Annotated in this window: 63 protein-coding genes and 1 pseudogene (2 of these 64 only partly in view); 41 read left to right on the top strand and 23 right to left on the bottom strand. The window is 61.9% G+C overall.

The features are described 5' to 3' along the window. Positions 1 to 486, top strand: partial view of a methyltransferase domain-containing protein gene (locus AV929_RS02745; RefSeq protein ID WP_008311118.1) — the 3' portion only. The gene continues 135 nt to the left of window position 1, outside the view; only the last 486 of its 621 coding nucleotides appear in the window; its start codon lies beyond the left edge, outside the window; the stop codon is at positions 484 to 486. 185 nt (positions 487 to 671) lie between these two features. Here the strand turns inward: AV929_RS02745 and AV929_RS02740 are convergent, their stop codons facing one another. Continuing rightward, complete coding sequence (locus AV929_RS02740; RefSeq protein ID WP_064287364.1) at positions 672 to 1904, bottom strand: hypothetical protein; 1233 nt, start codon at positions 1902 to 1904, stop codon at positions 672 to 674. A gap of 154 nt (positions 1905 to 2058) precedes the next feature. On the opposite strand from AV929_RS02740, the gene AV929_RS02735 reads away from it, so the two are divergent. From AV929_RS02735 to AV929_RS02705, 7 genes are all read left to right on the top strand, one after another. Further along, positions 2059 to 3156, top strand: a complete 1098-nt coding sequence (locus AV929_RS02735; RefSeq protein ID WP_064287363.1) for a hypothetical protein — start codon at positions 2059 to 2061, stop codon at positions 3154 to 3156. A gap of 85 nt (positions 3157 to 3241) precedes the next feature. Then, positions 3242 to 4033 carry an electron transfer flavoprotein subunit beta/FixA family protein gene (locus tag AV929_RS02730; RefSeq protein ID WP_008311121.1) on the top strand — a complete coding sequence of 264 codons (792 nt, stop codon included), beginning with the start codon at positions 3242 to 3244 and terminating at the stop codon, positions 4031 to 4033. Continuing rightward, positions 4033 to 4983 carry an electron transfer flavoprotein subunit alpha/FixB family protein gene (locus AV929_RS02725; protein ID WP_050037487.1) on the top strand — a complete coding sequence of 317 codons (951 nt, stop codon included), beginning with the start codon at positions 4033 to 4035 and terminating at the stop codon, positions 4981 to 4983. Before AV929_RS02730 ends, AV929_RS02725 begins: the two co-directional genes overlap by 1 nt. A gap of 61 nt (positions 4984 to 5044) precedes the next feature. Further along, positions 5045 to 5887: a polyprenyl synthetase family protein gene (locus AV929_RS02720; protein WP_050007564.1), complete on the top strand. Its 843-nt coding sequence runs from the start codon at positions 5045 to 5047 to the stop codon at positions 5885 to 5887. A 51-nt stretch (positions 5888 to 5938) separates the two neighbouring features. After that, positions 5939 to 6502, top strand: a complete 564-nt coding sequence (locus tag AV929_RS02715) for an AAA family ATPase (RefSeq protein WP_050037486.1) — start codon at positions 5939 to 5941, stop codon at positions 6500 to 6502. Further along, positions 6499 to 6921: an RNA-binding domain-containing protein gene (locus AV929_RS02710; protein ID WP_014039400.1), complete on the top strand. Its 423-nt coding sequence runs from the start codon at positions 6499 to 6501 to the stop codon at positions 6919 to 6921. Before AV929_RS02715 ends, AV929_RS02710 begins: the two co-directional genes overlap by 4 nt. Then, complete coding sequence (locus AV929_RS02705) at positions 6918 to 7541, top strand: HAD family hydrolase (RefSeq protein WP_064287362.1); 624 nt, start codon at positions 6918 to 6920, stop codon at positions 7539 to 7541. The genes AV929_RS02710 and AV929_RS02705 overlap by 4 nt, the downstream gene beginning before the upstream one ends. A gap of 57 nt (positions 7542 to 7598) precedes the next feature. Here the strand turns inward: AV929_RS02705 and AV929_RS02700 are convergent, their stop codons facing one another. From AV929_RS02700 to AV929_RS02690, 3 genes are all read right to left on the bottom strand, one after another. Beyond that, a complete protein-coding gene (locus AV929_RS02700; RefSeq protein WP_064287361.1) occupies positions 7599 to 7943 on the bottom strand; it encodes a hypothetical protein in 345 nt (114 codons plus the stop codon). 242 nt (positions 7944 to 8185) lie between these two features. After that, positions 8186 to 9241, bottom strand: coding sequence for a molybdopterin-dependent oxidoreductase (locus AV929_RS02695; protein WP_064287360.1), 1056 nt, complete (start codon positions 9239 to 9241; stop codon positions 8186 to 8188). Positions 9242 to 9292: 51 nt separating this feature from the next. After that, positions 9293 to 10249 (bottom strand): lamin tail domain-containing protein, encoded by a 957-nt coding sequence (locus AV929_RS02690; protein WP_044952137.1) that lies wholly within the window; start codon positions 10247 to 10249, stop codon positions 9293 to 9295. Between the two features lie 87 nt (positions 10250 to 10336). Here AV929_RS02690 and AV929_RS02685 point away from each other — a divergent pair, with 87 nt between their 5' ends. Further along, positions 10337 to 11230, top strand: coding sequence for a CBS domain-containing protein (locus AV929_RS02685; protein ID WP_064287359.1), 894 nt, complete (start codon positions 10337 to 10339; stop codon positions 11228 to 11230). A 123-nt stretch (positions 11231 to 11353) separates the two neighbouring features. Continuing rightward, positions 11354 to 12088 (top strand): GNAT family N-acetyltransferase, encoded by a 735-nt coding sequence (locus AV929_RS02680; protein WP_050037484.1) that lies wholly within the window; start codon positions 11354 to 11356, stop codon positions 12086 to 12088. 21 nt (positions 12089 to 12109) lie between these two features. Here AV929_RS02680 and AV929_RS02675 read toward each other — a convergent pair whose 3' ends face one another. The 4 genes from AV929_RS02675 to AV929_RS02660 all read right to left on the bottom strand — a co-directional run bounded on the left by AV929_RS02675 (position 12110) and on the right by AV929_RS02660 (position 15307). Beyond that, the gene (locus AV929_RS02675) at positions 12110 to 13156 is read right to left on the bottom strand and encodes a hypothetical protein (RefSeq protein ID WP_064287358.1); all 1047 of its coding nucleotides are present in this window, start codon (positions 13154 to 13156) and stop codon (positions 12110 to 12112) included. 101 nt (positions 13157 to 13257) lie between these two features. After that, the gene (locus AV929_RS02670) at positions 13258 to 13824 is read right to left on the bottom strand and encodes a magnesium transporter (RefSeq protein ID WP_014039392.1); all 567 of its coding nucleotides are present in this window, start codon (positions 13822 to 13824) and stop codon (positions 13258 to 13260) included. Next, a complete protein-coding gene (locus AV929_RS02665) occupies positions 13825 to 14403 on the bottom strand; it encodes a magnesium transporter (RefSeq protein ID WP_014039391.1) in 579 nt (192 codons plus the stop codon). A gap of 55 nt (positions 14404 to 14458) precedes the next feature. After that, on the bottom strand, positions 14459 to 15307 hold the full coding sequence (locus AV929_RS02660; protein ID WP_014039390.1) for a hypothetical protein: 849 nt from the start codon (positions 15305 to 15307) through the stop codon (positions 14459 to 14461). A 131-nt stretch (positions 15308 to 15438) separates the two neighbouring features. Here AV929_RS02660 and AV929_RS02655 point away from each other — a divergent pair, with 131 nt between their 5' ends. The 6 genes from AV929_RS02655 (at position 15439) to AV929_RS02630 (ending at position 21168) form a co-directional block, all read left to right on the top strand. Continuing rightward, positions 15439 to 16830 carry a substrate-binding protein gene (locus tag AV929_RS02655; RefSeq protein WP_014039389.1) on the top strand — a complete coding sequence of 464 codons (1392 nt, stop codon included), beginning with the start codon at positions 15439 to 15441 and terminating at the stop codon, positions 16828 to 16830. A gap of 132 nt (positions 16831 to 16962) precedes the next feature. Beyond that, the gene (locus AV929_RS02650) at positions 16963 to 17901 is read left to right on the top strand and encodes a branched-chain amino acid ABC transporter permease (RefSeq protein WP_014039388.1); all 939 of its coding nucleotides are present in this window, start codon (positions 16963 to 16965) and stop codon (positions 17899 to 17901) included. Continuing rightward, a complete protein-coding gene (locus AV929_RS02645) occupies positions 17898 to 18989 on the top strand; it encodes a branched-chain amino acid ABC transporter permease (protein ID WP_064287357.1) in 1092 nt (363 codons plus the stop codon). The genes AV929_RS02650 and AV929_RS02645 overlap by 4 nt, the downstream gene beginning before the upstream one ends. After that, positions 18986 to 19744, top strand: coding sequence for an ABC transporter ATP-binding protein (locus AV929_RS02640; RefSeq protein ID WP_014039386.1), 759 nt, complete (start codon positions 18986 to 18988; stop codon positions 19742 to 19744). The genes AV929_RS02645 and AV929_RS02640 overlap by 4 nt, the downstream gene beginning before the upstream one ends. Beyond that, entirely contained in the window at positions 19741 to 20484 is a 744-nt protein-coding gene (locus AV929_RS02635; RefSeq protein ID WP_014039385.1) for an ABC transporter ATP-binding protein, read from the top strand. Before AV929_RS02640 ends, AV929_RS02635 begins: the two co-directional genes overlap by 4 nt. Further along, positions 20485 to 21168 (top strand): co-chaperone YbbN, encoded by a 684-nt coding sequence (locus AV929_RS02630; RefSeq protein ID WP_064287356.1) that lies wholly within the window; start codon positions 20485 to 20487, stop codon positions 21166 to 21168. It begins immediately after the preceding gene. Between the two features lie 8 nt (positions 21169 to 21176). On the opposite strand, the gene AV929_RS02625 is transcribed toward AV929_RS02630, so the two are convergent. Both AV929_RS02625 and AV929_RS02620 read right to left on the bottom strand, forming a co-directional pair. After that, positions 21177 to 21575: a universal stress protein gene (locus AV929_RS02625; RefSeq protein ID WP_014039383.1), complete on the bottom strand. Its 399-nt coding sequence runs from the start codon at positions 21573 to 21575 to the stop codon at positions 21177 to 21179. Positions 21576 to 21684: 109 nt separating this feature from the next. Then, positions 21685 to 23097, bottom strand: coding sequence for a signal recognition particle protein Srp54 (locus tag AV929_RS02620; protein WP_014039382.1), 1413 nt, complete (start codon positions 23095 to 23097; stop codon positions 21685 to 21687). A gap of 262 nt (positions 23098 to 23359) precedes the next feature. Between AV929_RS02620 and AV929_RS02615 the strand changes: the two genes are divergently transcribed. From AV929_RS02615 to AV929_RS02605, 3 genes are read left to right on the top strand one after another with little or no spacing between them, the layout of a single operon-like run. Next, positions 23360 to 24268, top strand: coding sequence for an AEC family transporter (locus AV929_RS02615; protein WP_064287376.1), 909 nt, complete (start codon positions 23360 to 23362; stop codon positions 24266 to 24268). Positions 24269 to 24316: 48 nt separating this feature from the next. Beyond that, complete coding sequence (locus AV929_RS02610) at positions 24317 to 24691, top strand: cupin domain-containing protein (RefSeq protein ID WP_064287353.1); 375 nt, start codon at positions 24317 to 24319, stop codon at positions 24689 to 24691. Between the two features lie 56 nt (positions 24692 to 24747). Beyond that, a complete protein-coding gene (locus AV929_RS02605) occupies positions 24748 to 25398 on the top strand; it encodes a bifunctional 4-hydroxy-2-oxoglutarate aldolase/2-dehydro-3-deoxy-phosphogluconate aldolase (protein WP_004964639.1) in 651 nt (216 codons plus the stop codon). A 51-nt stretch (positions 25399 to 25449) separates the two neighbouring features. Here AV929_RS02605 and AV929_RS02600 read toward each other — a convergent pair whose 3' ends face one another. The 6 genes from AV929_RS02600 to AV929_RS22180 all read right to left on the bottom strand — a co-directional run bounded on the left by AV929_RS02600 (position 25450) and on the right by AV929_RS22180 (position 29103). After that, positions 25450 to 25995: a hypothetical protein gene (locus tag AV929_RS02600; RefSeq protein ID WP_064287351.1), complete on the bottom strand. Its 546-nt coding sequence runs from the start codon at positions 25993 to 25995 to the stop codon at positions 25450 to 25452. Positions 25996 to 26345: 350 nt separating this feature from the next. Further along, positions 26346 to 26585: a hypothetical protein gene (locus AV929_RS21190; RefSeq protein WP_129755952.1), complete on the bottom strand. Its 240-nt coding sequence runs from the start codon at positions 26583 to 26585 to the stop codon at positions 26346 to 26348. A gap of 309 nt (positions 26586 to 26894) precedes the next feature. Further along, positions 26895 to 28181 carry a signal recognition particle-docking protein FtsY gene (ftsY, locus tag AV929_RS02595; protein WP_064287349.1) on the bottom strand — a complete coding sequence of 429 codons (1287 nt, stop codon included), beginning with the start codon at positions 28179 to 28181 and terminating at the stop codon, positions 26895 to 26897. A 7-nt stretch (positions 28182 to 28188) separates the two neighbouring features. Beyond that, positions 28189 to 28647, bottom strand: a complete 459-nt coding sequence (gene pfdA, locus AV929_RS02590; RefSeq protein ID WP_064287347.1) for a prefoldin subunit alpha — start codon at positions 28645 to 28647, stop codon at positions 28189 to 28191. Next, the gene (gene rpl18a, locus AV929_RS02585; RefSeq protein WP_004518350.1) at positions 28644 to 28817 is read right to left on the bottom strand and encodes a 50S ribosomal protein L18Ae; all 174 of its coding nucleotides are present in this window, start codon (positions 28815 to 28817) and stop codon (positions 28644 to 28646) included. The genes pfdA and rpl18a overlap by 4 nt, the downstream gene beginning before the upstream one ends. Before the next feature lie 148 nt (positions 28818 to 28965). After that, the gene (locus AV929_RS22180) at positions 28966 to 29103 is read right to left on the bottom strand and encodes a hypothetical protein (protein ID WP_196219967.1); all 138 of its coding nucleotides are present in this window, start codon (positions 29101 to 29103) and stop codon (positions 28966 to 28968) included. Between the two features lie 96 nt (positions 29104 to 29199). On the opposite strand from AV929_RS22180, the gene AV929_RS22175 reads away from it, so the two are divergent. Further along, a complete protein-coding gene (locus AV929_RS22175) occupies positions 29200 to 29364 on the top strand; it encodes a hypothetical protein (RefSeq protein ID WP_023843110.1) in 165 nt (54 codons plus the stop codon). 24 nt (positions 29365 to 29388) lie between these two features. Here AV929_RS22175 and AV929_RS02580 read toward each other — a convergent pair whose 3' ends face one another. From AV929_RS02580 to AV929_RS02570, 3 genes are read right to left on the bottom strand one after another with little or no spacing between them, the layout of a single operon-like run. After that, positions 29389 to 30054 carry a translation initiation factor IF-6 gene (locus AV929_RS02580; protein ID WP_064287345.1) on the bottom strand — a complete coding sequence of 222 codons (666 nt, stop codon included), beginning with the start codon at positions 30052 to 30054 and terminating at the stop codon, positions 29389 to 29391. 2 nt (positions 30055 to 30056) lie between these two features. Next, positions 30057 to 30335 carry a 50S ribosomal protein L31e gene (locus AV929_RS02575; protein WP_004518347.1) on the bottom strand — a complete coding sequence of 93 codons (279 nt, stop codon included), beginning with the start codon at positions 30333 to 30335 and terminating at the stop codon, positions 30057 to 30059. Continuing rightward, positions 30335 to 30487, bottom strand: a complete 153-nt coding sequence (locus AV929_RS02570) for a 50S ribosomal protein L39e (RefSeq protein ID WP_004518346.1) — start codon at positions 30485 to 30487, stop codon at positions 30335 to 30337. Before AV929_RS02570 ends, AV929_RS02575 begins: the two co-directional genes overlap by 1 nt. Before the next feature lie 186 nt (positions 30488 to 30673). Between AV929_RS02570 and AV929_RS02565 the strand changes: the two genes are divergently transcribed. After that, a complete protein-coding gene (locus AV929_RS02565; protein ID WP_014039372.1) occupies positions 30674 to 31126 on the top strand; it encodes a hypothetical protein in 453 nt (150 codons plus the stop codon). Here AV929_RS02565 and AV929_RS02560 read toward each other — a convergent pair. The 3 genes from AV929_RS02560 to AV929_RS02550 form a co-directional block, all read right to left on the bottom strand. After that, complete coding sequence (locus AV929_RS02560) at positions 31123 to 31935, bottom strand: ZIP family metal transporter (protein WP_014039371.1); 813 nt, start codon at positions 31933 to 31935, stop codon at positions 31123 to 31125. The genes AV929_RS02565 and AV929_RS02560 overlap by 4 nt on opposite strands. A 258-nt stretch (positions 31936 to 32193) precedes the next feature. Then, entirely contained in the window at positions 32194 to 32757 is a 564-nt protein-coding gene (gene thpR, locus AV929_RS02555; RefSeq protein WP_014039370.1) for an RNA 2',3'-cyclic phosphodiesterase, read from the bottom strand. A 43-nt stretch (positions 32758 to 32800) separates the two neighbouring features. After that, complete coding sequence (locus AV929_RS02550) at positions 32801 to 33199, bottom strand: hypothetical protein (RefSeq protein ID WP_023843107.1); 399 nt, start codon at positions 33197 to 33199, stop codon at positions 32801 to 32803. An 84-nt stretch (positions 33200 to 33283) separates the two neighbouring features. Here AV929_RS02550 and AV929_RS02545 point away from each other — a divergent pair, with 84 nt between their 5' ends. The 7 genes from AV929_RS02545 (at position 33284) to AV929_RS02515 (ending at position 40834) form a co-directional block, all read left to right on the top strand. Continuing rightward, positions 33284 to 34012: a tetratricopeptide repeat protein gene (locus AV929_RS02545; protein ID WP_014039369.1), complete on the top strand. Its 729-nt coding sequence runs from the start codon at positions 33284 to 33286 to the stop codon at positions 34010 to 34012. Continuing rightward, positions 34009 to 34299, top strand: coding sequence for a DUF424 domain-containing protein (locus AV929_RS02540; protein ID WP_004594041.1), 291 nt, complete (start codon positions 34009 to 34011; stop codon positions 34297 to 34299). The genes AV929_RS02545 and AV929_RS02540 overlap by 4 nt, the downstream gene beginning before the upstream one ends. 64 nt (positions 34300 to 34363) lie before the next feature. After that, positions 34364 to 34810, top strand: a complete 447-nt coding sequence (locus AV929_RS02535) for a hypothetical protein (RefSeq protein WP_014039368.1) — start codon at positions 34364 to 34366, stop codon at positions 34808 to 34810. A gap of 324 nt (positions 34811 to 35134) precedes the next feature. Continuing rightward, positions 35135 to 37093 (top strand): hypothetical protein, encoded by a 1959-nt coding sequence (locus AV929_RS02530; protein WP_014039367.1) that lies wholly within the window; start codon positions 35135 to 35137, stop codon positions 37091 to 37093. Positions 37094 to 37099: 6 nt separating this feature from the next. Further along, positions 37100 to 38080, top strand: coding sequence for a DUF1616 domain-containing protein (locus tag AV929_RS02525; RefSeq protein ID WP_230458819.1), 981 nt, complete (start codon positions 37100 to 37102; stop codon positions 38078 to 38080). A 151-nt stretch (positions 38081 to 38231) separates the two neighbouring features. Next, the gene (locus AV929_RS02520; RefSeq protein ID WP_014039365.1) at positions 38232 to 39287 is read left to right on the top strand and encodes a DUF354 domain-containing protein; all 1056 of its coding nucleotides are present in this window, start codon (positions 38232 to 38234) and stop codon (positions 39285 to 39287) included. Positions 39288 to 39415: 128 nt separating this feature from the next. Further along, positions 39416 to 40834 (top strand): oligosaccharide flippase family protein, encoded by a 1419-nt coding sequence (locus AV929_RS02515; protein ID WP_023843105.1) that lies wholly within the window; start codon positions 39416 to 39418, stop codon positions 40832 to 40834. Here AV929_RS02515 and AV929_RS02510 read toward each other — a convergent pair. Then, complete coding sequence (locus tag AV929_RS02510; protein ID WP_369802616.1) at positions 40809 to 41621, bottom strand: glycosyltransferase family 4 protein; 813 nt, start codon at positions 41619 to 41621, stop codon at positions 40809 to 40811. The two genes, AV929_RS02515 and AV929_RS02510, sit on opposite strands and share 26 nt — an antisense overlap. A gap of 609 nt (positions 41622 to 42230) precedes the next feature. Between AV929_RS02510 and AV929_RS02505 the strand changes: the two genes are divergently transcribed. From AV929_RS02505 to AV929_RS02450, 13 genes and pseudogenes are all read left to right on the top strand, one after another. After that, a complete protein-coding gene (locus AV929_RS02505; RefSeq protein WP_050037473.1) occupies positions 42231 to 43553 on the top strand; it encodes a twin-arginine translocation signal domain-containing protein in 1323 nt (440 codons plus the stop codon). Between the two features lie 323 nt (positions 43554 to 43876). Then, a complete protein-coding gene (locus AV929_RS02500) occupies positions 43877 to 45379 on the top strand; it encodes a right-handed parallel beta-helix repeat-containing protein (protein ID WP_023843104.1) in 1503 nt (500 codons plus the stop codon). After that, positions 45357 to 45872: pseudogene (locus tag AV929_RS22905) on the top strand (polysaccharide deacetylase family protein); the annotation flags it as partial. The gene AV929_RS02500 and the pseudogene AV929_RS22905, both read left to right, overlap by 23 nt. Before the next feature lie 102 nt (positions 45873 to 45974). Then, positions 45975 to 46364 carry a hypothetical protein gene (locus tag AV929_RS22545; RefSeq protein ID WP_014039360.1) on the top strand — a complete coding sequence of 130 codons (390 nt, stop codon included), beginning with the start codon at positions 45975 to 45977 and terminating at the stop codon, positions 46362 to 46364. Between the two features lie 161 nt (positions 46365 to 46525). Continuing rightward, entirely contained in the window at positions 46526 to 47518 is a 993-nt protein-coding gene (locus AV929_RS02490; protein WP_044951633.1) for a glycosyltransferase family 2 protein, read from the top strand. 55 nt (positions 47519 to 47573) lie between these two features. Beyond that, complete coding sequence (locus AV929_RS02485; RefSeq protein WP_023843102.1) at positions 47574 to 48497, top strand: glycosyltransferase; 924 nt, start codon at positions 47574 to 47576, stop codon at positions 48495 to 48497. Continuing rightward, positions 48494 to 49573 (top strand): GNAT family N-acetyltransferase, encoded by a 1080-nt coding sequence (locus AV929_RS02480; protein WP_014039357.1) that lies wholly within the window; start codon positions 48494 to 48496, stop codon positions 49571 to 49573. The genes AV929_RS02485 and AV929_RS02480 overlap by 4 nt, the downstream gene beginning before the upstream one ends. 27 nt (positions 49574 to 49600) lie before the next feature. Beyond that, positions 49601 to 50626: a GNAT family N-acetyltransferase gene (locus tag AV929_RS02475; RefSeq protein ID WP_014039356.1), complete on the top strand. Its 1026-nt coding sequence runs from the start codon at positions 49601 to 49603 to the stop codon at positions 50624 to 50626. A 246-nt stretch (positions 50627 to 50872) separates the two neighbouring features. Beyond that, positions 50873 to 51457, top strand: a complete 585-nt coding sequence (locus tag AV929_RS02470) for an acyltransferase (RefSeq protein ID WP_014039355.1) — start codon at positions 50873 to 50875, stop codon at positions 51455 to 51457. After that, positions 51454 to 52527, top strand: coding sequence for a DegT/DnrJ/EryC1/StrS aminotransferase family protein (locus AV929_RS02465; protein WP_014039354.1), 1074 nt, complete (start codon positions 51454 to 51456; stop codon positions 52525 to 52527). The genes AV929_RS02470 and AV929_RS02465 overlap by 4 nt, the downstream gene beginning before the upstream one ends. Further along, positions 52520 to 53512, top strand: a complete 993-nt coding sequence (locus AV929_RS02460) for a Gfo/Idh/MocA family protein (protein ID WP_014039353.1) — start codon at positions 52520 to 52522, stop codon at positions 53510 to 53512. The genes AV929_RS02465 and AV929_RS02460 overlap by 8 nt, the downstream gene beginning before the upstream one ends. After that, positions 53496 to 54875, top strand: coding sequence for a nucleotide sugar dehydrogenase (locus tag AV929_RS02455; protein WP_064287341.1), 1380 nt, complete (start codon positions 53496 to 53498; stop codon positions 54873 to 54875). Before AV929_RS02460 ends, AV929_RS02455 begins: the two co-directional genes overlap by 17 nt. Positions 54876 to 55091: 216 nt before the next feature. After that, on the top strand, positions 55092 to 55105 hold the 5' portion of the coding sequence (locus AV929_RS02450) for an aminotransferase class V-fold PLP-dependent enzyme (protein WP_064287339.1). The gene runs 1234 nt beyond the window's last position; only the first 14 of its 1248 coding nucleotides appear in the window; its start codon is at positions 55092 to 55094; the stop codon falls past the right edge of the window.

Genomic DNA, 55105 nt, shown 5'->3' with positions numbered 1-55105 from the left:
GACGACAAGGTCCTCGATGTCGGCTGTGGCACCGGCTTCGCCACCGAGGGGCTGCTCGAACACGTCGATACGGTGTACGGGCTCGACCAGAGCCCCCACCAGCTCTCGAAAGCGTTCGAGAAGTTCGGCAAGTTCGGCGACGTGCGCTATCATCTCGGTGACGCCGAGCGACTCCCGTTCAAGGACGACAGTTTCGATGCGGTGTGGTCCTCGGGGTCCATCGAGTACTGGCCCAACCCCGTCGACGCGCTTGCGGAGTGTCGCCGACTGACCAAACCCGGTGGCAAGGTCCTCATCGTCGGCCCCGACTACCCGAACTCGACTGTCTTCCAGAAGATGGCCGACGCCATCATGCTGTTTTACGACGAAGAGGAAGCCGACCGGATGTTCACTGAGGCCGGATTCGAGGAGTTCGAACACCACATCCAGCAGTCCCGACCAGGTAGTCCGCGAGCGATTACGACGATTGCAGAAGTACCCGAGTAAGCCCTTCGGCCACGAGCAAAGCGAGTGGCCGCTTTTTCGCCCACGTTTTTGCGGTGAGCGGTAACCGGAGGTTACCCGAGCCGGAAAAAGGTGGTCCGGCAGTCCCGACCAGGTAGTCCGCGAGCGATTACGACGATTGCAGAAGTACCAGAGTAACAGCGACCATAGAGCCGCTTTCTTCCGTGCTACGCCGATCCACTGACGGGAACCCGTACTCGGTCGCCGTCCTGTGTGGTGACGGTAACCGTGTACTCTCCACGGGGTTCGACAGTCCAGAGAGAGCCGTCTGTACCGGTCGTCCCGATCCGTTTACCGTTTATCCTGACAGTCGCATCCGCCGTGGATCCCGTACTGTTGTCGCTGACCGTGACGAGCAGCGGTCCGGACTCGAAGGACTGCTCGACTCGGACGCGAACTGACTGGTTCACGTTCGTCGCTACTTCCGACCGGTCGACTGTCGTCAGTTCGAGGTGCTGGGTTTCGTAGAAGACGTTCGTCGTACCACCGTCGAGATACGCGGTCAGTTGTCCGTTCGAGTGGTCAGCCTGAATCTGGTAAATCGCACTCCGACCGTACGTCTGGACGGACGGGTACTGCTCGCTGTAGAGCCACGGGTAGAGAGTCTCCGCCCGCGTGTTGACCGCGCGGAGGGAGTCGTTGGTCCGGGCGAACTGGTCGATTGCCGTCTGTTCGCGGTCCTGTCCGAGATACGTCTCACGCGTGTACCGACCGCCTGCGACCGTCGACAGCATGTACCCCTCGGACGAAACCTCGACGTATACCGTGTTCGGCTCGGTATTACCGGCGGTTTCAGCGCTGATACGCTGACTAATCGGGCCACGGGACGTCTTGAGCACGCCCCTGTTGTTTTCCAGCCGGAAGCGCTGGTTCGGTGACAGTGAGTAGTCCGGTGCGGTACCAGCGGTCGCCCGAATCCGGTCGAGTCGGGTGGCCAGTTGACGTGACTCTGCGTCGAGCAGCGCCCGCTGTCGCAGGAACTCCCTAGCGGTTATCGCACCGTTTGCGTACTGCTGGATCGCGATCTGATTCCGTTGTTCCAGACTCGTTCGCTTGCTTTCGATATTGGTCAATGTCTCGTCGACGAGGCGGTCGCGGGCGGCCTCGCTGTCCTGCTGGAAGAACTTCCGTTCGAACGTCGTCGTCGCGTAGTCGCTCCGCAGGTCACTGGATCCAGCTGCAACCGCGACGCCGACATCGATCGACGATTGGTTGTACGTCGTCGACCTGACGTCGCTGGCCGGGATAGTGAGATGGTTCGTCGTGTTGTCGACAACCGTGATCTGTGGCAACTGATCGCTGCCGTCAGCGGTCTGGGCCGGCGAGGCGAACCCAGTCACTGGGGCAGCCACGGAGACGACCATGAGGAGGATCACACCGACTGCGGGGAGGGGACGCATCAGCATCGAATACTCGCCCACCGTACAAAAATCTCCCCATTCTCCATGTATCAATAATGACCTGAGAAGCCACGAGACCTTTCAAAGCGTCCGCTGACGTTTTATTCTCGGATGGAAAGGGTTTTGCCCCCAGAACGTTCATCGGTGAACGAGAATGACCCCGCGGGTATCAGGTGCCCTCCTCCTCCTTGTCCTGTTTGCCCTGTTGGCGACCCCGCCGCTTGCGACAGCGGCGGCAACAGATACCGTCCCCGCCCAGCAGACGACCGGGACGCCGACACCGGTCGCGGAGAACACGACGTTCGCTCTCCAGATCCAATCGAACGGCGATGCCAAGTGGACGATAACAGACACCTACGCGCTCGACGAATCCGAAACTGAGTGGTTTAGGAACACCGGTGAGCAGTTCGCCAGCGAGGACACCGAGGCAGTGTGGCTGCCGTCGTTCCGGGAAGCGAGCGACGAGGCCAGTGCCGTCACCGGCCGCGAGATGGAGATTACCGACGTCGACCGTCGGTACGAGGTGTCAGACCGCAAGGGGCAACTGATCCTCGAGTTTACGTGGACGAACTTCGCAGTCGTCACCGGCGAGAACATCGTCGTCGGGGACGCGTTCAATTCAACGGACGGTACGTGGTTCGGGACGCTAACTGCGGACCAGCGACTCGTTATCTCGCCACCGCCTGAGTACGGGGTGGAGAGCGCCCCGAGCGCCGTCGACGACGGAAAGCTGGTTTTCGAAGGACGGCGGACGTTCGAGCCGGGGTACCTGTCCGTCGTGTACACTGGCGAACAACCGGATACCCAGACGCCGGCAGAAACCCCTGGATCGATGTTCGGCGGCATCGACTCGACCTGGATCGGCGGGGTCGTGCTGATGGTGCTGCTCGTCGGGGCCGTCGGTTACATGTTCAAGACCGGATACACTGACGCGCTGCCATCGGTTGCTGCCGGGACCGACGACGACGGAGACGACAGTACCGGGACGGCAGCCCCGGTGAGCGACACCACAGCCTCGGACGACGTCGACGTCGAACTGCTGAGCGACGAGGAACGCGTCGAACGGCTCCTGGAAGAAAACGGCGGACGGATGAAGCAGGCTCGCATCGTCTCCGAGACCGGGTGGTCGAACGCGAAGGTGTCGCAGTTGCTCTCAGCGATGGACGAGGAGGGCCGCATCGACAAACTCCGTATCGGTCGGGAGAACCTCATTTCGTTCCCGGACGAAGAGATCACCGACTTCGACGAGTAACTGTCCGGACTATTTGACTGTAAACGAGCCGGGCGTGGTTTCTGGTTCGAAAACGTTTATTCGCTGTCCGGTCGGACGTCTCAGCATGAAAATCCTTGTCACGGTGAAGGAGGTGGCAGCCGTCGACGACGAGTTCGAGATCGACGGACTCGCTATCGACGACCGGTACGTCACAGCCGACCTCAACGAGTGGGACGAGTACGCTGTCGAAGCGGCCGTCCAGATAAAGGAGGCCCACGACGACGTCGAGGTCGTCACCGCCACTATCGGCCCGTCCGAGACGGACGAAACGATCCGGCAAGCGCTGGCGAAAGGGGCCGACCGAGCGATCCGTGTCTGGGACGACGCACTCGATGACGCCGGCCTGCTGGACCCCGAAACGAAGGCCCAAGTGCTGGCCGCCGTCGCTGCCGAGGAAGACCCCGATCTGGTGCTGACCGGTGTCCAGTCCGCCGACGACGGGTTCGGGGCGACCGGCGTCACGCTGGCCGACAAACTCGACATGGAGTGGGGCGCTGTCGTCAACGACCTCGACCTCGATCTGGAGGCAGGTGTCGCGAGCGTCCACCGGGAACTGGAAGGCGGCGTCGAGGAACTCACCGACATCGAGATTCCGGCCGTCCTGACGATACAGACCGGGATCAACGACCCACGCTACGCGAGCCTTCGGGGCATCCGGCAGGCCCAGAGCAAGGAGCTCGCGGAGTACAGCCTGGCGGATATCGGCCTCGACGCGGCCGGGATCGAGAGCCCGCTGGAACAGACCTCGCTATACGAGCCCGAAACCGAGGGCGAGGCGACGGTGTTCGAGGGGAGTCCCGAAGAGACGGCGACCGAGTTGGCTGAACTGCTCGCGGAGAAGGGGGTGACCAGCTAATGTCGGTCCTCGCTATCGCCGAACACCGGCGTGGGGAGCTCCGACCGGTGAGCTTAGAACAGTTAGCAGCCGGTCGCGATCTCGCCGACGAACTCGGCGGCGAGCTACACACCGCCGTCATCGGCGGTGACGTCGAGGCGTTCGGGGCAGAGCTGAACCGCGAGGGCGTCGACACCGTCCACACCGTCGATATCGGCGAGGAGTTCAACCACGACGTGTACACGCAGGTCGTCACCCAGCTGGCCACGGAGCTTGACCCGACCGTTCTCCTGATGCCCAACAGCGTCAACGGCCTCGATTACGCGCCGGCAGTCGCCAACCGGCTGGACCGGCCGCTCGTGACCGACGTAGTCGACATCGACGCCGAGGACGGCCTCACTGCAACCAGAGAACTGTACGGCTCGAAAGCCGAAACGACAATCGACGTCCACGCCGACCAGGCGGCCGTGACCATCCGTCCGGCTGAGTGGCCGACCATCGAAGCGGACGGGGATGCTGCCATCGAGGCGTTCGACGCGACCATCGACGAGAGTGCCATCAGGTCGACCGTGAAAGGCTTCGAGGAGGTCGGCGGTGGCGATATCGACATCACGGACGCGGACGTGCTGGTGTCCGTCGGCCGCGGTATCGAGGAAGAGGAGAATCTGGATATCATCCACGACCTCGCTGAGGCGCTGGACGCGACGGTGTCGGGTTCGCGGCCGCTCATCGATAACGGCTGGCTGGCGAAGGACCGCCAGGTCGGCCAGAGCGGGAAGGTCGTCACACCAGACGTGTACATCGCTATCGGCATCTCCGGAGCCGTCCAGCACGTCGCCGGGATGAAGGGCTCGGACACGATTGTCGCCATCAACACCGACCCGAACGCACCGATCTTCGATATCGCCGACTACGGCATTCAGGACGACTTATTCGAGGTCGTCCCGGCACTTATCGAGCAGTTCCAGTAGCCACGATACACTGAATCGCGGGTGACAAGGTACTTTTTATGGTAGTCCTAAGGGAGCGGTAATGGAGTATCTCGAGCGCCGGCGGGACCGGGTCGAGGAGCGGTTGGAGGCTGTCCTCGACAGCGTGGAGCCGGACGAACTCGCAGACGAAGTGCGTCGTGTGGCGCTTTCCGGGGGGAAGCGGGTGCGGCCGACGGTGACAGTGCTGGTGTGTGAGGCGCTGGGCGGGGAGCCGGCCGATGCTGTCGATTTCGCGGTCGGCATCGAGCTCGTCCACAACGCCTCGCTGGTCATCGACGACATCATCGACGAGTCAGAACTCCGGCGGGGGTCCCCGGCTGCCTGGGAAGCCTTCGGCCACGGCCCGGCCATCATCGCCTCCGATGGCCTGCTCGGCGAAGCGTTCAATCTATTCTCGACGGACGAGCGCGCCATGCAGACCGTCTCCGAGTCGATGGTCGAACTGGGCGAGGGCGAGGCGATGGAACTGGTTGCGGAGCCCTCCAACGAGAAGGAGTACATGGAACTGGCCCGCCGAAAGACCGGGGCGCTGTTCCGCGCTGCGGCGGAACTTGGAGCTATCGCCGCCGACTCGGACCCGTACACGGTTGAGGCGGTCGGTCAGTACGCTGAACGGGTTGGCGTAGCCTTCCAGATGCGCGACGACGTACTCGATGCGACGGCCGACGCCGAAACGCTGGGCAAGCCGGCCGGGACCGACGCGGAGATGGAGCGGCCGTCGCTGGTGGAAGTGACGGAACTGACGACCGAGGAGGCAAACGAGCGAGCGCGGGCCGAGTCCGACGCCGCGCTGGAGTCGCTGTCGACCATCGACGCCCCGGAGTCCCAGTCGATGGAGTACCTGCGCGACCTCGCGGAGTTCGTCGTTGTCCGCGAGCGGTGAGGACCGATCCGAACGGGAGGGCTTTTGCCCGCTGCTCGATTACGCCCGGCAATGACAGTTATCGGTATCGTCGGGCTGCCGGGCAGCGGGAAAAGCGAGGCAGCGAACGTCGCCGCCGAGATGGGCGTGCCGGTCGTGACGATGGGCGACGTCATCCGCGAGGAGTGCCGCGACCGCGGGCTTGACCCCGCGACAGACCACGGGACGGTCGCGAAGGCGCTCCGAGAGGAGAACGGCCCCGCCGCTATCGCCGAGCGCTCGCTACCGATGATCGAGGCAGAACTCGAATCGAACGACACCGTCCTCGTCGACGGTATCCGGTCGGACGTAGAGGTCGAAGCGTTCGAATCGGCGTTCGGCGACACGTTCCTACTCGTCGAGGTAGACGCTCCGTTCGAACTGCGGGCCGACCGCCTCGACCTCCGTGGACGGGACACCTCGGCGGAGGACGGCGGCGAATCGCTCGAGGACCGCGACGCTCGCGAACTCGGCTTCGGAATGGGCGAGGCCATGGAGATGGCCGACCTGACCATCGAAAACACGGAGACGCTGGCCGCGTTCCAGCGGACTGTTCGTACACTGATTCGGGACGGTCCGGAGGCACTCGACCAATGAGCGCCGTCTACTCCGTCGACATCCGAATCGAAGTCCCCGTCAACGACACTGAAGTGACCGACCGGGTCGCTGACGCGGTCCGGAATCTCTTCCCTGAGGCTGACCCGACTCACCAGCAGGGTGCACTCGTCGCCGAAGTCCACACGATGGACGGGTTTTCCGAGCTGCTCCACCGGCGGGAAATCCTGGATACAGCCCGGTCGGTCTTCTTCGATAATCTAGAGGGCGACACCTTCGCGTTCGACGTGAAGAAGCAAGCGGCGTTCGAAGGCCGAATCAACTTCGCGGTCGGTGACCCCTCTGAACTGGGCGACATCCATGTGAACGTGACCGTCCACGAACCGACGGCCGAGGAGTACATCGACTACGTCGCGCCGCCGACCGAGGACGGCCAGCCGGTCTACGACGAGGAGACATGACGACGACCATCTGTTTCGACCTCGACGACACGGTCGTCCACTACCCGGAGCCGTACAAGAACATCATCCGCCGGACGTTCGAGGCCCACGGTATCGAGTACACGGACGAGCTACGGGCCGTTAGCAAGGACGTGTTTTACACGGCCTTTGAGGCGCTGGAGCCGGAGCCGTACCGGCAGTCGATGGCCGCCGTCGTCGAAGCGGCCGGGGCAGACGTGGACCTCGACGCGCTGGTCGAGACGCTCAGGGAGACCGAGTTCGCGTCGACAACTGTCCCCGACACAGCCCGGGACAGCCTGACCGCACTCGCTGCCGACAATCAGCTCGCGATTGTCACCAACGGCATCCGGGAGCGCCAGCTCGGCAAGCTCGACCACCACGGGCTGACCGACCTGTTCGACCGCTTCGTCGCCTCCTACGAGGTTGGCGCACACAAGCCGGACAGCGCACCGTTCGACCGGGTCCGAGAGGAACTGCCGGCCGACGAGTACGTGATGGTCGGCAACGAGTACGAAACCGACGTGGAAGGGGCCCGCAACGCCGGCTTCGTGCCGATTCACTACGAGTCGGGCGACGACGGCGGGCCGGACCTCTGGGATTCTATCGACGCGCTGGTGTAGCACATACAACTGCCGGCACAGAACGCCGTGGGTATCAGAGGCGGTCAGCCGGCGGTTTCAGGCCAGAAGGGCGGTGAGGATGATGCCGGTGTTCCACGCCGTCACCGCGACGCCCAGCAGCGCCAGTCCGAGCGGGACACCGATGGAGTACGGCCAGGAGACGTACTTCCAGATGGCGAAAAAGCCCACGAACACGGCGGCTTTCAGGCCAGTCAGCACCAGCAGTGCGTGCTGTTCCAGCAGTAGCTTGACGACCGGACTGAGCTCTGTCACGCCGGTAATGCTGTAGCCGACGAGCGTCGTGACGAGGTCGCCGACGCCGAAGAAGGCGACGGCAACCACCCACAGGGCGACGGCGGTGTTCGACGGGCCGGTGAGTCGGGCGGGCTGCCGCCAGTTCATAGCCCCCGCTACTGCTCCACAGCACTTCGTTAGTGGTAGCTTCAATGACAACTACAGTGGTAAGCTGCTCTTTCGACCGCTGGGCCTGTCGTACTGTGCTGAGCGCCGAGTCAGCGTAGAGAGACAGTGCGTCGGGGTGTTCCCGTCCGAAGTGAGCAGATACTGCGGGTAATCTCCTCTTTCCAAACGGGATTTCCTGAAGGAACAGCGACCGCGCTACCGCTGGGAGCACATGGACAAATTCAGAGCCCGCTCACGAATATCGCGAGCCACTCACCGAGTTCGCGGCGCTTGCTGACCCGGACCGACTCGACCCACTTCACCCACTGGAAGCCACGGCGGCCCGGTGCGACGAGTCGGAGCGGGTAGCCGTGCCCGTGGGCCAGGCGCTCGCCGTCGACGTGGGTGGCCAGCACGGCATCGCGGGCCTCCGACAGCGGGAGGCTCCACCGGTAGCCGGTCACCGAGCGGAACTGGACCCACGCCGCCGCGTCGTCGGGGTCAACGGCGTCGAGCAGGTCACCGACCCGAACGCCCTGCCACTCGTGGCCGGAGTACCAGCCGCTCGTACAGTCAAGTATCGCCGATTCGGTCGCGTCCGGCGAGAGTTCGTCGGCGGCGTAGCTGGTCTCCTGAGCGACTCGGCCGGCAACCGACAGCGACCAGTCGGCCGCGTCGACCGGGTCCGGGTCGTCGGCGACCCAACTGGTGACGGGGTACCGGTTGCCGTCGTCAGTCCCTTCCTCCCGCGAACCGGTGTACCGGCGGTCCGCGCCGGCCGAGTCGAGCGCGTCGTTGACTGGCCCCTGAACTCGCCAGAGGAGCGCGCCGGCAGTCACCAGCCCGGCGTACCGGAGGACGTCCCGGCGGCCGCCACGGGTGGCCTGTCTTGGAGAGTAGAACCGAGCACGGAGATGCACCAGTAGCAGTGGCGGGACCAGCAGGCCGAGCGCGACGTGCAGGTGAAACAGCCCCCACGGCCCGAGGTCGAGCGTGCCGCCGAATATCCACCAGACGCCGGTGCCGAGCGCGCCCAGCGCGACTGCCGCCAGGACGACCGAGAGGACGCGAGTCCCGGTCAGCCGCGACGGAGCGACGCGGTGGGAAACGCGGTGGAGCTTCACCGGCAGGAGGAGGATCAGCACGACGCCGGAGAGTGCGTGGATGTCGATTATCCACGCGCTGCTGGGGATGCCTGCGAAGATGGTGGCGACACCGGAGACAAGCAGCGTCGCCACTGCCGCGAACAGCCCCCAGTCGACCGCCCGTGGCGTGGGCGTCAGCCGGCGGATGGCCATGACAGCGGTTAGCACTGGAGCGGCTTATACTGCTGTGGCAGCGTGGCGGCGTCAGTACGACTGCCGCAGGACCGTCTCGCCGCTGGCGTTCCGGACGACGACAGTGTCGCCGTCGTTGTTCCAGACCGCCCCGTTCCGGCCCCAGTACCGTTCCGTGTCAGTGTCGGTTCCGCTTCCGGTGTAGAGGGTCACCGACGCGTTCGGGTCGAGGGTCAGGTCCGTGAACGCGTACTGGTGGCCGGCTTCGTCGCTGACTGTCCACCCGGAAAGGTCGAGAGCCGCGTCACCGGTGTTCGTGAGCGTGACGTACTCGTCGTTCAGGTTCTCGTTGTCGTTGCCCGTCGCATCGGGATGGATTTCCGCGATTTCGACGCCGCTGGCACTCTCGGTCCCGCCGTCGGCGATAGCCGTGTGGGTCACTGCGTCCGGGTCCGTACAGCGCCAGAGCCCGCGCCGGTCGGAGCGGGCAGCGTCCTCGGCCACGTAGAATCGGTCGGTGCGGGAGAATTCACTGTCGTATACCCTCGCATGACCAGTCTCGACGAGTCGGTAGTTGAACAGCGTCCCGTCGAGGACGACGTAGGCCAGCAGTCGGTCGTAGTAGCCGCGGCGGTCCAGATTCTGGTCGAACGCGAGCCCGACTGTCTCGCCCAGCAGTTGTTGCTTGGCGAGCGACGACGCGTTTGTGCCGGCCCTGCGGAGGCAGGACGCACCGGCGTCGGTCTCGGGGACGCCCTCGAACTCCGCGGGGTCGTTCTCTGTGTGGACTTCGGGCGTGTCGACACCGACCAGTCGGACCGTGTCACCAGTCCCGTTCTCGTAGGCGACCTGTATCGTATCGCCGTCGACGACAGCCGTGACGGTCACGGTGACAGCGGGCTCCGGAACGTCGACTGCTGACTGGCTGTCAACGGCGGTCCCCGCGGGCTGAGACGGAGAAGTAGTGAAGCCGCTGCAGCCGGCAGCGACCACGAGGACGACGACGAGACCGAACGCGAGCCGACGCATTGTCGAGATGTCGGTGGCCGGCGACACAAGGGTGCCGGTGTCGTCGGGCGGACTGTTATACGTCTGCCATGTCTGGGTTCCGGTAGGATGCTCGTCCCGCTACCAGTCAGAGAGATCATGCGGACGCCGGTCAAAACGATCAGCCCCGACGCTCCGGTCATCGAGGCGGCTCAACGCCTCCGCGACGAGGATATCGGCTCGCTCGTCGTCGAGGACGACGGCGGCTGCGTCGGCATCATCACGGAGAGCGATATCGTCGCCGTCACCGCAGCCGAGGGGGATACCAGAGCGCTATCGGTCGGTGACGTAATGACCGAGACGCTGTTGACGGTCACGCCCGACGCGGACATCGAAACGGCCGTGGATCGGCTGCGGACGAACAACATCAAGAAACTGCCCGTCGTCGAGGACGGGTCTCTCGTCGGCATCGTCACGACGACCGACCTCTCGGACTATATCCCGCACCTCTCGCGGGCAAGGGGAGCGTTCGACGACCAGACCCAGCGAAAGCGGTTCACCCGGCCGGACACGCTGTACGAGAACGAGGACTGGACGTTCGAGAGCTACGGGACCGCCGACGGTATCGACGTGGGTGACCACGTCCAGTTCAGCAAGACGATATCCAAGGCCGATGTGGAGGCCTTCGCCGAGGCGAGCGGCGACACGAACAGACTCCACCTCGACGCGGCGTTCGCCGAGGAAACGCGCTTCGGCCGCCGGATCGCCCACGGAACGCTCGTTTCCGGAATTATCAGTGCAGCCCTGGCACGACTCCCCGGGCTGACAATCTACCTCTCCCAGGAACTGAGCTATCAGGGGCCCGTCGACATCGACGAGGAAGTCACGGCCCACTGCGAAGTCGTCGAGCGCATCAAGGACAACCGGTTCCGCCTGGCCACGGCCGTTGACGATTCAGAGGGGAACTGCGTCATCGAGGGTGACGCCGTCGTCATCTCCGACCCGATTCCGGACACAGCCTGAGCCGACAATCGGGCGCATCCTGTCACGTTCGAACGGGGCTGCTCGGACAGAACTCCCACCGCGTTTCATGTTTTGTGCTACCAAATAACAATTGTTAATAATCTGCTAGTAGATGTGTCTGTTATGGACGCTGTCGAACGGCCGACTTTCGAGACCAGCGCGGCGATGGAGGTGTATCAGCACGTCGAGCGACACGGGACGGCGGCACGGCACAGAGTCCGTGAGATGGTTGACCTCTCGCCGGAGGCGTTCGAGGAGGCACTGACACACCTCCTGTCGAAGGGGTACATCGAGGACGACGGCGGGACCCTGACGCTGGCGCTCGATGTCGGCTCGGTCGAGCAACACACCACGAACGGGCTGACGTACACGATTCGGCCGGCCCACAACGACGATTTCGAGGGACTCGTCCAGACCATTCGGAACGTGTCCAGCGACGGCACGTACGTCGTCGCCGAGAGCGTCGCCGAGCAGTTGCTGTACGAGGACGCCGTCACGCGACACAACACGGTCGAATCGCGGGTGTTCTTCGTCGCCACAGTCGACGGGGAGGTCGTCGGCTGGTGTCACCTCGATATCCCGCAACTGGACAAGCTCCGCGAGACGGCCCAGCTCACCGTCGGCGTCAGGGAAGAGCAGCGTGGCCAGGGCATCGGCAGCCAGCTCATGCAACGCGGGCTGGACTGGGCGAAGGCCAACGGCTACCGGAAGCTGTACAACAGCGTGCCGGCGATCACGGAGAACGCGATGGTGTTCCTCGAAGACCACGGCTGGAACACCGAGGGTATCCGCCGGAACCACTACAGCATCGACGGCGAGCAGGTCGACGAGGTGATGATGGCCTACACGTTCGACTGACGGCGGACCACCGGTTTCTCACTACAGCAGGACGGCCAGCGCCAGCGCGATCCAGACGATTTTCAGCCCCGTGTTGACGACGATGACTTTCGAGCCGAACTCCCGGCCCCAGATGCCGAACTGGAAGGGAATCGAGCGCTTGAACGTCGAGACGGCAAAGGAGATGATGCCGCCGACGAGCATCGTCGCCACGGCGGTCCGGGCAGTGAAGGTTCCGTTCCGGATGAGCGGCGCGATGACCGTCGCCCCCGAGGTCGTATCGAGGGCGTAGGCGGCGATGACTGGGATGGCCGCGCCGGGCAAGCCGAGCAGCCCAGCGAACCCGTCGGCAGCGGCGGTGACGGAGGCCCCGTCGCTGCCAGCCAGCGCCAGTAGTTCGTCGCCGTAGGCGACGAGCAGTGAGACGACAGCGTAGATGGCCGCCAGCCGCGGCAGGATATCGCGGACCTTCTCGGCTGTCGCGTCGAACGCCGTCCTGACGGCCGCCCGGCGGCTCTCCGGACGCTCGTCGAACACGTCGCCCGCGTCGTCGGCCGTCCCGCCGTCGGGGGCTGGGCCGGCACCGGCGGCCGACCGGCCGACGTTGGACGCGTCCAGCAGGACCGCGCCGGCGGCGATGCCGGTCAGCGTAATCGCCAGCGCGATGAGCCCCCGCGTGGCGACGTACAGCACCCCGACCCGAAAGCCAAGAATCGGGATGAGTATCGGGGCGTAGAACGTGATGATGTGCTGGGCGAAGCCGAAGAACGTGTTGATGGTGACGGCGATTATCGTCGCACGGTCGGACAGCACGCCCGACTCGCGGAAGTCGGCGAGCATCCCGTAGCCGGCGGTCGTCGACGCCGTCGTCGTCAGGATAGCGGTGCCGACCTCGTCCGGGAGGTTCGCCGGCGACGTGAGATAGCGCGAGACGACGGCGATTTTCTCGACCAAGCCGAACGCGACCGCCAGTTCCGCGAGGAACACGCCAAAGGAGAGGAAGAGCGTGATGCGGAGGACCCTGATAGCGACCTCTCCGAGGACACCGACGACCGGATGGCCAAGTACCGCGGCGACGAGCGACTGCACGCCCGAAAGTAGGAGTCTGGCCGGCAAATGCCCATCGGTAGCGACAGAATCGCGTCGAGCGAGCAATCGCGTCTGTGGCTTAGCACAGCCACTTCACCAAATCACACGAGCACGCGGACAGCACCGAACAGCACTACCACGCCCAGCACGTCACAGACGTTCGTGACGACGGGGATGACCACGTCGTCGGGGTCCAGTTCGAACCGGTAGGCGGCGTAGGTCGTCACCGTCGTCACGACGATAGCAAGCACCGCCAGCAGACTCCCGCTGACGAGCGCGACCAAAACGACCGTCCGGAGCGGGAGCGCAGTGCCGCCGATGACGGCCTGGAGGAGCCACGCACCGGCACCGACGAGCGGGAACAGCGTCACCGCGAGGGCAACGGTGGCGATTGCGTTGCCGGCGAGCCGGTCGTCAGTCGCCGCGAACGACAGGAGGCCGAGGTGAAACGCCGTCGAAAACCGCGCCGCGAGGATGCTGCCGAGGTTGCCCGCCATCCCGATGGTCACCGGGACGAGCACGAGCAACGACGGGTACTGCAGCAGCGTTCCCTCGAAGGTATCGAGCACGAGGCCGCTCCCGAGTTCGATAGCAGTGAGCACGACAAGGATGGGGAACATCGTCCGGACGATACCTGAAACCGACCACTGGGACGCGAACTCCGCCACTCAGCCACCCCCCAGTGCGAGGACGAGGCGGGTCGCGCCCAGCAGCGTCGCGATACCGACCACATCGCCCGTCGTCGTCACGACCGGGCCGGCCAGCGTGTCGGGATTGAGTCCGTGGCGGTAACCGACGAACACGACCGAGACGACGGCGATGGTCAACAGCAGTCCGGAGACGAAGCCCGCGATGAGCGCGATGGCGACGAGGGTCGTGAGCGGGGCCGACGGTCGACCGACCAGCGCGAGCAGGGCGACAGCCATCACCGCAGCGACGCCGCTGATGAGCACGCCGTTTGCCAGTGCCGCCGCGACGGCGGCGTTGATGCGGTCGTCGTCGAAGGAAAACCGAGGGTCGATAAGCCCCTGATGGAGTGCCGACCCCAGGCGTGCGCCGAGCGAGCCGTAGACGTTCCCCCGAGTGGCGAGCAGCGCCGGCACGAGCACGAGCAGCCCGGCGACGTCCTGTAGCTCCGCGTCCATACCGCCGAGGACGACGCCCGCGAAGAGGCCACCGACCGCACTGAGTGCCAGCACCGGGAGCGATTCCCGGTAGGCTTCGAGTGCCACCTCGCGGACAGTCATTGCAGGGCGAAGGGCGGCGAGCGAAAAAAAGCCCCCTGATAGCGCTGGCGCGCCCTCAACCGGTCGACTGCGCCCTGTCACGCCACGGCGGCGGTCCGACCGTCGTGTTGCCGACCGCGGTAAACCTGACAGTTCTGGTTACAGTGACTGGTTCGTCGCCGTCCGTGAGCGTCGTATACTCGGTCCGGTAGTGCCGGACAAGGCCCGACTGCGTGACGTGGGCGACGAGCGTCGCGTTCTCCCGGGACGCCCACGCTGTCGACGAGGTGTTCTCCCGTAGCCGGTCCCCTCTGATGACGTAGGTGGTCCCGTCTGACTGCTGGGGCTGCAAGGTCCGGGTGTGGAACGGGGCAACGGTCCGAGTGACGTCGGCGGCCGGACGGCCGTTCAACGCGGCGGCGTGAACCCAGTACCGCCACGTTCCGGCGTAGCTGTCCGGCGGGTCGTACTCGTTGTAGATCGTCTGGTTGTCGCGCACGAGTCGGCGGAGATACGTATCGCCGTCGGACCAGAACGACGCGGTCGCCGGCGGCCGACCGAGGAGCACCGGGGCGGCAGGGCCGCGGACAGTGACGTTGGCGAGGTGTGTCCGGTTCGCGTCCAGCACGACCTGGACTCGGAGGTGGGATCGCAACGACCCGTTTGCATATCTGACGGTCCGGTTCATCGTCAGCGTGTACCCGGTTCCGTTGAGACGGTCACCGTGTGCGGAACCGAGCAGAGATGGGCTGGTGACGCCCGTCGCCCCGACGCCGGCCGGATACGTGGTCGCGGAGTCGGTCGGCACCGGGGCGGGCGTCACCGGCGTCGCCGAGTCGTCGCCGCCGCTGAACCCGAACCCCCCACAGCCCGCGGTAACGACGACGATGAAGACGAGTAACTGCCGACGCAGATTCCTCGCCATGCTCTAGCAAACCAACCAGATCGGAATAAGTCTACGGATCGCCATTTAGCCGATATCTGTCAGTGCATGGATGTGAAACCGTTGGTTAACCTACCGAAACTATTATGATAGATTGAACCACCGTATGGAACATGCCAACTAATGGCAGTACGGTCAACCGACGACAGTTGCTGAAGAGTACGGGCGTTGCAGGTGTGGCGGGGCTGACGGGACTGGCCGGTTGTTCCGGTGGCGACGGTGGCGATGGTGGCGGCGATGGCGGCGATGGTGGCGACGGTGGCGGCGACGGTGGCGACGACTACCCGTCGCTCGGGAACTTCCCGGTCGAGGGCGACACGGTCACGTTCGGGTTCAACGTTCCACAGTCCGGGCCCTACTCCTCAGAGGGCCAGGACGAACTACGGGCGTACGAACTCGCCCAGAAGCACCTCAACAACGGGGGTGGCTGGGTGGACAGCTTCGAGGACCTCAGCGGCGACGGCGTCCTCGGGTACACGGTCGATTCGGTGAACGGCGACACGGCGACCGACGCCGATACCGCTCGACAGGCCGCCTCGCGGATGATAAACCGGGACGACGTGGTGATGATCTCGGGCGGCTCTTCCAGCGCAGTGGCCATCGCCGTGCAGGGCCTCTGTCAGTCGCAGAACGTCATGTTCATGGCCTGTCTGACGCACTCGAACGACACGACCGGCAAAGACTGCGCCCGGTACGGGTTCCGAGAGATGTTCAACGCGTACATGACCGGGCAGGCACTCGCGCCGGTGCTTGAAAGCGAGTACGGCTCGGACAACGAGTTCTACCAGCTGTACGCCGACTACTCCTGGGGCCAGACCCAACAGGACTCGATGAACCAGTTCCTCTCGGAGATCGGCTGGGAAGAGGTCGACAGCGTGCCGACGCCGCTCGGGACCAGCGACTTCTCCTCGTATCTCTCGGAGGCCGCAAACAGCGGCGCGGACGTGCTCGTCCTGAACCACTACGGGCTGGACGGCGCGAACTCCGTCTCGCAGGCCGTCGATGCCGGTATCGACGAGGACATGGAACTCGTCGTCCCGCTGTACAACCGCCCGATGGCACAGGCCGCCGGTGGCTCCATCGAAGGCATCTACGGAACGATCGCCTGGGACTCCCAGATCGACAACGAGGCGTCGAACGCGTTCACGCAGGCCTTCCAGGACGAGTACGACCGCGTCCCGTCCGGTCCGGCCCAGCTCGCCTACGCCCAGACGCTCCAGTACGCGGCCGCCGCCGAACGAGCGGGCACGTTCTACCCGCCGGAGGTCATCCGCCAACTGGAGGACTACGAGTACAGCAACATCGGCATGGGTCAGGAGACGATGCGTGCCTGCGACCACCAGGCCCAGCGTGACATTCCGGTCGCACAAGGGCTGCCGGAGAGCGAGCAAGGCGACGGGAACTTCATCGAGATTGTCGAGATCACGTCCCGAGACGACGTCGGATACGGGTGCGATTCCGGACCGGCCGCGGAGTGTGAACTCGGCGAGTACGGCGACGAATAGGGCAGAATCCGGGCAGGGGACCGTACCCCTCATGATTTATAGTGCATGAGGTTGCCTTACTTGATACACAAAAACTAGCATGATTAGGAATACGCAGAGAGTACGAGAAGAGTGCGGTGGGGGGGATCCGGCGTGACGCTACTCGCGGACATCCTCACCATCTTATTGAATGGGTTGCAACAGGGCGCGATTTACGTCCTGCTCGCGGTCGGACTGTCGATTATCCTCGGGACGCTAAAATTCGTTAACTTCGCGCACGGGGCACTGTACCTCGTCGGTGCGTATCTGGGGCTGTTCATAACTGGAAGTGTTCCATTGAATGACGGCCAACTGGTAGAATGGGGCATCCAGTCATACGGCATCGGACTGGGATTCATTGCTGCACTGGTCATCGTGCCGATTGTCGTGTTCGTTATCGGCCTCCTGATGGAGCGCTTCCTTGCACAGGCGTTCTACGACCGCCCCGACACCGACCAGATTCTCGTCACGTTCGGACTCGCAATCATCGTCCAGGAACTGCTCAGAGCGATGCTCGGCGGGAACAGCCAGCCGTTCCCACAGCCCTCGTGGGCATCCGGTCCCATCGCGCTGCCTGTCGTCGGGAACTTCCCGCGCTGGCGACTCGGCGTCATCGCGATTACGGCAGTCCTCGTTCTGGGCGTGTACGCCCTCGTCGAGTACACTGACTTCGGCCTCATCGTTCAGGCCGGTACCCTCGACGACGAGATGGTTCGCCTCCTGGGAATTAAACTGAGCCGGCCGTACCTCGTCGTCTTCGGCATCGGTGCCGCCCTCGCCGGCGTGGCCGGCGTCGTCGGCGGCCCGCTCGCCAACGTCAACCCCAACATCGGCACTGAACAGTTGGTGCCGGCGTTCCTGACCGTCGTTATCGGCGGCGTCGGGAAGATAGAAGGGGCCGTCGTGGCCGGGCTGATGCTCGGGACGCTGCAGGTACTCTTAATCCAGACCGGCTACGCCGCCTGGAGCCAGGTCGGCATCTACGCGCTCGCGGCGATAATCCTGCTGGTGCGTCCACAGGGGCTGCTGGGCTCGGAGGTTGATGTCTCGTGAGCGACGAACCGCGCGACGCGACTGCCACGGCGGCGGCCGACGCCGAGGCGGAGGTCACCGGCGGTCTCGGTGACCGCTGGGCCAGCTTCCGCGACCGGGAGATATCGACGGTGCTGCTCACGGTCGTGGGTGTGGCCGTCTTCCCGTTCCTGTTCAACAACTTCCTCAACGGCTACACGCAGCTGGCGACGCTAATACTCATCTACGGCATCTTCGCCGTCGGATTCGACATCTTGCTGGGGTACACCGGCCTGCTGTCGTTCGGCCACGCCGTCTTCTTCGGCGGCGCGGCCTACGCCGCCGGTATCTTCAGCGCGAGCGTGAGCAGCTCGCCGCTGCTAGTGTTGCTCGCCGGCACGGTGTTTGCAGTGTTGGTAGCGTGGATCGTCGGTTTCCTGTCGCTGCGCCGCGGCGGGATTTACTTCGCCATCCTGACGCTGACGTTCGGCCAGATGTCCTTCTATCTGGCGGCGTCGCCGCTGGCGTTCCTCACGAACGGTGAGAACGGGTTCACCTCCGTGGATATCGGCCACCTGCTGGGCGTCATCGACATCCACGGCGGGGTGCCGTTCCCGCTGTCGATGCTGGTCGACAACATGCTGTACGTGTTCGTCGCCGTCATGACTGTGCTGTCGGTCGCGATGGCAAACCGCATCCTGCACTCGCCGTACGGGACCGTGTTCCGCGCGATTCGGGAGAACGAGCGCCGAGCGGAGTTCGTCGGGCTGGACGTCTGGCGGTACAAGCTCATGGCGTTCATCATCTCGGCGGCCTTCGCCGGCATCGCCGGGAGCCTGTTCACCATCGAGGGGAACTACGTCCCCCTGCAGTCGCTGTACTGGACCGAGTCCGGGCGCATCGTCATCATGACTGTGCTCGGCGGCGTCGGGTCACTGTTCGGGCCGCTGTTCGGTGCTGGCCTGTACCTGTACATCGAGAATATCGTCAGCGGGTTCGAGACGCTCGGCCCGTTCTGGCACCTCATTCTCGGCATCGTGTTCGTCGTCGCCGTCGTCCTCTTCCCGAACGGAATCTGGGGCGGTATCGACTACGTTCGTGACATGGTCGTCGGAGGTGAGGACGAATGACAGTCCTCAAAACGGAGCGGCTCACCAAGCAGTTCGGCGGCCTCACGGCCGTCGACGAAGTGGACCTGGAAATAGAACAGGGTGAAGGCGTGAGCCTCATCGGACCCAACGGCGCGGGGAAATCGACGTTCATCAACCTCGTCACCAGACGGCTCGAACCGAGCTACGGCGAGATCGCGTTCCAAGGGGATTCCATCATCGGAATGGACCCACACGAGGTCGTCCAGCGGGGGATGAGCAAGTCCTTCCAGACGGCCTCTATCTTCCCCGAACTGACCGTCAAGGAGAACGCGACTATCGCGGCGCTGGCGGCCGAGCACGGCTCGTTCCGGTTCAACTTCTTCCGGAACCAGAACAGCTATCCGGCGGTCGACGAACTGGCGAACGAGGTCCTCGAATCAGTCGGGCTGTACGACGAGCGCGAGAACCAGGCTGATAGCCTCGACTACGGGAACAAGCGCCGGCTCGAACTCGGCATTGCGCTGGCCGCCGAACCGGATATGCTGCTGATGGACGAGCCGACCGCCGGGATGAGCCCCGAGGAGACGAAATCGACCGTCGACCTGATCAAGCGAGTCAAGGATGAACTCGACCTGACCTTCCTGCTGGTCGAACACGACATGGAGATCGTCTTCGACATCTCCGACCGTATCATCGTCCTCAACCGCGGGTCAGTCATCGCGAAGGGGACCCCCGACCAAGTGCAGGACGACCCCGCTGTGCAGGAAGCGTACCTCGGAGGTGTCGAAGAATGACGCTGCTCGACGTGGACAACATCAACGGCTACTACGGCGAGAGCCACATCATTCAGGACGTATCGATGAACGTCGACGACGGCGAGATCACGGCCCTGCTGGGCCGCAACGGAGCGGGGAAGACCTCGACGCTCCGGTGTATCTCCGGGGCGACGCCGCCCGACGTCCGGAGCGGCACGATCCAGTTCGACGGAACGAACATCACCAACGACCCGCCAGAGGACATCGCCGTCCGCGGCATCTCGCTGGTCCCGGAAGAACGGCGCGTGTTCACCGATCTCACTGTCGCGGAGAACCTGCACCTCGCGGACACCGTCCGCAACAAGACGAACACCTGGCGGCGGAAGCTCGATTTCCGCGACGAAGGGATGTCGACGGCGGAAATCTACGAGTACTTCCCGAGACTCGACGAACGACGCTCCCAGAAAGCCGGAACACTCTCGGGCGGCGAACAGCAGATGCTCGCAATCGCCCGCGCGCTCCATCAGAGCACCGACCTGTTGATGCTCGATGAGCCATATGAGGGGCTTGCTCCGCAGATCATCCAGTCCGTCGAGAATGCCATCGAACGCATCAGCGAAGACGGTACGACGATACTGCTGGTCGAACAAAACGCCGTGGCGGCGATGAAAATCGCCGACCGGTGTTACGTGCTGGACCGCGGGCAAGTGGTCTTCGAGGGACCGGCCGAGGAACTGCAGAACGACCAAGAGACCCGCGACAAGTACCTAGGTGTCTAAATGTCCCAAACACAGTCCCCCGAAGCGTTACTCGACGCACTGCAATCGGAAGGTGTCGTCGTCATCGACGAGGAAACGGACGAAGTCAGCACGACGGAAGCGTTCGAGGCCGACCGCGAGGTGTACTACGACACCTACGTGACGATGGGCGACACGGAGTTCCACGAGTCCGTCGCCGACGTGTTCGGCCTCGATTCGGCCGCCGAAGCGGCCGAGCGGGTCGACGAACTCGACGTGTCGCGCGAGGAGTTCGCCACGTTCCTGACCCTGCGGTCGAACGTCGACGACTCGTACACCACCGTGGAGCTGACGACGATGGCACAGATGGCGACCGAGCTAGGTCCGGAGACGCCGGTCCCCGACGCGGTCGAACACCTCGACGACGACAGCTACGCGGCCTTCGTCGACACCCACGACCGGTGTGTCGTCACCGTGTGGAAACTGTTCTGTGAGCCCTGCGAAGCGATGAAAGAGGAATTAGACGACGTGCTGGCCGCGTTCCCTGAGGGCGTTCCAGTCGGTGGCCTCGCCGGCGAGCGGTCCCCGGAGTTCTGTCAGTCGGTCGGTGTCAACGCGGCACCCGCCGTCGTGCTGTTCGAGGACGGCGAGCCCGTCGAGCGGATCACTGGCCGGACGGACCCGTCGCCGCTCGCTGAACGGGTCGAGGAAGTGTACGGCGTCTGACTGCGGCGTTACTCCTCTTCGCCGCTGCAGACCAGCACGGAGCGATCCGTGCCGAGAATCACGCTCTGCGTGACACTGCCGAACAGCACCTTGCCCGTCGGCGTCCGCTTGCGTCCGGCGACGACAATCATGTCGGCGTCCTGCTCGTCAGCCAGGCGGAGGATCGCGTCGGCCGGTTCGCCGCTTGACTCTTCCAGCGCCACCTCGACGCCTGCCTCCTCGAGGACTTCCCGGGCCCGGCGCACGGAGGCCACCTGATCGACGGACGCGCCTTCGGGGTTCTCCTCGAAGTCGTGTAGCAGCGTAACACGGACCTGGCTGGTGTCCATCGGAACTTCGGTTATCGCTTCCGCGATGGCGGTCCCACGAGCCTCACTTTTGTCTATCCCAGCGACAATTTCGTACATGCTCGCTTCATCCGTAGGACGGGCCAACCCTTAGTTCTGGCCCGGATTTCGAGCATAGATCATCAAAAATACCGTCGCGTCTCACGTCGCGCGGACCGAGAAAGCGGCGTCAGTCGCCGAACGGCCCCATACCGCCGCCACCCATGCCACCCATGCCGCCACCGCCGCCTCCGCCGCCCTGTTGCATCTGTTTCATCATCCGCTCCATGTCGCCGTCGCCCATGCCCTGGAACTGCTTGAGCATCTGCTCCATCTGCTTGTGCTGCTGGAGGAGTTCACGCACCCGCTCCTCGGGCTTGCCCGAGCCCCGACAGATGCGCCTGGTCCGGGACTGGCCGACGACGCGGGGGTTCTCCAGTTCCTCCTCGGTCATCGAGTCCATGATGACGTCGAAGTCCCGCATCCGCTCCTGGGTCACGTCCATCGCGTCGTCGGGGAGCTGGTCCATCAGCCCGCCGCCCAGCCCGGGAATCATGTCCATCACCTGGTCCAGCGGCCCCATGTTGTTCATCGTCTGCATCTGCTTTCGCATGTCCTTGAGGGTGAACTGCCCCTCCAGCATGTCCTCGGGGTCCCAGTCCTCCTCGTCGCCTTCCTGGGTTTCCTCCATCGCGCGCTCGACGCGCTCGGTGAGCTGTTTGAGGTCGCCCATCCCGAGCAGGCGCGAGATGAACCCGGAGGGCTCGAACCGCTCGATGTCCTTGACCGTCTCCCCAGAGCCGAGGAAGGCGATGGTGGAGTCAGTCTCGTTGACGGCGGCGAGCGCGCCGCCACCTTTCGCCGTCCCGTCGAGTTTCGTGATGACGACGCCGTCGATGCCAATCGCCGCCTCGAAGTCGGCGGCCTGGCTCTTGGCGCTCTGGCCCATCGCCGCGTCCAGCACGAGCAGGTCCCGGTCGGGCTGGACCTCCTGCTCGATGCGCTCGATCTGTTCGATAAGCTCCTCGTTCAGGCCGTCACGGCCCGCCGTGTCCACGATGCGAACGTCCGCGTTCGCCGTCGCTTCCAGCCCGTCCCGGGCGATCTTCACGGGGTCGTCCTCGTCGGGGTCGCCGTAGAAGTCGACCTCGGCGCGCTCGGCCATCTCCTTGGACTGGTCGTACGCGCCGGGCCGGTCCGTGTCGGTCTGGATGATAGCCGGCCGGAGCCCTTTCGTCGAGAACCACCACGCCATCTTCGCGGCCGTGGTCGTCTTCCCCGACCCGTACAGGCCGGCGAGCATGATGGTCTGCTCTTCTAGCGGTAGTTCGGTCGACTCGCCAACGAGGTCGACCAGTTCCTCGTAGACGATCCGAAGGACCCAATCGCGTGGGGTCGTCCCCGCCGGCGGTTCCTCCTCCAGCGCGCGCGTCTCGATGCTGTCAGAGAGGTCCTGTACGAGCCCGACGTCCACGTCGGCCTGCAACAGCGACCGCTGAATCTCCTTGACGATGTCCTCGATGTCCTCCTCGGAGAGCCGGGACTTCCCCCGGAGGTCATCAAGTGTCCCCCGGAGCGAACTCCCAAGATCGTCGAGTACCATTGTTAGCGCGAGATACGCGACGGCGCGGGTAAAGGCTTGTTGTCATGCTGTCGCCCGCTAACCGCTGGGATGACTGCCGTATCCGTTCGGCTGAGGCTGATTCGCTCATTGCTATCGGAGCGGGGCCGACCGGCAGGTCCATCTCACGTTTCCGGCCATCTTCGGGCGAGACGTGTTATCTGTGTGCGACAGCATCTGCATGATTAATTCCACGTCTACCGGTGGCGAAAGGGTGAAGAGGTCGAACCGACTGGTCGACAATATGGCCGTTCTCGGGCAGCTCGGATTCATGGTCGCCTTTCTTTCGGCCGGCGTCGCCGCCGGCCACTTCGGGCTGTTGACCGACCGGCGGACGGATATCCTCACCACACTCGTCTTTACTGTCGCCCTGCCGGCGCTCATATTCCGGTCCACGTACAACCGCCCGCTGCGGGAGATTATCTCGCCGGCGTTACTCGGGGGCTTCTGGGCCGTCATCGCGCTGACGATAACGCTGGGCTGGCTCGTCCACCGGCGGCTGGAATCCCCCGACCGCCGCAGCGTCTCCGTCGTCCAGTCGTATCACAGCAATATGGGGTTTCTCGGGCTGCCGCTCGTGGCAGCGACGATGGGCAGCGAAGCGACGGCCGTCGCCAGCGTCATCCTCGGTATCGGCGCGGTGACCCACGTCCCGGTGACGGTGTTCCTGCTGGTCCGCATCAACGGCAGCGACGCCTCGCTGCTGGGCGAGTGCAGGAAACTCGTGACGAACCCGGTGCTCATCGCGCTGGCGGCCGGCATCACGGCCTCGGTCCTGTCGCTGTCCGTTCCGGAGCCACTCGTCGGTGCGCTCGGTCCGCCGGCCAAACTGGCGCTCCCGGTCGCCCTGCTGTGTATCGGTGCGACGCTCGACACGGACCTCCCGGTGGCGGACCTGCAGAAGACCGTCAGCGTCGTCGGACTGAAGGTGCTGTGGATGCCGGCGCTAGCGTGGCTGGTGTACTCCTCGCTATCGATGGACGCGACGGCGCTGGGCGCAGCGGTCGTGATGCTCGGCACCCCGACAGCGGTGTCGACGTACGTCTACACGACGGAACTCGGCGGCGACGCCGCGTTCGCCTCGCTGAACGTCTTCACCTCGACAGTGGCCTCAATCGGAACGCTCTCCGTGCTGATCTGGCTGTTCGCCTGACGCCCCGCCGTGGTCACGCTTTTGCCCGCCGACGCCCCCACCGACGATATGGGCTATCACCAGATCAACCCCGAGGACCTGTCGGAAACTGCGGACTACCCCTGTGACCGGCGCGGCGTCTCCGACGCCGCCGAACTCCACGCGCTCCACGCGGCCACCTACGAGATGGCACCCGGCGAAGACCTCTCGCGGGCCTACCACTACCACGAGACGCGCGAGGAACTATTCTACGTGCTCAAGGGCACGCTTCACGTCGAAACGCCCGACGGGGAGTTCGTGGTCGCCGCCGACGAGGTGTTCGTCGCCGAGCCGGAGAGCCCACACCGCGCGCACAACCCCGCCGACGCCGACGAGCCAGTCACGGTCCTCGGCGTCGGCGCGCCGCCGACCGACATCGCGCTGCCGTACGACCCCGACACGTAGCGAGGGGGCTCGGCGGTTCAGACACGCTTTTCAGCCACCCCATCACAGTTGCGCCCATGACGAGCAAACAGGCGGTACAACAGGAACTGGTCGACAGCGGCGTCACGGCAGTCCTGCGCGGGATTCCCGAGGAAAAGATGGTCGACGTGGCGACAGCCGTCCACGAAGGCGGCGTCACAGCGCTGGAACTGACGGCCGACGCGAAGCGCTGCTCGGACATGATCGCCGCGGTCGACAAGGCTCTGGACGACACCGACGCCATCATCGGGGCCGGCACAGTCATGGACGCCGCCGCCGCCCGCAACGTCATCGAGGCCGGCGCGGAGTTCGTCCTCGCGCCGAACCTCAACGAGGACGTCATCGACGTGTGCAATCGCGAGGGCGTCCTCGCCATCCCCGGCGTCATGACGCCGACGGAGGCCGCCGACGCGATGGAGGCGGGTGCGGACATCCTGAAGATGTTCCCGGCGAAAACGGTCGGCCCGGCACACATCGGCGCGCTGCAGGGTCCGCTCGGCGACGTCCCGATTATGCCGACCGGCGGCGTCTCGACCGACAACGTCGACGAGTTCTTTGATGCCGGCGCGGTCGCTGTCGGCGCGGGCTCAGCGCTGGTCAACTACGAGGCAATCGAGAATGACGACATGGACGGCGTCCGCGAACAGGCCGCGGCGTTCGTCGACGCCGTCGAGGCCGCCCGAGAGTAGCAACAATCTCACCCGGCCGAGCAGAACGAGGCCCGGCACGGCGGCAGCGGCTTACGTTCCGGTGTCGTTCTCGGTCGTCTCGTTGCCTGTCTCGTTCCCAGCCGTTCCAGTCTCATTGCCGGGCAGGTCAGTTTCGTTGCCCGGAACCGCAGTCTCGTTTCCGGCCGTCCCAGTTTCGTTCTCTGGTCTTTCCGTTTCGTTACCGGGCACGCCTGTTTGGTTGCCTGGAGCCTCGGTCCCGTTGCCAGGCATTTCAGTTTCGTTCCCCGGTACTCCGGTCTCATTGCCGGGCAGATCTGTTTCAGTATCCGACATCTCCGTCTCGTTTCCGAGAGCATCGGTTTCGTTCTCGCCCAGTTCCGTCTCGGTATCCATCCCGGTTCCTTCTTCGGTCTGGGCTTCAGTTTCCGTCTGCGATTCCGTACCGGCTTCCGTCATCGCGTCAGTCTCTGCTGCCGTAGATGTGCCCGGAGCTTCGGCACCGCCGCCACTGCCAGTCTCCGTACCGCTGCCGCCAGTGTCACTACAGCCAGCCAGCGCCACGAGTGCGCCGCCTGCGATTTTGATAACGTTCCGTCGAGATGTGGGTCGTCCCATAGCGTTTGCCCGAAGAGAAGCCGGACAGTTTATGAATGACCTGCTAAGCGTCTGACGGAGAGCCGACAGAACGGCTTAGCAACACCCGAAGGTGGGCCGGTTCGCAAAGCAAACATAAACGATCTGTTTCAGATCATGAATGGTTCGAGTCCGGTATTTCGGCCAGTTCACGGGTGGTTCTACACCTCGATAGCCGAACATCGGCCTGTTGCGGTGTGGTTCGAGACCCGAGTTACAACTATCCGTACTGTTCCCGAGCGGTTATCGAGCGCATAGGTATCTTCGTCCCCGGGTCACGATATCAGGCCCTGCGTTGTGAGTCAGACAGCCGTTTTAGTTGTCAAAATCGCTCAGTCGCCGTTTAGCAACGTCATAACCTGGACGCAGTGGGCAGCATCCCCATGCCCGCGGGAACTCCCGCAGCCGTAATTGTCGCCGCCGTCGTCTGGAACACCGGGTATCGGTCCGCCTCCGTCAGTTACGAGCCGTGTCTCGTCAACAGGGAGACCACGGTCACCCGACGACAGCACGATGAGTTCGGGTGCGACATCAGCCGGCGCGACCTGCCGGCAGTAGCGTCCATCAGACATCGGTGGCTCCCTCTGCCGGACCACTGTCAGCCCCATTCCTCACATCGCCGGAAACGTCGCGTCGTTCGATCGTCTGCATTGGTATCACGCTACGATACTGTGTGGACCAGTCATGAACAGCAAACGACTTCAACGCGCCCCTGTCGGCGAAAACGACCACACCTGCGATGGAGTGGCAGTATTTGCCGCATCGCACGCGGTGCGTTCCCGTCGGAAGAGCGCGAACTCGCCGGGTTCTACACAAACAGGGTCGACAATGGCCGCTCATGTGCCGCAGGTAGCAGCAAAAGTAACCGCGAAGTCCGAGGCCTACTCGCCGATGAGGCTGTCGACGATTTCCTCGGGGTCGAACGGTTCGAGGTCGCCGTAGTCCTGGCCGGTCCCCAGGAAGAGGATCGGCTTGCCGGTGACGTGCGCGACAGAGATGGCCGCGCCACCCTGCGGATCAGCGTCGGCTTTCGTCAGAATCGCCCCGTCGATCTCGGCCGCATCGTTGAACTCGCGCGCCCGGTTGACGGCGTCCTGACCTGCGACCGCCTCGTCCACGAACAGCGTCATGTCCGGGTCGATGTTGCGGTCGATCTTCTCCAGTTGGGCCATTAGGTCGTCGGAAGTGTGGAGTCGGCCGGCCGTATCGCCCAGCACCACGTCGATGTCGTTGGCCTTGGCGTACTCGACGGCGTCGTAGACGACCGCCGTCGGGTCCGACCCCTGTTCGTGGGTGATGATCTTCTTGTCGAGGTTCTCGGCGTGTTTCTCCAGTTGCTCGTTCGCTCCGGCGCGGTAGGTGTCGCCGTTGGCGAGCACCGTCGAGAGTCCGCGCTCCTCGAAGTACTGGGCGAGTTTCGCTATCGAGGTCGTCTTGCCGACGCCGTTGACCCCGGTGAACACGATGGTTACCGGCTTGTCTGCCTGCTGGACGCGCTCGTCGAAGTCGAACTGGCCGACGTTGATAACGTCGTACAGCGACTCCCGGAGCGCGTCCCGGACGAGGTTCCCCGTGCTGGAGAGCCGTCGGCGGGTCTGACCCGTGAGGTTCTCCTTGACGCCGTCGAGGATCTCGTTGGCGACGCTCATCTCCACGTCGCTCGACAGCAGGGCCAGTTCGAGGTCGTCGAGGTGGCTCTGTAAGTCCTCCTCCTCGATAACCGTCTTCCCGGTCGCCATGAGCTTCGCCTTCGCGGCGAGACCGCGGCCGTCGTCGTCGTCTTCTTCGGACTCCGAATCGGTGTCGGATGCCGAGTCGTCATCAGTCACTGCGGTGTCGTCCGACTGAGAAGCTTCCTCGGGGACCTCATCCGCGTCTTCGACTGCCGTAGACGACGCTGTGGCTGGCTCGTCTATCGCGTCGGAGTCAGCGGCCGGCGGTTCAGAACCAGTCTGTGGCTGGTCGCTCTCGACCGCAGCCGCCTGCGTGTCGTCTTCGGACGGCTGCGAGTCCGTTGCGGGCTCAGCGTCGGCCGCCTGGTCGGCAGTTGCTTCCCCGTCAGCCCCGTCGGCGTCCGGTTCGTCCTCCGCTTCGAGTGCGTCGTCGTCGACGTCCTCCTCGACGTCACTCGTGAACCCGCTGAGTTTGTCCTTCAGTCCGTCGAACATGGCGGCCTTACTCGTCTTCCTGCTCTTGCTGTTGCATCATCTGCTGCATCTGCTGCTGTTGCATCTGCTGGGCCTGCTGTTCGAGCTCTTCCATCTCGGTCTCGACTTCGGCCTTCTCTTCCTGCAGGTCGCTGATGTGGTCGTCCAGCGTCTCCTTCTTGGTTTCCAGCGTGCTGACAGCGCCGTCCTGCTCGCGCTCCGCGGAGTAGCCGCCACCGAGAGAGACGACAACCTCGTCGATGTCCTCGATAGTCGCGCGGATGTAGGCGTCGCCGCCGAGCGGGACCTGCACCGTGGAGCCGGAGTCGAGCGTTTCGATGGCCTCGATGGCTTCGTCGATGTCCGTCTGCTTCTCGCGGAGGCGTTCGATTTCCTCGTCGATGGCGTCGACTTCCTGCTCCATCTGTTCGATTTCCTGTGCGACCTGCTGCATCTGACCGCCGCCACCGCCGCCACCGCCCATCATGCTGCCACCTCCTCGATTGTGATCTGCGTGCGCTTGAGGTTGTGCTGGGAGCCGAAGTCGCTGTAAACGCGCTCCTCAGCGACGTTCTCGTTTGGCGCCTCGACCTCCTTCTCGAACTCCTGTGGGCCGTCTCGGGCCGGGAAACTACCGCGAACAGTGTACGTGCTCATACACGCAGATGCGGGCAGGGCAGGGAAGTATCTTCCCCTTCCGCCTTTTTCCAGTAACGCAACTGTCCGCGACAGAACCAACCAGTATTCACCACTCTCAGACCCGGGCAGTCCGGTACCGACATATCAAGAAACGGGCGAAATACCTCTATTCACTGGGTTCTGGCGCGTACACCATATCACCACCACACTCCGGGCAGGACGGCCGGAGCACACCTGTCGAGTAGTCACACTTCCGGCAGACGAGGCGGTTCTGGTCTTCCGCAGTCGGTGTTCGCTGGACCATACGTGACGTTTGGGGACGCACTATATTATTCTTTGACACGAGCTGTCATGGTTGCCGGCCCCGATGGATTTCCCGGGGCAATACGTACAGCCAGCTATGAGCGAGACGACTTACCAGTGCGAGTGCGGTGCGGCCCTGCGATTCAGGCAGGACCTGACGCTGGAGCGGGGCGGAACCAGTCGGGCCTGGGCGTGTGGGGACTGCGGACTGCCCGTTCCGAGCGTGGTGGCGGAGAAACTCAGCCACCAGCATCCGTCCTGAGCGGGCGGCAGAATGAAAACCGCGTCAGTCGATGTAGCCGAGCGCCGCGTCGATACGGCCCAGTTCCGGCCCGGAGGTGTCCGAGCCACAGACGTAGCCGTGGTCGTTGGCGAGCAACCCGGAGCCGACGAGCGGACCACCGTAGTTGATGGTCCCGATGTCGGCCGGCACGTCGAGGATGTCCTCGAGGGCGTCGAGTTCGCCGTCCGTGGCCTTCGGATGACAGAGCACGCCCTTGTTGGTGGCGACAGCGGCGGTCCCGACGGTCGTGACACCGGCGATGACGCCGCGTTCGACCGGGACGTCAAGCCCGTCTTTGACTGCCTGCACGGCGTCTCTGGAGAGGTCGGGGTGGACGTACGCGCCGTAGTCGTTACAGCAGACGACGTTGCCGGCGGCGTTGATCCGGCCGGGCATTCTGGTGATGGGCACGTCGACGACGTCCTGAATCCGTTCGATTTCGGTCTCACGGACGCGTTCGGAGACGACCAGCCCGTTCTCGTTGCCGGTCGCGAGCGCACCGACGGTCCCGGAGCGGCCGACGGTCGTCGGCACGGCCGGCACATCAAGTTCGTCGCTCAGGTCGTCGAGCAGCGATTCGTCTAAGTCTGGGCGAACCAGCACGCAATCGTCGGTCGCACGGGCGAACACACCCACGTACGACGACCCGGAGAAAGCCGCGCGGAGCAACGTTACTCTGCGGTCTCTGCTTCGACGATGGCTTCGCCCTCTTCCTCGAAGCGGGCGGCGCGAACACGGATCTTGCTCGGCGTGTTGGCGCGGCCGCGGGCCCAGGCCGCCTCGTTGATCGAGGGGTCGAGGCGGACGGCGTCCTCGTCGACAGAGAAGTGCTTGGCGAGGTGCTCGCGGATGAGGATCATCGCCTTGTCTGCGCGCTTGTGGTTCGGTTCGGCTCGCGCGTCTCGGAGCGGGACGGTGACGACACGCTCCTCGAAGTCACTGGCGCTCATTATTCGTCAGTGTCGTTGCGCCGCCAGTGGCGTCGTTTGTGGTTGCGCTGGACCTCGCGGTCCGTCTTGAGCATGACCCAGGCCGGGACTCGACTGTTCTGGTTGTCGAGTTTGGCCAGTCGCTTCTTCGTAGCCTTCGATTTCTTACCCATGGTATGGTGCTTGTTCCGCGCCGTGGTTTAAATTCCTTCCTTTTCGAGCCGGTCGCGGCCCGTTATCAGCGGCTATAACTGCGGACGTAGAACTAAGTAGTCCGTGGCCCTGATTATCAATGGATGAAGCGCCGGAGATTCCTCCAGACAATGGGTGTCAGTGCGACAGCCGTCGGCTCTGGTTGCATGGGTGGGGGCGGTGAGGTCGTCGTCAGCGTGCAACAGGACGTCAGAGTCAACCCGCACAAGGCGTGGATCAAGGAGGAGATCCCTGACGTGTCTGACCCCGGCGGTGAGCTACGGTATATCGTCAAAGCGGACATCCCGTTCAACGTGTACTTTTTTACTGACCGCGAGCAGTTCGAGCAGTACGACACGTTCATCAAGGGTCGGGAGCCCGACGAGACACCGCCGGGGAACCCCAAGTTCAGCCAGACAGCGGTCCAGCCGGCGGGGTCGGATATTTATCAGGCGTCCACGGACGACGGCGGCGCACGGGAGTCACTGGACGAACCCGGGCCGTACTTCTTCGCCGTCGACCACTCGAACTACCGGATGGAAACACGCGTCGATGACTACGACGATCCGTTGAAGGCCTTCGTCGACCTCACCGTCATCCGAAGCAAACTGCCCTTCTAAACGAACGCCAGCGGTACCATCGCCAGCACCCCGACGGCGACGCCGGCAGTTAGTTCGCGTTTACCGCCACCCGGCAAGCCGTCGCCGTACTCCAGCGCTTCGGGGACGAACTCCGTGAGCACGAGATACACCATCGCCCCAGCGGCGAAGCCGAAGCCGAACGGGAGAAATGCCTTCGCCAGCGTGACGAAGTAGTACGCGATAACGGCCCCGACCGGCTGTGGCAGCGAGGAGAACACCGCCCACCAGACCATCTTCCACTCGCTGACACCCAGCGAACGGAGCGGGATGGCGATAGCAGTCCCCTCAGGGACGTTGTGGATGGAGATGGCGACAGTCATGAACACAGCCAGCAGCGGGACAGAGACGCCGAGGATACCCACAGCGGATTCGGGCGTGGCCGACTCCAGCCCGAGTTCCGCGAAGGAGACGCCGACGGCGACGCCCTCTGGGAAGCTATGGACAGTCAGAATGCCCAGAATCAGCAGAAGCTTCTTGAAGTCGGCCCGCTCGAACTGCTCGGGTGACTGGTCGAAGTCATCCAGAAGTTCGTGGGCAACGACGACGAGCAGGACGCCAGCGAGAATGCCGGGAATCATCAGCAGCGGCGACCCGTATGCCAGCCCCTCCCGGACGAGTCCGAAGAGCGATGCGGCGACCATGATTCCCGAGGCTAGCCCCCACAGCAGGACGTTCCATCTGTCGGAGAACTCATCAACGAGAAAGAACGGGATCGCACCGAGGCCGGTGGCAAGCGCCGTAAGCAACCCCGCAACGAACACGAAAGCAACGTTCTCAACGGCGACCATATCGGTCCTACGCCGCTCGGACCGATAAAAATTGTCACTAACCTGATTTGTTTTGGTCGGCCTAAACAGTCTGCTGGCACGCTGTAAATAGGTTCTCAAGCGGCTAATTGACGCCCCTCACTCGGTTATAGGCCAGTGCTACGATAGTCCCGACGCCACAACACGCATTCTAACAGATATATGACAACAAATGCACGCCAACAGTGTCCGTGTAGAACACGCACCGACAGCAACCCCGCTGGCCGAGACGGCACACACTCATAATGACACTGACTCGACGGTCCGGTACGTCGGGCCGTCAGGTCCCAGCTCACTCTCTTTCAGCCGGATTTCCTCGACACGCAGGCGACCGACATCCGGGTCCTCGTTCTTGACGGTGTCCTGTACCGTCTCTTTGCCGCCGGCGTGGTCCATCCTGGCGATGGTTGCGTGCGGCGTGAACTCGTGGTCCTCCGGGTCGAACCCCATCGCGACGGTCCGGGCCTCGACGGCTTCGTGCAACGCGGTCAGTTCCGCGCCACCCTGTCCGTCGCGGACACCGACCCAGACGACACTGATGTAGGACAGCGCCGGGAACACGCCGAGACCGCCGAACTCGGCTTCGAACGGCTCGACGCCGCTGTCTTCGACCGCCCCTTCGAGAGCAGTGACGATGTCGTCAACGCGGTCCGGGTCGGTGTCGCCGAGGAACTTCAGCGTGATGTGGGCCTGTTCGGGGTCGGTCAGCCGAAGCCCAGAGACGCCGTCGAAGCGTTCCTGTACGCTCTCGATAGCGTCTTCGAGCCCGTCCAGATCGACGCTGACGAACAGGCGGTTGGCCATAGCTAGCGGTTCCGGTCGTGTCCGCAAGAAAGCTACGACGGGGTCAGTGACTGCTGTGATCTGGGGCTGTATGCCACCGCCAGAGACTATGTCCGAGTCCCAGAGCGACCATTGCGACCGCGACGCCGAAGAGAGCGGGGATGGCGGTGTCGGGAAGGAGACCGAGAGATAGCCGGACGAGAATGGCCGCCACAATCAGGAGGGCTACCCGCGCTCGTGCCCGGGGCGTCTCTGCCGGACTGGATACCCAGCGCCCGAACGCCGGTAGCTGCGCGTAGTAGCGTCCGACGAGAACCGCCAGAACGACCGTTCCTGCAACGCCCGCTCCAGCGGCGGACAGCGACAGCGAGGTCTGGTTTGAGGTGAGAGCAGCCCAGCTAACGACTGCGAACACACCCCCGAAGAAGACGAGCAACGCGTCTACTGCCAGTGGGTCCCGCATATCCGGGAATCCGACCGCAGGACACCTAAATCTTCACGAGCCGTGGACGTAGCCCTTAACCGGATTGGCCGTCAATCAGGAGGCATGACAGACCACGACGACGACCACGCCTTCTCCGAGGGCCAGGGGTTCGACGACCCCTACGAGGGGTTCGATCTCGAACCGCCGGAGTTTGAGGTGGACCCGGACAAGGTCGACCCCGTCGACTCGCGTGTCGTCACCGACCTGCTGGACCAGCGGAACGTCTCCTCTGACGCCGTCGACCCAGAGCAACTGCTCGATGTCGGCCTGGAGTACATGCACATCAACCGCCACGAACAGGCCGCCGAGACGTTCGAGCGCGTCGCCCAGTACACGGACGACGACCGGCTCAAACAGGAGGCCTGGACGAACAAGGGCGCGGCCCACGCGGAACTCGAAGAGTGGGACGCCGCCATCGGCGCGTACAAGGAAGCGCTCAACTTCGACGAGGAGTCCGACCACGCCGCCACAGCGGAGACGAACCTCGCGTACGCGCTCTGGAAGTCCGGCCGCTCCGAGCAGGCACTCGAACACGCCGAGCGCGCCGTCGAAATCGACCCGCGCTTCGGCGAGGGCTGGTACAACCGCGGCTTCTTCCTGCTGGAACGCGGCCTGGCCGACGAGGCCATCGACGCGTTCGACAACGCAGTCCGCCTCGGCTTCCGCAACGCCGACGTGCTCGAAGAGAAGGCCCGCGCCCTCGAAGAGGTCGGCGAGTTCGACCGCGCCGAGGAGCTGGCCGAGGAAGTCGACGAGATGCGCGAGGAGGCCGAACAGCAACTGCTTGAATGATACTCAACGAACGCGACACCGACGAGGGGTTGCTCGTCTCCGTCTGTGACCCTGACATCATGGGCGAAACGTTCGAGAACGGCCCCGTATCGCTCACGGTCAACGAGGAGTTCTACGGCGGCGAAACGGCTACCGAAGACGAAATCGTCGACAGTCTCGCACGCTGTTCGGTCGCCAACATCGTCGGCGACGACGCCGTCAATGTTGCTGTCGAACACGGCTTCGTCGACGAGGAGAACGTCCTCGATCTGGGCGAGACGCGCCACGCACAACTGCTCTGGATGTAACTGCGGTCGCTACCGCAAGCCCGACCCCGACAGTCTTTGCGAACGCCCATCGAGAGGGACACGTATGTATTCCCGAGATCACGCCATCGTCTCCGCGGCCGTCGGGGCCGTCGGCGTTGCCGTCCTGCCGGTCCCCCTTCCGTGGTGGGCCGCCGTCGGCTACGCGGTCGTCGTCGGCGTCGCCATCGACTTTGACCACTTCGCCGTGGCCAGACTGGAGACCGGCGACTGGGCCGCCCTCCGCCGTTGTCTCCGGAACCCCGAGATAGTGGTGTTCGACCAGGACGTAATATTCGGCCCGCAGGACCTCTGGCCGCTCCAGCGGCTCCTCAGCCATCACCTCATCGGCGGCGTGGTCGTGGTCGGCCTCTGGCTCGTCTCCGAGCCGCTATCGCTGTTTACCGCCCTCGTCCTGTACGCCCACGTCCTCGGAGACCTCGTCTGGGACAACTACCTGCTTGATACCTACCGGGAACAGCACATGATGGCTGCTGAGTCTGACTCCGAGTAGGTCCATATGTTCCCGCTATCGATAGCGGACGACAGCCAGTGTACAGGGTGCCCCGAAAGAAGCCTCATCAGTCTAATAACGCCTCATTACCGGTTTTTTAGAGAGTAGAGCACCTCTTAGGCGGTACACAACATATCCCGAAATGTCTGACTAGCGAGAGATTGCGGACTTTGCTCACCACGCCTGTGTGCCGTGGTATTATTACACATTCATTCGCGGAAAGTAGCCGTTTTCAGGCTGGTTACGCCGAAAGATCTGGTTAACAAAGTATCGTATCACGCAAGGGGGGACCATGATCTGGTGGAGGACAGCTGACGGCCAAACATGAATCTGCCGTCGGTCCCGAAAATCAGTCGCAAGTCCGTTCCGAGAGACGTTGTTATCGCCTGTGTCGGAATAGTTGCCACAGTACTGCTCGCGCCACTGGTGCTGTTCACAACAGAGATATTTGTTCTCATAGTCCCGTTATGTGGTGGGGTTGCTGGCCTGACATATCTGGCGGGGTGGCTACGAACCGACGAAGCACGCACGCACACGACAGCGTTCGTGGGAAAGAACGCGGTACGGGTCGTAGAGACGGCTGTCATCGTTGGAATTGGATCCCTGGCGTTGCTTGGGGCTCTCCAGAACGGCCGGACGATTCAGTTCCATCTCGTGAGCGGCGTCATTGGCACGGCAATCATTGCGCAGATCGTTTTCGCTGAGACATCGGCATTGCGCCCCCGGGTCGTGCTCGCAGAACTGCTCGGGCTCCTGCTCGTGATCCAGTACACTGCCCTGCTGACCACTCCAGGATTCATTGGCGTCGACACATGGGTTCACGTAACCCAGTTCATCGCGGACATACAGTCCGCCGGAACAACCGCTGCTATCTCCGAGTCGAAGTACTCGGTGGCGCCGGTGTATCACATACTCGTCGTCAGCGGTGCGGCGCTGTTCGGATCCAGTCTCCGGACAGCCATGTTTGCGAGCGTCGCACTCGTCATTCCGATGACGCCACTACTAGTATACAGTACAGCCCGGTATATGCTGGCAGTACGGGGCTCGCTTCTCGCTGCAGCGTTGTTCACGATGAGCGATTATATGTTGCGCTGGAGTATCGACGTTATCCCGAACAGTCTTGGGCTCGTTTATTTCGCCGCCGTCCTGTTCGGACTAACGAAGCTGTTCTACACCGACACCCGACGCCCACTGTATGCGCTTACGCTGTACTGCTGTCTGTCGGTCGTGCTGGTCCATCAGGTGTCGACGTTCATCGTGCTTACACTGCTTGGTGCCGGTGTCGTCGCCAAGTTCGTCACAGACCATACGGACTATCTCAGTGGCGTCGCGGACCGCGTCCCCTCGGAGATTCCAACGGTAAACACGATTGGACTGTTCGGTACGACGACGGTACTGGCAATGGGGTTCTGGTCGGTTACGCCCTATGGAGACCAGTCATTCATCGGCCGGATGATTGTACTGCTCAGCAGCGACCTCTCAGGTGCCGGCTTCCTCAACCTGCGCAGCAGTAACGCCGCCAGTGAAAAACTGCCCGCCTCAATCGTGCAAGATGTCCCCACTGCAGTGACTCTCGTTGACGCAATGGGGTTCTCGATCCTGCTGTGTCTGCTAGTGCTGGGACTACTGGTGTTGCTTCAGCGACACCGCCTCACCCAACTCTCCGCGATATTTGTTGTCGGCGCGGGGATTATGCTTGTATTCACACTGGGGCTCCCATTGTTTGGCATCAACGTCTTCATTCCGGATCGATGGTTCGCGTTCCTCTATGTCCTGATGGCAATCGTTGGCGTATTTGGCCTGCGATACGTCACACAACAGTTTGGGACCCGTACTGTCGTCGCCTGTATGCTGATTCTCGCGCTTGTGTTCCCCGGGTCAGTCTTCGTCTCACGTAAGGCGACGCTCGAGAACCCTGCCTTTGAGGAAGCATACCCGCGGTACTCACACACGGAATCTGAGCTGGCCGCGGTGGAATCGATCTCAGCGCTCCGGCCACAGGATCGGAGTACAGTCGTGACCGATCACCCTTACCGGATGGTGTTTCCACTCTGGCAAAACCAGTCGTCGCGGCCGTTAGAGTACGACACCGATAGCGGTGGCTTTGAGAGCAGAGACCGGGTGTACCGGCGCTATCAGTCCACTGGGTCGCCAATCATCACTGCTAACGGTCGGTTCAAAAAAGTACAGCTTGACAGGGAACTCGTCTGTCCGTCCGATTCGGCCGTAGTTTATAACAATGGGGCGGTCCAGTACTGCCGTACTTTCGAGGTGTCAGGGTAGCTACCGATGATTCACTCACTGTGTAACCGGCTGCTACACCGGACGGGGCCGTACGCCGATTTGCTACTCGTCGCCAGCTATACGACCGTGGTGGCTTCGGTGTTGCAGTCTCCGGGATGGCTGGGACCGACGGCACGGATCCCCGTTGCCCTGCCAGTGTTGCTGTTCGCGCCGGGATATGCTCTGGTCACTGCGATCTTCCCGAGCTTGACTGTCGAATCAGTCACAAGCGATAGCCGAGCCCCGCCTACGCGACCTCGTAACCGACTAAACGGGCTTGTCCCGGTCGAACGTGTGACACTCGCAGTTGTCGCAAGCGCATCGGGACTTCCGATGGTGTTGTACGGCCTCTCGATGGTGACTCGGATTCGCCTCTCGCTGATCTGTGCTGTCGCCGCTACCGTGACAGTTGGGTGCTGTGCCGTCGCTGCGGGCCGGCGGACTGTTACAGGCTGGGAGCCGCCGGTGGACGGCGGGCTTGGACGCGAAGTGCTCGACATCGAGTCACGTATCGACGTGTTACCGGTTTTGGCCGCCGTCGTTGCAGTGGTACTGGTCACCGTCGCTGGCGTAGTGGTTCTCGATGGAAACGGAGCAACGGCGAACGCCGAACTCGCAATCGGAACTGAGAACGCTGCAGGAAATGTGACCATCGAAGGCTACCAGGGCGTCTATTTCCCGGGTGATACGGGTAACTACACAGTCCAAATCGAACACCACGGCGATACGTCCCAAGAGTACACGTACGTTGTCGGCTTTGAGCGCCAGTCGGGGAACGGCTCCGGTTCCTGGTCAGTCAGGCAGCGGACGTCTGTTACCGCTCGACCGTCGATCCCGGTAACGGACGACGTGAGCGTGCAACTCGATGGACCGTCGGGCAACGGCACCGTCGTCGTGCTCCTGTATGAGGGACAGGCCCCGGAAACACCCACGCGGGACAATGCACTCAGAGTGGTGTCTGTCCCTGTCGAGGTACGATTACCATGACCCCATCCGCGTATAGCCTCGGACTCTCGACAGCTAATTCGAGTATAAATTACTGGCCATCGCTTGCAGGAATACTAGATCTTATGCACCGATGGATACTGGCCCACGAGGGACCCAGTTCTGAAACTGCAACGTCGACGAGAGACAGCCGATGAGTGAACGAGTCCTGTTCAGCGTCAATCATCCCGCACAGGTCCATCTTTTCAAATATGCCGCCCGGGAGCTCGAAGCAGAGGGCTTCGAGACGCTCGTGGCTGCTCGCGAGAAGGAGATGACGGTTGACCTGCTCTCGGCCGAGGGACTGGACTACGTCACACTTACCACCGAAAGCGACGGGCTAGTGGAGCTGACAGCCGAGCTTGCGAAGCGAGAGCGGCGGCTCTACAACTTGGCCCGTGAGTTTGATCCCTCCGTAATCGTCGCGCGGTTGGCCCCGCCAGCGGTCCACGTCGCCACTGCGCTTGGCTGTCGGAACCTTGTGTACATGGACACAGTCCTTCGCCCGCGGACGGTTCGGCTGCTGTATCACGGACTCACGCTCCCATTCGTCGACGATATCTGTTCGCCACCGGGGATGGACTTTCACGTTCCCTTTGGACAGTCACACACGGTCGGGTTCCAGGAGCTAGCGTACCTCCACCCCGACCGGTTCAAGCCGGACCCAGAGCGTCTACGAGCCCACGGTGTCAACCCAGATGCGACCTACACCGTGGTCAGACTGGCGGGCTGGGATGCGTACCACGATATCGGTGAAAAGGGACTCGACACGGACGCCAGGTCACAGCTCGTTGAGCAGCTATGTGATCGGGGCGAGGTGTATATTACCTGTGAGGGGGACTTGCCGACAGAGTACGACCGGCATCAGCTCGCTGTCCCGCCGCATCTGGTCCATGACCTCCTCTACTTTGCCGACCTCTATATCGGTGATTCACAGACGATGCCAACTGAGGCTGCCCTGCTGGGAACACCAGCTATCCGAATAAATTCCGTCGTCGGAGACAACGATATGCACAATTTCCTCGAACTGGAGGAGCGGGAGCTGTTGTACTCGTATACAGATGGGACAGCGGCCATCGACCGGGCCGACTCTCTGCTGTCTGACGACGACGCAGAGCGCTGGGAGCGCGAACGTAAGCGGCTCCTGGCACAGCAGCGTGACGTAACGGAGCACATGGTCGAGCTTATCCGAACTGGTGGTAACGATTGAACCGATACAGGCACCGTCTATCCCGTCGGTATGCATCGGTTTCAATCGCGGTACGCCTTGCTATAGCTAGATAATCCCCTGCTAACAAATGGATACCAGCGCAGTCCACGAGGTACTGGTGTTGCTATATGGAAGTTAGAACGGCCGTCCTGAAGTTATTCTCCGGAAATATCGCACTCGCGATCATCGAGTTTGCAGCGGTTGCCGGGTTCACTCGAGCCATGGGCACTGGGGCTATCGGGTCGTTCTTTCTTTTTCAGGCAGTCATTGGGATGCTCAATATCCCCGCTGATCTGGGCATCTCGAAGGCGGTTGAAAAACAGCTTTCGGCTGCTGCCCCGATGGGCGAGGTTCTCGGGACGGCACTCGTCGTCAAGACACTGCTGGTGCTGCCGTGGCTGGCCGGTCTAGTGGCATTTGCCTCCTATGTTGAGCAGTATATCGGCATTCCGGGCGTTGTACCCATTCTGGTCACCGGCCTCGTCATCAGACAGGTCCGAGAGCTTTCGCTGCGCCTGCTCGCGGGGGAATTCCAGGTTGAGCGTAACGCAGCGGTGAAAGTATTCGGGAAGCTGACCTGGGTTGGAACGGGTGCCGTTTTCGTGGTAAATGGAATGGGTGCAAGTGGCCTCGTTCTCGGGTTCGTGCTGGGCGACCTCGCGGCCGCGCTCGGAGCCATGGCACGGCTCGATATCAGAGTGGGCTGGCCTCGACTGGACCGGGCGCACGCACTCGTTGGATTCGGGCGGTACCTGTTCGTCGGGAGTGTCAGCGGAATCGTCTACGAGTGGATCGACGTGGCGATCCTCCGTCTGTTCGTCCCGGTATCACTGGTCGGTGTGTACGAAATCGCCTGGCGGGTTGCCGCTGTCGCGCTGCTGTTGACCAACGCTATCCGCACATCGTTGTTCCCACAGATCTCAAGATGGCACGACCGGGACCGGTTTGAACGCATTGAAGACGCCTTCCGAACCTGGGTTCAGCTGTCGCTGTACGCGACTATTCCAGCGTTCGCCGGTGCAGTCGTCCTTGGCCCCGATCTTTTGACTACTATCTTCGGAAGCGCGGCTGCCGCGGGCTATCCTGTGCTGGTTGTGTTTATGCTAGAGAAGATCCTCCGGTCAGTACAGCTTGTTATCGGTCCGGCACTGTACGCAATGGATGCGCCGCAACTGGGCTACCGGGGCAGTGTCGTCGCTATCAGTGCGAACGTTGTTCTCAATCTCGCGCTCATTCCGTCTTTCGGTATCCGTGGAGCAGCGGTCGCAACGACTCTGAGCGCGGCGGCGGCCGCCGTGGTGTCAATCTATTACGTGCGGCAGTTCGTCCGCATTCCACTCCCCCGTAAACGAATCGTTTGGAGCGCTATCGCGGCGACACTGATGGCTGGTACGGTTGCGCTGGTGATTCGTCCCTTCGATCCCGGCTGGCTTCGTCTCAGCGTTGGCCTCGGAGTCGGCGTGTTGAGTTACGCCGGGCTGTTGTTGGCTAACTCCGGTATCCGAATCCAGTTGCGGCAGGCTATGGGGTCGCTTGGTTGGGCGTAGTTGGGAACAGCGCTACGGCGTGTTTGTCGACAACAGTGTCCCAGTCATGCGCCTCAGCAGTTTCTCTGGCCGTGCGCTCGATTTGACCGGCAAGAGCCGGGTCATCGAGACACTGCTCGATCGCCGAGCAAAGCCCCGTTGCTGTTCCATCGTACAGGAGCCCATTGTCTCCGTCCGTAATCAGGCGCTGGTGTGGCGGAATATCTGTTGCCATGACGACTGCGCCGGCTGCCATGTATTCGAGCAGTTTCGCCGGGTAACTGATTCGATACGACTCGATATCCTCTAGCGGAGAAATGGCCACGTCAGTCCGGGTCAACAGCCCTGGGACGTCACTGTGGGGCACTCGTCCGTACCAGACGATCTGGTCAGCCACTCCCAACTTCGCAGCCTTTGCCTGCATTGCATCGATGTAACCGGATTGGCCATCACCCGCGATATGGAACTCAAACGTCTCGCCACACTCTGCGAGCGCTTCAATAACGTGTGGGAGCCCCCTGGCTGCGCCGAGCGATCCAACGTATGTCACGGTCAGTGGTCTAGAGAAGGAGTCACCAGTCTGTCGTCCGTCAGCGGGCTCGAACGTCTCAGTATCAACGCCCATTCCGATGACTGTCGCCGACGAGAGGTCCAGCCCGTACTCCTGTTCGGTGACTTGACGGATCCCCTCAGTCAAACAGGTGACCTGATCACACCGCTGCAAAGCCACTTTGACTGCGGCGGCGTACCCTGCCCAGATCATGACGGAGAGGCGCTCCGCGGGCGACATATCTGCCTGTCTAGACATAACAAAGTCACGCTTCTGTCGGACCGGAACCACCTGAAGACCAGCGACAAAGCGCGAGTCACCAGCAATAGCGCCAACCCATGCCTGAACGAGGGTTCTCTGGAAGCCATAGGTGGCATCGAACCGATGCCGAGCCCCGAGTACGGTCGCGTACAGTGTGGCGATGATGAAGAACGCTATCGTCGAAACGAGGCGGGTATTGCCGGTTCGGATCGGATGGTAAACGACTGACGTGTTACCAGTACCGCCTGCATCGTGGTCTTTGTCGGCGCTACAGATGACATGAACAGTGTGTGTAGCTGCAAGCTTTGTCGAGATGTAGTGTGGGACAGTCGCGCTGAACGGTGACCTAACATCGCGGTGATGAATCAATAGGAGAGAGCGACGCTGTGCCATCGGCTCAGGGGTTACAGACCCACCGGTACGGGTCGAGTGCCTCGTGTGATTGTTCCTGCTATCATTTGCACCGAAAGTCTACGGTTACGGTCATAAGTAAAGGGGAGTTATGCGCACACAACCCGGAGACCGCACGGGAAGGCAGCGAGAGCCACCCGACCTATCGATGGTAAGGGGTGTATTATATAATACCTCAGACGGCTACAGGCAGCAATGAATGGAGGTCAGCGGACGCGGCGGAGATTTATTAAGGGGATCGCCGCTACGGCCTTGACAGTCGGTATTAGCTACCCCGGGACTGTCACAACCCAGTCGCGATTCGACACTGTCGTCAACGCCATTGCAGCGGGTGCAGACCCCGATGGGTCGGAACGGATCGACAACGTCCTCGAGGGGTACATCGATGATGATACACTCATCGAGTTCCCCGCGGGAAGGTACCGTCTTGGCTCCCTCGACGTCGGCCCTGTTCGTAACTTGGGTCTACGAGCGAAGCCCGAGGCGCAGGTCTTGTTTGAGCCCGCGACACCAGCCAGCGATCAGCGCTCACTCATTACGTTCGAGGGTATCGAAGACCTTCTTTTAAAAGGACTGACATTTGACTTTTCACGGCCGGGATTCGGAAACACCCTGAGGGTGATTGCTAATGGTGACTTTCTGGCTCAGGACCTCAGAATCCGTGGTCAATTGCCGGATCAGGACCGGACGACACCACATGTCGGGTTCCGGTTTGACGTGCGCGACCCGGATTCGACAGGGGTTGTGAGAGATGTCTCTGCCCCCGACGGTGGACATCAAGGGGGGAACGGTGTTGGTGTCTTCGTCGGTAAAAACCACGCCGGGACACTTCGGTTCGAGAACTGCACTGTCGCTAACTTCCCCAATAACGGACTCTACGCCTCCGCACCGGGCCGAAGCAGTCGGAACTATACGGGTCGGGACGGCGTTGTGCACGTCAGAGGGGGTCTGTACGCAAATAACAACATCGCTAACGTTCGGCTGGGATCAACCGGATCGACGGCTTACGGAGTCACGGTTCGCGTCGATTCGGTACCACCGTACCCGTCACTGGAGAAGCTAAACGTCCGCGGCATCAGGCTACGTGCCCAGTCCGGGCAGTTCATCAGCGACTGTGATATCACTATCACTAGTGACGCAGGCCCCGGATTCGGTGCTATCGTCTATCACCCCGACCACGACTCTGCAACCCTTCGCAACACGACGATCCACGTCGACAAAGACGAGTACAATGCGGTCAGGGCCATCAGTGGGGACAGTGGCGGCACCGGGGCACCACTTACTCTCCAGAACGTTAGTGTGACTGGCGACGCAGCCGGCGGTGCTGCCGTTGTTATCGCTGATCGAGACAGAACAGTACTGCGGGACTGCGTAATCAAGCAGTCGGGAGCGGGGCGCGATGGAGTTAGGTTCACCAGTGCAGACGAGTGCCTAATAACCGACTCAACCATTCAGGTTCCCGGCGAGCCGCTGTCTCTTATCGACTCATCCGTGCGGAAGGTTCGGCTTACTGTCTGAATCTGTTCCTGCCAACTGAATCGTAACTGGTAGTTACTTGGCCTCGAAAGATGCGGTAGTCGTAATTACGCTTTATTCCATTATTAGTAATGTACTCCTGAATGGTCGAAAAGGATTACATACTACCCCACAGTTATGATGGGGCCAGTTCTAGTGCGGACTCCACCAAAGAGGGACGGTCACTACTGACACGAAGGCAGCTACTGGGAGGCATACTAGCTGCAAGTACAGTACCGATGATTCCGAATGGACTTGGAATGCCATCTTCTCGTACTCTCGAAATAATTTCAACGGATCAGCAAAGCGAGACTGGCTCCCTTGACGTGCGCTACGAGTTCACTACAACAGGCGAGATCGTCCCGGTAAATGACGGCGAGAACGCAGCAGAGGCCAACGATAGCGTGGCGAAAAACGACGACGAAACGTGGACTGCAATTGGGCGGACAGGCAATGGATTCGGCGATAGCTACGAGATCAACGGTATCGTTACCGGTTTCAATGCCAGTGGGAACTACGAAATCCGGCTGGACGGAGCGGTAGTGACAGTCTCGGAGGTAGTTGCGCCTGCTGACCACGTCGTTGAGATACAGACCACGGAAGACCCTTCTGAACTCGATTACGAACTGACGACGACGGGTGAACCGATTCCGTGTACTGGTGATACGGAAAACGCCGCTGACGACAATGACAGCATCGTCCGTAATGACGACGACACCTGGACGATCGACGGATATACTGGTAACGGCTACGGCGACCAGTACTACTTTTCCGGCGAGATTGTCGACTTCGGGCCCGTTGAGCCGTTCGCTGCGGTATACGTTGATGGGAAGCAGATCGACCTCTCGCCGTTTGAGCGGTCTCCAGATCCGGCTACAGAGATCGGCGGTGGCAGCGGGTATGCCAACACGGTTCCTGAGTCAGATGCCAACTACGTAGTCGAGACACTCTCCGAGTTGCTTACTGCACTGGATGCTGCCGGCCGCGGCGATACTGTCTACGTTGCTGGCGACGCTACCATTGATGCCTCACCAGTTACCGGAAGTGACCGGCTAACTGTGCCTACCGGAGTAACCCTCGCTTCTAACCGTGGTATCGACGGCGCGTCGGGTGGCCAGATCTCCACTGGCGTCATCGATTATGAACACCTCATGGGCCTGAGCGAGGATGTCCGATTGACCGGACTCCGGATCAGTGGACCCGAAACCGGATATCGCGAGTACGGTACCCCGGTATCCAGTGGCGTCACCGTTGAGGGAGCAGGCTGTGAAATCGACAACACCGAGCTATGGGGTTTCAACCACGCAGCACTCAAACTCCGAACGTCGACACATATCCATCACTGCCATATCCACGACAACCCCATGGGCGGACTGGGCTACGGTATCCAATGTTTAGACGGGGACAATACGCTTATAGAGTACAACAGATTCAACTTTAATCGCCATTCTGTTGCGAGTGGGACCGGGGAGGCCGGATACGAGGTCCGATACAATCACTTTGGCGGCACCGAAACACCATCCTACCAGGTCGGAACACATCAGCCGGGTGGAACGACGCTGCTGATCCATCATAACACCTTCACGCCCCTCCGACACGTTGGTCAACATCCTGAGGAACCGGGAACGCACGTCAGCATCCGTGGCGTCCCCGAAGACCGTGGTGAGATCCACCACAACTGGTTTTACAACCCAAAGCAGCCATCGGCGGGTCGGGGTAACGAAGCAGTCATCCAGCCACATGTCGAATCATTAACAAACCTTCATTTCGGGAACAACCACTACGGACAGAACATTCCTGACGGCGATGTGGGGTGTCCACGGCGCTAAAAAGTACTCTAAGGAGAACGTTACTAACACCCTAGATCCTGAAGACACCCAATCGATGGGGACCGTCGTCATTTCGCTGGACGCCGAACTCGCATGGGGGTTTGTCGATTTCCCGGTCTTACCAGAGCGACGACTCGCGCGCGCCCGAGAGATGTGGCTAGAGTTGTTGGACCTGTTTGAAAAGTATGATCTTCCCGCCACTTGGGCGGTCGTTGGCCACTTGTTCCTTGAAGACTGTGATGGTCGACACCCGAACCACCCGCTCAATGCGGCGTGGTTTGACAGAGAACGGCCCTCAGAGCATGAGGAACTGTGGTGCGCGCCGGATCTCATTGACACAGTTGCCGACGCGACAGTCGACCACGAAATCGCTTGTCATTCCTTTTCGCACGTTAATTTCCAGTCTAGCAGGGCCTCGAAGTCTGTTGCGGCGGCCGAATTGGGGCGGTGTCACAAGCTCGCCGACCGTTGCGGAATTGAGTTGTCCAGTTTCGTGTTCCCACGTAACCGTGTTGCACATCGCGATGTCCTTGCGAGATCGGGTTTTCGTTGTTACCGTGGGCGGCAGCCACCGTGCTGGCACACCGACAATCGATTGACGCCACTGGTTCGGGCCGTCAGTGGCTCGCCGCTAGGAATTACGCCGCCCATTGTCCATCCTCGTGTCGACGAGCATGGACTCGTTGAGATCCCGGCGTCGCTGTTACTGTTTTGCTTCGAAGGATGGGCTCGCCAGATAACAGAGACACTGTGGGCTGACCCCGTTGTCAAAATGGTCCAGCGAGGGGTCGATCAGGTCGACGGTGGTGATGGAATCTTCCACCTCTGGCTTCATCCAAACAATCTCATCAACGACGCGGGGATCAAGCGGATGGAGTCGGTATTATCATATATCGATCAAAAGCGTGGGCCGGGTCTCGCGGTCCGGACCATGGAGACAGTCGCACAGCGGACTGTCGGCTCGGCCCCGCAGCAGACCTGGTAAGGATATCCTTCTACCGATAATGAACTTATAATTAACTGAGAGTCAGCCATCGCCACACTATCTGTGGAGTTAGCAGAGAGATATGATACTATACATATGTGCTAGGCGATCGAGCGAGGCCTTGGTGGGGCCAGTTGACTGTCTCAGCCTGATGGGTGAGGATGTATAGAGGGCACACTGTTGGTGTGGTTGTCCCAGCGTACAACGAAGCAGGACTTGTCGGTACTGTCATCGATACAATTCCGGAATACGTCGACCGGATTTACGCTATCGACGACTGCTCGATGGACGACACATGGACAGAAATTCAGGCACACGCAAGACTGGACCAGGCGGATGCCCCATCCAATCCGGAGCAATCCGTGCAAACAGATGGTGGGTTTGAACAGCGAGTCTGCCCGATACGCCACGAAACCAATCGCGGCGTCGGTGGCGCGATCAAAACAGGCTACCGCCATGCGTTGCGGGACCACATTGACGTAACTGCCGTGATGGGCGGTGATGGGCAGATGGACCCGAGTATTCTCGACTCATTCCTCGATCCCATCATCGACGGCGAGGCGGACTACACGAAGGGTAACCGTCTCCACAGACCGGCGTATCGTGAATCGATGCCCCGTGCCCGGCTTGTCGGCAATGCGATCCTCACAGCGTTGACAAGGGTCGCGTCGGGCTATTGGAGGATAACAGACCCCCAGAACGGGTATACAGCCATATCACGGCAGGCGCTGTTGGCGATCGACCTTGACGAGATGTACGAGTACTACGGGTACTGCAACGATCTGCTTGTAGAACTCAGCGTCAGTGAGATGCGGGTTGCAGATGTTCCGATGCCAGCGAAGTACGATGAAGCCGAGTCGAGTATTCGCTACCGGGAGTACATTCCAAAGGTCTCGTGGCTGTTGGTGCGGAACTTCTGTTCACGACTGGATCGAGCATACGTCCGAGAGGGAGTCTACCCGCTCGTACTGTGTTACGTCGCTGGTTTCAGTGCGATCTGCGTCGGACTGGTCGCCGGCGTGCTGGGGCTGGCACAAGACACTGGACTTACAGCGGCGGCGCTCGCAAACCTGTTTGGCGTCCTCGTCTTTTCGCTCGGAGTGGTCCTCGACCACCGGAAGAGTTCTGGGACAGAGGTGGATGTGCGTGACTGAGTGTCTCTGGCAGGACCCAGCGACCACTCCTGCCACAAAGAGGGAGTAAATCCCGATGGACGTTCTTCAGCTTGTGACAACCCGGCGGCCGTTTTTTCACAAGCAAGTCGAAGCGCTGGAGCGTCACGGCATCAACTGTACGGTTCTGGAGGTGCCCGGTGGCGACGAAGCTACTCGGTCACCGATGGCGTATCTCCGGTTCTACACGGAATCGCTCAGTGCCGCCCCGTGGCAATACGACCTCGTCCACGCTAACTATGGATTGACTGCGCCGATGGCACTGGCACAGCCGACCCGTCCGGTCGTCCTGTCGTTATGGGGATCGGACATTTTCGGCCAGTACGACCGGCTGAGTCGCCAGTGTGCCACGCTCGCTGACGAAGTCGTCGTAATGTCTTCGGCCATGGCTGATGCGCTTGGAGAAGCGTGTCATGTGATCCCTCATGCCGTCGATTTCGAGCAGTTCGAGCCAGTCCCGACCGAAACTGCCAAAGAGACGTTGGGCTGGGATGACAGCAGGTATCATGTGCTGTTTCCTTACGACCCCGACCGTGCCGAAAAGGACCATCCCCGAGCCGTCCGTGTCATAGATGCGGTCAACGAGCGTCTCGACACGCCGGTCTCGCTTGAGGTCGTCCATGGGGTCGCCCACGACCGGGTCCCGACATACATGAACGCCGCAGATGCGCTCATACTGACCTCGACCCACGAGGGGTCACCGAACGCGGTCAAAGAGGCGCTGGCGTGTAATACACCAGTGGTCTCGGTAAATGTCGGTGACGTCGCGAGTCTGATCGATGGGGCCGCTCGGTCTGCCGTCTGCGCGGACGACGAAGAACTCACGACGGCACTTACAGCGACCCTCCAGTCGTCAGAGGCTGTCCACGGACGGGCTGCTGTCGAGCCGCTACGTCTGAATCGGATGGCAGAGCGTCTGACCGCAGTATACCGATCAGCTATCGACCGGAGGTGTGCATGACTGCTCACGAGACGACGATCCACAGTACAGTTAGAGCCGTCAACGCGAACCAGTGGAACAATCTCGTCACACAGTCGGACCTCGGAACGGTGTTCCACCGGTACGAATGGCTCCGGGCAGTCGAAGCAGGTCTGGATCGGCCGGCCTATCATGCGGTCGTGACGAAAGGATCGAACCCGGTTGCCGTGCTTCCGACCGTCCTGGTACCGGTTGCAACCCCCGACCCAGCGGATCTACCGGGCCCCGATCGGGTTGTGGAAGCGACGGCTTGCCACCTGCCAACTGAGCGTCTAGTGTCGCTCCATCCCGGCACTGGCGGTCCAGTAATCGCCACAGACCACGAGGCGTGTCTCGATGCGATGCTGTCGGCACTCATAACAGCAGCGCCACGGCAGGCGCTTTCGCACAAAATCCGGACGGGGAGCCAGGCACAGAACAGATACAGTAAGTATCTCATCGGTCAGGGGTATGAATCGACGGTCACTTCCTGCCGACTCGTACTTGACCTCACGCCCGGGTGGGACCGTATCGAGTCCGGAATGGACCGGACACGACGGACGGAACTACGCAACGACGCAGTCACCGTCGAACGGACTGACTTCGATGGCTCGATGCTGGCCTCGATCCATGCTGACTACGTCCAGAACATGGAGCGAATCGGAGCGGATAGCTTTCCAATGGCCTTCTTTGAGGCGCTTGCCGAACACATGGACGAACGAGTCGAGGTGTTTACTGCTCGCCGCGAGGGCGATACCCTCGGCCGACACATCTGCATCGTAGATGAGGAGCAGTCAGCCCTCAGATACTACTTTTCGGCAGTTCCGGAGACGTCAGCCTACGAATACGGGACATCGGAACAGCTCCATGGCGCGGCCATTCAGTGGGCCATTGACGCTGGCTTCGAGAGCTACGACTTCGGCACGACAGGTGCGGACTTCAGAGACGGATTGTTTTCGTACAAGTCACAGTACGGACCAGCGGTCCGCCCGATCGTCCAGTGGGACAGAGGGCTTTCGGCGGTCGCCTGGCGTGCGTTCAAATTCGGGCGCCGGCTCTATCGCGGACAGAACTACTGAGATGACAATTGGAACCAAACCACGACAATGAGTATCGAGATTGAGTGCGTCGGGACAGACCGACATGAAGAGTGGGATAGCGCTCTTGAACATTCGCCACACGCTACTGTCTTTCACCGGTGTGCGGCTCTAGAGCAACTGGCAGCCGAGTCAGGGACGGAACTCCACCGGCTGATGGGGTTCAAGGGACAGGAACCGATCGGTGTCTTGCCGATCTTCGAGCTTCGCAAGGGGCCGTTCAGTGCTGTTTTTTCCCCGCCACCGAACCTCTGGATTCCCCGACTTGGTCCGGCGTTCGTCGTTCGAGGGGACCCCAAACAACGCAAGCGGGAGCGACGTCGGCAGGGATTCATCGATGCGGCATTCGAGTATATCGAAGACACGATTGATCCGAAGTACCTCCGAGTGCGGTCGCCAACCGGGCTCGATGACGTCCGGCAATTCAAGTGGAATGACTGTACAGTTCGGCCGGAGTATACGTATGTCACCGACCTCTCTGGTGGAAAAGACGCCGTTCGAGACCGGTTTACCAGCGAGGCGCGTCGGCGGCTCCGTATCGGGCAGGAGTCGGAGTCCGAGTACACGATCTCTGAGGAAGGACTCGACGCGACTGAGACGGTGATGCACCACGTTGAAAGCCGGTACAACGAGCAGGGCGAGCCGTTCCCCGTTCCCACTGGGTTCCCCGGGCGGCTCTACGAAGCGCTTCAACCGGGGCAAATCCGCCCCTACGTTCTCCGAGTGGATGGCGATGTCGTCGGCGGGCACATTTATTACGACGACGGAGACACAATTTCGGGCTGGCTCGGGAACGTCAAGCCCCCCGATCATGTGGACCTCCCGGTCAATGAGTTGCTCATCTGGCGAGGGATTACTGATGCGATCGAGCGGGGGCGAACAGCCTATGAACTGGTGGGTGCAGGTGACCCCCGTCTAAACAGGTATAAACTCCATTTCGGGCCCGAGCTAACCGGATTCTACTCTATGGAGCGGAGCGGAGCCGGTATCGATTCACTACTGCAACTGTATCGGTGGTTTGTACAGTACTCCTGATTTTACAGGTACTGTGCATATAATTATTCGTTGAAAAGAGTAACTTACTGATAGGTATGGTAGTATTATATAGAATATATACTTTATAATAAAACCTGTATAGTAAAAATAGCCGCTTGGACATGCCTTCTAACCATAGGGCTTGTTGGTGGTATGGAGAGCAGTACTCGGCCAGTAACACGCTGGTTCCTTTCCTGCTGAACAACGTATTTACGAGCAACAGGGTGAGCGGAGGTATCGAATTCTATGCAAGCTGAGGTGGGTGAGAGCGCAACTATTTCGCCACAGGCGACGGTGGGCTACGAGTACAATGACGATGTCTCACCGACAGTCCTCGGCACAGCGGCAACAGTACGTGCCGGGACAGTAATCTACTGTGACGTCGCCGTTGGAGCATCGTTTGTCACGGGACACAACGCACTGGTGCGGGAGCATACAACCATCAGTGACGATGTCGTACTCGGAACGAACGCTGTTATCGATGGGAAGACGGACATTGGCTCTCATGTTAGCCTTCAGACAGGTGTGTACGTCCCGTCTCAGACAACCATCGGGGACAACGTCTTCCTCGGCCCACATGCAGTCCTGACAAACGACAGATATCCAGTGCGTAGCGACGGTGGACTGGCGGGGCCAACTATTGAGGACGGAGTCACTGTCGGGGCGAACGCCACGGTGTTACCCGATGTGACCATCGGCGAGCACAGCTTTGTTGCTGCAGGGGCAGTCGTCACGACGGATGTTCCGCCGAATAGCTTGGCAGTCGGCGTCCCGGCCAGCCACGAACCACTACCGCCTGAACTAGATACACGAAACAGGCTAGAGCAATGATCAACCTTGCCACACCCGACATCGGGGATGCGGAGCGCGAGCGGGTGCAAGCAGTGCTCGATAGCGGACAGCTGGCGGATGGCCCGCAGGTGCGAAAGTTCGAAACCGAGTTCGCCACGCACTGTGGGGTGTCCCACGCCGTTGCTACCGCTAACGGGACCACAGCCCTCCACGCCGCGCTGAAAGGACTTGGCATCGGAAGTGGCGACCGTGTCCTGACGACGACGTTCTCGTTCATCGCGAGCGCGAACGCAGTTCGCCTCGCCGGGGCGGAGCCGATATTTGCCGACATCGCTCCGGCAACGTACACCTTAGACCCCGACAGCGTTGAACGGACTATTGCGGCCCACGATGGGGCCGTCGACGCTATCATCGCTGTTCATCTCTACGGATTACCTGCCGACATGACCAGATTGCGAAGGATCGCTGACGAGCATGACATCCCGCTGGTGGAGGACGCGGCACAGGCCCATGGAGCGGCCGTCAGCGGCGAGCCGGTCGGTAGTCTCGGCGATGTGGCCTGTTTCTCCTTTTATCCAACAAAGAACATGACTACTGGCGAGGGTGGGATGGTTGTCACCGACGATCCTGTGGTCGCGGGTCGGACCGAGCGGTTCGTCAACCACGGTCGTGGCGACGAGGGATACACCGACGTAGGGCATAATTTCCGGATGACGAGTATCGCCGCCGCTATCGGCCTGGCACAACTAGAATGCCTTCCAGAGTACGTCGCGACCCGGCGAGAGTACGCGACGATACTAACTGACGCACTCTCGGCAACTGACCTAACGACTCCTGTCGAACCGTCCGACCGCCGGCACGCCTACAATCAGTACACTGTTCGCTGTCGGGACCGAGATGGATTGATCGACCATCTCACCGCACACGATATCGGATGCGGTGTTTATTACCCGACCCCGATCAACGAACAAGAGGCGTACAGCGGTGTTACTGCCGACACGCCCGAAGCGAAGCGCGCAGCTGCGGAAGTATGCTCACTTCCGGTACATCCGGCGCTGGAGCAGCGTGAGATCGAGCGAGTTGGGGAGGTGGTCCAGACGTATGGGTGAGACGCTCGATGTCGGAGTTGTTGGCGTCGGAGCAATGGGTCGACACCACGCCCGTGTCTACAACGAACTGTCCGGTGCGACGCTGATCGGTGTGGCCGACGCCAACGCGGACCGAGCAAAGCAGATCGCTGACAAAAATGAGGTCCGGGCCTGTGACAGCGCGGACCTGTGCAAGCAAGCCGATGCGGTCTCAATCGCCGTCCCGACGCGGTACCACGCCGAGGTTGCTCGACAGTGTATTGACGCTGGGACTGGGATGTTGATCGAAAAGCCGTTGGTCGTGAAGACTGCGACCGGACGCGACCTCATCGACGCTGCGGATGCCGTGGACGTGACCCTTCAGGTAGGCCATATAGAGCGGTTCAACCCTGTGACAGAGGTCTTAGAGGAGATCCTCGCAGATATCGATGTTATTTCTGTGTCGGCCAAACGGCTAGGGCCGTCAGTCGATCGCACCGTTGAGGACTCGGCAGTCACCGACCTCATGATACACGACATCGATCTGATCTGTCATCTCCTGCCGTCCGCAGTATCAGATATTCAGGTCAGCGGCGCTGCACAGGGCCGATACGCGACAGCAACGTTAGAGTTCTCCTCCGGAGTCATCGGCTCACTGACGGCGAGCAGGGTCACAGAAAAGAAGATCCGCCAGTTCAAAATCACCGCGGATTCCTGTTACGTGACTGCTGACTTCATTGATCAGTCACTAGAAGTCCATCGCCAGTCAGTTCCGGAGTACGTTGCGACGGACAACGAGGTCCGGTACCGCCATGAGAGTATCGTCGAGAAGCCGGCAGTACGCACCGGGGAACCACTCAAACGCGAACTCGAGTCCTTCCTCGATGCTGTACAGACGAACAGCCAACCGCGTGTCACAGGTGAGGACGGGATCCGAGCCGTCGAGTTAGCACAGACAATTGACCGAAAAGCGTTCGACGCGGGGTCTTCGGAAAGGGAGTTCACCACCAATGCACAGACAGACTGAGTCAGTAGGTGGCGTTTACGGGAACGACGCCACTGCCGAGCAGGTTCAAACCGCGTTTGAAAACGGAACCCTCCCGGTGGCAGTGTACGGACTCGGCAAGATGGGGCTCCCTCTGGCTGCTGTGTTTGCCGACGTCTGTGGCGCTGTCATCGGTGTCGACATCGATCCGGCAGTCGTTGAAAGTGTCAATGCTGGCAACTGCCACGTCCAGCGCGAACCGGGACTGCCCGATTTAGTGGCAGACTGTGTCGCCGCCGGGGAACTTCGCGCGACGTCTGACCCGGCCGCTGCGGCGGCTGCAGCGACCGTTCACGTCGTCATCGTACCAACACCACTTACGGACACGTCTGAGCCCGATCTCTCCATGCTTGACGCTGCTATCGACGGGATTGCGGAGGGCGTCGCGCCCGGCGACCTCGTCCTCGTTGAGTGCACCGTTCCACCACGGACGACTGCTGACCGCGTCCGGCCCGGCATCGCTGCGGCAGCCGGCTTAGAGACCGATGCGTTCGGTGTCGCATTCTGTCCCGAGCGGACCGCGAGTGGACGCGCTATTCAGGACATCCGCGGCGCGTACCCGAAGGTCGTTGGCGGTGTCGACGATGAGAGCACCCGACTGGCAGAGTGCATCTACGCCAGTATCAACGACAGCGGTGTTATCGCTGTCGCCGACGCAACCACTGCCGAATGTGTCAAGCTGTTTGAAGGGTTGTACCGTGATGTCAACATCGCGCTGGCAAACGAGCTAGCGACGTTCACCGACGAGCTTGACGTCGACGTTCGGGCAGCAATCGAGGCTGCCAACACGCAACCGTTCTGTGACATCCACGATCCTGGACCCGGAGTTGGTGGCCACTGTATCCCGGTCTACCCCCACTTCCTCATCGAACCGTTTGACACCGAGGCGCCGTTGCTCGAAACCGCACGCGAGGTCAACGATTCGATGCCGGTGTTTACAGTCGAGACACTCCGCGAGGAACTGGCCGCCGACGGCGTGGAACTGGCCGCGGCCAGCGTCCTTGTGCTCGGGCTGACCTATCGACCCGGTGTGGAGGAAACGCAGACATCGCCGGCCCGTCCAATCGCAGAGAGGCTGTCAGCGGCCGGGGCCGACGTCGACGGGATCGACCCGCTTCTCGACGATACCGCCGAGTTCGACCTGGAGCAGCTACCACTTTCTCGGGCGTCAGAGCGGGACTACGACGCTATCGTCATGGTCACACCGCACGACGAGTTCGGGGCGCTAGACTGGGCCTCGATGGGCCGACCAGCGGGCTCAGTCGTCATCGACGGACGGGACACACTGACCCTGTCTGACACCAGTCATCGCGTCTACACCGTCGGGCGCGGACCCGTAGAGTAGACGGAGATACGCCAGTCAGTTGTCCCGCCTGTCAGGAAACCCCGCCGGTTCGCGCTCCGGAACGCCACTAATCGTCAACGCGGCTGCGGTGGTGCTGAGCGCTCGTTTACTGGCCCGTCTGCAGGCTGTCACATTGACTGGCCGCACTCTCGTCGAACCGTTCCGTAATACCTGCGACCGAAGGAATGTTGCCTGTCGAGTCCCTGTATAGAGGTAATGGGACATTCTGA

This window comes from Haloarcula sp. K1 (assembly GCF_001647155.1).
Lineage (GTDB): Archaea > Halobacteriota > Halobacteria > Halobacteriales > Haloarculaceae > Haloarcula > Haloarcula hispanica.
The sequence above is the reverse complement of the archived record's forward strand: the minus strand, read 5'-3'. Positions and strand labels throughout refer to the sequence as shown.

Coding starts and splice junctions, on each gene's coding strand:
- AV929_RS02635 (WP_014039385.1), top strand. CDS start 19,741: ATGACGCTGCTCGACGTGGACAACATCAACGGCTACTACGGCGAGAGC.
- AV929_RS02710 (WP_014039400.1), top strand. CDS start 6,499: ATGAGCGCCGTCTACTCCGTCGACATCCGAATCGAAGTCCCCGTCAAC.
- AV929_RS02460 (WP_014039353.1), top strand. CDS start 52,520: ATGGGTGAGACGCTCGATGTCGGAGTTGTTGGCGTCGGAGCAATGGGT.
- AV929_RS02740 (WP_064287364.1), bottom strand. CDS start 1,904: ATGCGTCCCCTCCCCGCAGTCGGTGTGATCCTCCTCATGGTCGTCTCC.
- AV929_RS02560 (WP_014039371.1), bottom strand. CDS start 31,935: ATGGTCGCCGTTGAGAACGTTGCTTTCGTGTTCGTTGCGGGGTTGCTT.
- AV929_RS02545 (WP_014039369.1), top strand. CDS start 33,284: ATGACAGACCACGACGACGACCACGCCTTCTCCGAGGGCCAGGGGTTC.
- AV929_RS02565 (WP_014039372.1), top strand. CDS start 30,674: ATGGGTGGGGGCGGTGAGGTCGTCGTCAGCGTGCAACAGGACGTCAGA.
- AV929_RS02630 (WP_064287356.1), top strand. CDS start 20,485: ATGTCCCAAACACAGTCCCCCGAAGCGTTACTCGACGCACTGCAATCG.
- AV929_RS02570 (WP_004518346.1), bottom strand. CDS start 30,487: ATGGGTAAGAAATCGAAGGCTACGAAGAAGCGACTGGCCAAACTCGAC.
- AV929_RS02525 (WP_230458819.1), top strand. CDS start 37,100: ATGATTCACTCACTGTGTAACCGGCTGCTACACCGGACGGGGCCGTAC.
- AV929_RS02600 (WP_064287351.1), bottom strand. CDS start 25,995: ATGGGACGACCCACATCTCGACGGAACGTTATCAAAATCGCAGGCGGC.
- AV929_RS02505 (WP_050037473.1), top strand. CDS start 42,231: ATGAATGGAGGTCAGCGGACGCGGCGGAGATTTATTAAGGGGATCGCC.
- AV929_RS02690 (WP_044952137.1), bottom strand. CDS start 10,249: ATGCGTCGGCTCGCGTTCGGTCTCGTCGTCGTCCTCGTGGTCGCTGCC.
- AV929_RS02735 (WP_064287363.1), top strand. CDS start 2,059: ATGACCCCGCGGGTATCAGGTGCCCTCCTCCTCCTTGTCCTGTTTGCC.
- AV929_RS02720 (WP_050007564.1), top strand. CDS start 5,045: ATGGAGTATCTCGAGCGCCGGCGGGACCGGGTCGAGGAGCGGTTGGAG.
- AV929_RS02685 (WP_064287359.1), top strand. CDS start 10,337: ATGCTCGTCCCGCTACCAGTCAGAGAGATCATGCGGACGCCGGTCAAA.
- AV929_RS02615 (WP_064287376.1), top strand. CDS start 23,360: ATGGCCGTTCTCGGGCAGCTCGGATTCATGGTCGCCTTTCTTTCGGCC.
- AV929_RS02530 (WP_014039367.1), top strand. CDS start 35,135: ATGAATCTGCCGTCGGTCCCGAAAATCAGTCGCAAGTCCGTTCCGAGA.
- AV929_RS02725 (WP_050037487.1), top strand. CDS start 4,033: ATGTCGGTCCTCGCTATCGCCGAACACCGGCGTGGGGAGCTCCGACCG.
- AV929_RS02705 (WP_064287362.1), top strand. CDS start 6,918: ATGACGACGACCATCTGTTTCGACCTCGACGACACGGTCGTCCACTAC.
- AV929_RS02730 (WP_008311121.1), top strand. CDS start 3,242: ATGAAAATCCTTGTCACGGTGAAGGAGGTGGCAGCCGTCGACGACGAG.
- AV929_RS02475 (WP_014039356.1), top strand. CDS start 49,601: ATGAGTATCGAGATTGAGTGCGTCGGGACAGACCGACATGAAGAGTGG.
- AV929_RS02455 (WP_064287341.1), top strand. CDS start 53,496: ATGCACAGACAGACTGAGTCAGTAGGTGGCGTTTACGGGAACGACGCC.
- AV929_RS02610 (WP_064287353.1), top strand. CDS start 24,317: ATGGGCTATCACCAGATCAACCCCGAGGACCTGTCGGAAACTGCGGAC.
- AV929_RS02490 (WP_044951633.1), top strand. CDS start 46,526: ATGTATAGAGGGCACACTGTTGGTGTGGTTGTCCCAGCGTACAACGAA.
- AV929_RS02470 (WP_014039355.1), top strand. CDS start 50,873: ATGCAAGCTGAGGTGGGTGAGAGCGCAACTATTTCGCCACAGGCGACG.
- AV929_RS02515 (WP_023843105.1), top strand. CDS start 39,416: ATGGAAGTTAGAACGGCCGTCCTGAAGTTATTCTCCGGAAATATCGCA.
- AV929_RS02485 (WP_023843102.1), top strand. CDS start 47,574: ATGGACGTTCTTCAGCTTGTGACAACCCGGCGGCCGTTTTTTCACAAG.
- AV929_RS02480 (WP_014039357.1), top strand. CDS start 48,494: ATGACTGCTCACGAGACGACGATCCACAGTACAGTTAGAGCCGTCAAC.
- rpl18a (WP_004518350.1), bottom strand. CDS start 28,817: ATGAGCACGTACACTGTTCGCGGTAGTTTCCCGGCCCGAGACGGCCCA.
- AV929_RS02715 (WP_050037486.1), top strand. CDS start 5,939: ATGACAGTTATCGGTATCGTCGGGCTGCCGGGCAGCGGGAAAAGCGAG.
- pfdA (WP_064287347.1), bottom strand. CDS start 28,647: ATGATGGGCGGTGGCGGCGGTGGCGGCGGTCAGATGCAGCAGGTCGCA.
- AV929_RS02620 (WP_014039382.1), bottom strand. CDS start 23,097: ATGGTACTCGACGATCTTGGGAGTTCGCTCCGGGGGACACTTGATGAC.
- ftsY (WP_064287349.1), bottom strand. CDS start 28,181: ATGTTCGACGGACTGAAGGACAAACTCAGCGGGTTCACGAGTGACGTC.
- AV929_RS02465 (WP_014039354.1), top strand. CDS start 51,454: ATGATCAACCTTGCCACACCCGACATCGGGGATGCGGAGCGCGAGCGG.
- AV929_RS02700 (WP_064287361.1), bottom strand. CDS start 7,943: ATGAACTGGCGGCAGCCCGCCCGACTCACCGGCCCGTCGAACACCGCC.
- AV929_RS02540 (WP_004594041.1), top strand. CDS start 34,009: ATGATACTCAACGAACGCGACACCGACGAGGGGTTGCTCGTCTCCGTC.
- AV929_RS02520 (WP_014039365.1), top strand. CDS start 38,232: ATGAGTGAACGAGTCCTGTTCAGCGTCAATCATCCCGCACAGGTCCAT.
- thpR (WP_014039370.1), bottom strand. CDS start 32,757: ATGGCCAACCGCCTGTTCGTCAGCGTCGATCTGGACGGGCTCGAAGAC.
- AV929_RS02550 (WP_023843107.1), bottom strand. CDS start 33,199: ATGCGGGACCCACTGGCAGTAGACGCGTTGCTCGTCTTCTTCGGGGGT.
- AV929_RS02640 (WP_014039386.1), top strand. CDS start 18,986: ATGACAGTCCTCAAAACGGAGCGGCTCACCAAGCAGTTCGGCGGCCTC.
- AV929_RS02665 (WP_014039391.1), bottom strand. CDS start 14,403: ATGACTGTCCGCGAGGTGGCACTCGAAGCCTACCGGGAATCGCTCCCG.
- AV929_RS21190 (WP_129755952.1), bottom strand. CDS start 26,585: ATGTCTGATGGACGCTACTGCCGGCAGGTCGCGCCGGCTGATGTCGCA.
- AV929_RS22175 (WP_023843110.1), top strand. CDS start 29,200: ATGAGCGAGACGACTTACCAGTGCGAGTGCGGTGCGGCCCTGCGATTC.
- AV929_RS02575 (WP_004518347.1), bottom strand. CDS start 30,335: ATGAGCGCCAGTGACTTCGAGGAGCGTGTCGTCACCGTCCCGCTCCGA.
- AV929_RS02510 (WP_369802616.1), bottom strand. CDS start 41,621: ATGTCTAGACAGGCAGATATGTCGCCCGCGGAGCGCCTCTCCGTCATG.
- AV929_RS02695 (WP_064287360.1), bottom strand. CDS start 9,241: ATGGCCATCCGCCGGCTGACGCCCACGCCACGGGCGGTCGACTGGGGG.
- AV929_RS02605 (WP_004964639.1), top strand. CDS start 24,748: ATGACGAGCAAACAGGCGGTACAACAGGAACTGGTCGACAGCGGCGTC.
- AV929_RS02625 (WP_014039383.1), bottom strand. CDS start 21,575: ATGTACGAAATTGTCGCTGGGATAGACAAAAGTGAGGCTCGTGGGACC.
- AV929_RS02535 (WP_014039368.1), top strand. CDS start 34,364: ATGTATTCCCGAGATCACGCCATCGTCTCCGCGGCCGTCGGGGCCGTC.
- AV929_RS02680 (WP_050037484.1), top strand. CDS start 11,354: ATGGACGCTGTCGAACGGCCGACTTTCGAGACCAGCGCGGCGATGGAG.
- AV929_RS02655 (WP_014039389.1), top strand. CDS start 15,439: ATGCCAACTAATGGCAGTACGGTCAACCGACGACAGTTGCTGAAGAGT.
- AV929_RS02660 (WP_014039390.1), bottom strand. CDS start 15,307: ATGGCGAGGAATCTGCGTCGGCAGTTACTCGTCTTCATCGTCGTCGTT.
- AV929_RS22180 (WP_196219967.1), bottom strand. CDS start 29,103: ATGGTCCAGCGAACACCGACTGCGGAAGACCAGAACCGCCTCGTCTGC.